Annotated in this window: 52 protein-coding genes (1 of these 52 running past the window's edge); 26 read left to right on the forward strand and 26 right to left on the reverse strand. The window is 66.1% G+C overall.

The window, feature by feature from the left end; all coding sequences use genetic code 11:
* The 4 genes in view from QM672_RS01625 to QM672_RS01640 are tightly spaced (at most 2 nt apart) and all read left to right on the forward strand, a layout consistent with a single transcriptional unit that may run on beyond the window.
* On the forward strand, positions 1-165 hold the end of the coding sequence (locus QM672_RS01625) for a dihydrodipicolinate synthase family protein (protein ID WP_367624268.1). The gene continues 765 nt to the left of window position 1, outside the view; the window shows 165 of its 930 coding nt (coding positions 766-930); its start codon lies off the left edge, out of view; the stop codon is at positions 163-165.
* Between the two features lie 2 nt (positions 166-167).
* Positions 168-1,184, forward strand: coding sequence for an ABC transporter ATP-binding protein (locus QM672_RS01630; protein ID WP_415080434.1), 1,017 nt, complete (start codon positions 168-170; stop codon positions 1,182-1,184).
* A 1-nt stretch (position 1,185) separates the two neighbouring features.
* Positions 1,186-2,166 (forward strand): ABC transporter ATP-binding protein, encoded by a 981-nt coding sequence (locus QM672_RS01635; RefSeq protein ID WP_415080435.1) that lies wholly within the window; start codon positions 1,186-1,188, stop codon positions 2,164-2,166.
* Positions 2,163-3,080 (forward strand): dihydrodipicolinate synthase family protein, encoded by a 918-nt coding sequence (locus QM672_RS01640; protein ID WP_415080436.1) that lies wholly within the window; start codon positions 2,163-2,165, stop codon positions 3,078-3,080. Before QM672_RS01635 ends, QM672_RS01640 begins: the two co-directional genes overlap by 4 nt.
* Before the next feature lie 80 nt (positions 3,081-3,160).
* On the opposite strand, the gene hisG is transcribed toward QM672_RS01640, so the two are convergent.
* The 3 genes from hisG to hisS form a co-directional block, all read right to left on the reverse strand.
* Entirely contained in the window at positions 3,161-4,147 is a 987-nt protein-coding gene (gene hisG, locus QM672_RS01645) for an ATP phosphoribosyltransferase (protein WP_311944714.1), read from the reverse strand.
* Positions 4,147-5,262, reverse strand: coding sequence for an ATP phosphoribosyltransferase regulatory subunit (locus tag QM672_RS01650; RefSeq protein ID WP_415080437.1), 1,116 nt, complete (start codon positions 5,260-5,262; stop codon positions 4,147-4,149). The genes hisG and QM672_RS01650 overlap by 1 nt, the downstream gene beginning before the upstream one ends.
* A gap of 164 nt (positions 5,263-5,426) precedes the next feature.
* Complete coding sequence (gene hisS, locus QM672_RS01655; protein WP_415080438.1) at positions 5,427-6,902, reverse strand: histidine--tRNA ligase; 1,476 nt, start codon at positions 6,900-6,902, stop codon at positions 5,427-5,429.
* Between the two features lie 193 nt (positions 6,903-7,095).
* Here hisS and QM672_RS01660 point away from each other — a divergent pair, with 193 nt between their 5' ends.
* From QM672_RS01660 to QM672_RS01670, 3 genes are all read left to right on the forward strand, one after another.
* On the forward strand, positions 7,096-8,097 hold the full coding sequence (locus tag QM672_RS01660) for an ABC transporter substrate-binding protein (protein ID WP_367624263.1): 1,002 nt from the start codon (positions 7,096-7,098) through the stop codon (positions 8,095-8,097).
* A gap of 167 nt (positions 8,098-8,264) precedes the next feature.
* On the forward strand, positions 8,265-9,095 hold the full coding sequence (locus QM672_RS01665) for an ABC transporter ATP-binding protein (RefSeq protein WP_311944710.1): 831 nt from the start codon (positions 8,265-8,267) through the stop codon (positions 9,093-9,095).
* A gap of 13 nt (positions 9,096-9,108) precedes the next feature.
* On the forward strand, positions 9,109-9,984 hold the full coding sequence (locus tag QM672_RS01670) for an ABC transporter permease (protein ID WP_311944709.1): 876 nt from the start codon (positions 9,109-9,111) through the stop codon (positions 9,982-9,984).
* 109 nt (positions 9,985-10,093) lie between these two features.
* On the opposite strand, the gene QM672_RS01675 is transcribed toward QM672_RS01670, so the two are convergent.
* Both QM672_RS01675 and QM672_RS01680 read right to left on the reverse strand, forming a co-directional pair.
* Positions 10,094-11,488, reverse strand: a complete 1,395-nt coding sequence (locus QM672_RS01675; RefSeq protein WP_367624262.1) for a sensor histidine kinase — start codon at positions 11,486-11,488, stop codon at positions 10,094-10,096.
* Positions 11,478-12,152: a response regulator gene (locus QM672_RS01680; protein WP_311944706.1), complete on the reverse strand. Its 675-nt coding sequence runs from the start codon at positions 12,150-12,152 to the stop codon at positions 11,478-11,480. The genes QM672_RS01675 and QM672_RS01680 overlap by 11 nt, the downstream gene beginning before the upstream one ends.
* A gap of 203 nt (positions 12,153-12,355) precedes the next feature.
* Here QM672_RS01680 and QM672_RS01685 point away from each other — a divergent pair, with 203 nt between their 5' ends.
* Both QM672_RS01685 and QM672_RS01690 read left to right on the forward strand, forming a co-directional pair.
* On the forward strand, positions 12,356-13,270 hold the full coding sequence (locus tag QM672_RS01685) for an arginase family protein (RefSeq protein ID WP_415080439.1): 915 nt from the start codon (positions 12,356-12,358) through the stop codon (positions 13,268-13,270).
* Between the two features lie 477 nt (positions 13,271-13,747).
* Positions 13,748-15,301, forward strand: a complete 1,554-nt coding sequence (locus tag QM672_RS01690) for a sulfatase-like hydrolase/transferase (RefSeq protein ID WP_415080440.1) — start codon at positions 13,748-13,750, stop codon at positions 15,299-15,301.
* A gap of 106 nt (positions 15,302-15,407) precedes the next feature.
* Here the strand turns inward: QM672_RS01690 and QM672_RS01695 are convergent, their stop codons facing one another.
* The gene (locus QM672_RS01695) at positions 15,408-15,851 is read right to left on the reverse strand and encodes a nucleoside deaminase (RefSeq protein WP_311944701.1); all 444 of its coding nucleotides are present in this window, start codon (positions 15,849-15,851) and stop codon (positions 15,408-15,410) included.
* A 131-nt stretch (positions 15,852-15,982) separates the two neighbouring features.
* Between QM672_RS01695 and QM672_RS01700 the strand changes: the two genes are divergently transcribed.
* The 8 genes from QM672_RS01700 (at position 15,983) to mutL (ending at position 25,258) form a co-directional block, all read left to right on the forward strand.
* Positions 15,983-18,274 (forward strand): pseudouridine synthase, encoded by a 2,292-nt coding sequence (locus tag QM672_RS01700; protein ID WP_415080441.1) that lies wholly within the window; start codon positions 15,983-15,985, stop codon positions 18,272-18,274.
* 10 nt (positions 18,275-18,284) lie between these two features.
* Positions 18,285-18,842: a 16S rRNA (guanine(966)-N(2))-methyltransferase RsmD gene (gene rsmD, locus QM672_RS01705; protein ID WP_415080442.1), complete on the forward strand. Its 558-nt coding sequence runs from the start codon at positions 18,285-18,287 to the stop codon at positions 18,840-18,842.
* Between the two features lie 109 nt (positions 18,843-18,951).
* A complete protein-coding gene (locus tag QM672_RS01710) occupies positions 18,952-19,359 on the forward strand; it encodes an OsmC family protein (RefSeq protein ID WP_415080443.1) in 408 nt (135 codons plus the stop codon).
* Positions 19,356-19,616, forward strand: coding sequence for a TfoX/Sxy family protein (locus QM672_RS01715; RefSeq protein WP_415080444.1), 261 nt, complete (start codon positions 19,356-19,358; stop codon positions 19,614-19,616). Before QM672_RS01710 ends, QM672_RS01715 begins: the two co-directional genes overlap by 4 nt.
* A 125-nt stretch (positions 19,617-19,741) precedes the next feature.
* Positions 19,742-21,049 carry a M16 family metallopeptidase gene (locus QM672_RS01720; protein WP_394310490.1) on the forward strand — a complete coding sequence of 436 codons (1,308 nt, stop codon included), beginning with the start codon at positions 19,742-19,744 and terminating at the stop codon, positions 21,047-21,049.
* Between the two features lie 176 nt (positions 21,050-21,225).
* Entirely contained in the window at positions 21,226-22,467 is a 1,242-nt protein-coding gene (locus tag QM672_RS01725; RefSeq protein WP_415080445.1) for a M16 family metallopeptidase, read from the forward strand.
* A gap of 252 nt (positions 22,468-22,719) precedes the next feature.
* Positions 22,720-23,145 (forward strand): hypothetical protein, encoded by a 426-nt coding sequence (locus QM672_RS01730; protein WP_311944692.1) that lies wholly within the window; start codon positions 22,720-22,722, stop codon positions 23,143-23,145.
* A gap of 289 nt (positions 23,146-23,434) precedes the next feature.
* Positions 23,435-25,258, forward strand: a complete 1,824-nt coding sequence (mutL, locus tag QM672_RS01735; RefSeq protein WP_367624254.1) for a DNA mismatch repair endonuclease MutL — start codon at positions 23,435-23,437, stop codon at positions 25,256-25,258.
* Positions 25,259-25,334: 76 nt separating this feature from the next.
* On the opposite strand, the gene QM672_RS01740 is transcribed toward mutL, so the two are convergent.
* From QM672_RS01740 to ileS, 3 genes are all read right to left on the reverse strand, one after another.
* Positions 25,335-25,964 (reverse strand): hypothetical protein, encoded by a 630-nt coding sequence (locus QM672_RS01740; protein ID WP_311944690.1) that lies wholly within the window; start codon positions 25,962-25,964, stop codon positions 25,335-25,337.
* Between the two features lie 123 nt (positions 25,965-26,087).
* Positions 26,088-26,642 carry a signal peptidase II gene (lspA, locus tag QM672_RS01745; RefSeq protein WP_311944688.1) on the reverse strand — a complete coding sequence of 185 codons (555 nt, stop codon included), beginning with the start codon at positions 26,640-26,642 and terminating at the stop codon, positions 26,088-26,090.
* Positions 26,643-26,645: 3 nt separating this feature from the next.
* On the reverse strand, positions 26,646-29,726 hold the full coding sequence (gene ileS, locus QM672_RS01750; RefSeq protein WP_415080446.1) for an isoleucine--tRNA ligase: 3,081 nt from the start codon (positions 29,724-29,726) through the stop codon (positions 26,646-26,648).
* A gap of 311 nt (positions 29,727-30,037) precedes the next feature.
* Between ileS and yghU the strand changes: the two genes are divergently transcribed.
* On the forward strand, positions 30,038-30,913 hold the full coding sequence (yghU, locus tag QM672_RS01755) for a glutathione-dependent disulfide-bond oxidoreductase (RefSeq protein WP_415080447.1): 876 nt from the start codon (positions 30,038-30,040) through the stop codon (positions 30,911-30,913).
* A gap of 130 nt (positions 30,914-31,043) precedes the next feature.
* On the opposite strand, the gene QM672_RS01760 is transcribed toward yghU, so the two are convergent.
* From QM672_RS01760 to QM672_RS01795, 8 genes are all read right to left on the reverse strand, one after another.
* The gene (locus tag QM672_RS01760; RefSeq protein WP_415080483.1) at positions 31,044-31,949 is read right to left on the reverse strand and encodes a S1C family serine protease; all 906 of its coding nucleotides are present in this window, start codon (positions 31,947-31,949) and stop codon (positions 31,044-31,046) included.
* 164 nt (positions 31,950-32,113) lie between these two features.
* Positions 32,114-32,785 (reverse strand): spermidine synthase, encoded by a 672-nt coding sequence (locus QM672_RS01765; RefSeq protein ID WP_415080448.1) that lies wholly within the window; start codon positions 32,783-32,785, stop codon positions 32,114-32,116.
* A 265-nt stretch (positions 32,786-33,050) separates the two neighbouring features.
* On the reverse strand, positions 33,051-34,775 hold the full coding sequence (locus QM672_RS01770) for an acetyl/propionyl/methylcrotonyl-CoA carboxylase subunit alpha (protein WP_415080484.1): 1,725 nt from the start codon (positions 34,773-34,775) through the stop codon (positions 33,051-33,053).
* Positions 34,776-34,780: 5 nt separating this feature from the next.
* Complete coding sequence (locus QM672_RS01775) at positions 34,781-36,388, reverse strand: carboxyltransferase domain-containing protein (protein WP_415080449.1); 1,608 nt, start codon at positions 36,386-36,388, stop codon at positions 34,781-34,783.
* Positions 36,388-37,179: a LamB/YcsF family protein gene (locus QM672_RS01780; protein WP_415080450.1), complete on the reverse strand. Its 792-nt coding sequence runs from the start codon at positions 37,177-37,179 to the stop codon at positions 36,388-36,390. Before QM672_RS01780 ends, QM672_RS01775 begins: the two co-directional genes overlap by 1 nt.
* Before the next feature lie 46 nt (positions 37,180-37,225).
* On the reverse strand, positions 37,226-37,909 hold the full coding sequence (pcp, locus tag QM672_RS01785; RefSeq protein WP_415080451.1) for a pyroglutamyl-peptidase I: 684 nt from the start codon (positions 37,907-37,909) through the stop codon (positions 37,226-37,228).
* Between the two features lie 124 nt (positions 37,910-38,033).
* Positions 38,034-38,987: a DUF979 domain-containing protein gene (locus tag QM672_RS01790; protein ID WP_311933859.1), complete on the reverse strand. Its 954-nt coding sequence runs from the start codon at positions 38,985-38,987 to the stop codon at positions 38,034-38,036.
* A 1-nt stretch (position 38,988) separates the two neighbouring features.
* Complete coding sequence (locus QM672_RS01795; RefSeq protein ID WP_311933856.1) at positions 38,989-39,723, reverse strand: DUF969 domain-containing protein; 735 nt, start codon at positions 39,721-39,723, stop codon at positions 38,989-38,991.
* Between the two features lie 421 nt (positions 39,724-40,144).
* On the opposite strand from QM672_RS01795, the gene QM672_RS01800 reads away from it, so the two are divergent.
* Complete coding sequence (locus tag QM672_RS01800; protein ID WP_311933854.1) at positions 40,145-40,840, forward strand: GntR family transcriptional regulator; 696 nt, start codon at positions 40,145-40,147, stop codon at positions 40,838-40,840.
* 25 nt (positions 40,841-40,865) lie between these two features.
* Here the strand turns inward: QM672_RS01800 and QM672_RS01805 are convergent, their stop codons facing one another.
* Both QM672_RS01805 and QM672_RS01810 read right to left on the reverse strand, forming a co-directional pair.
* Positions 40,866-41,180: a DUF6665 family protein gene (locus QM672_RS01805; protein ID WP_311933851.1), complete on the reverse strand. Its 315-nt coding sequence runs from the start codon at positions 41,178-41,180 to the stop codon at positions 40,866-40,868.
* 64 nt (positions 41,181-41,244) lie between these two features.
* The gene (locus QM672_RS01810) at positions 41,245-42,897 is read right to left on the reverse strand and encodes an FAD-binding dehydrogenase (RefSeq protein WP_415080452.1); all 1,653 of its coding nucleotides are present in this window, start codon (positions 42,895-42,897) and stop codon (positions 41,245-41,247) included.
* A 173-nt stretch (positions 42,898-43,070) separates the two neighbouring features.
* Between QM672_RS01810 and QM672_RS01815 the strand changes: the two genes are divergently transcribed.
* Genes QM672_RS01815 through QM672_RS01825 form a run of 3 tightly spaced genes read left to right on the forward strand, consistent with a single transcriptional unit; the run spans position 43,071 to position 44,846 of the window.
* Positions 43,071-43,679 (forward strand): hypothetical protein, encoded by a 609-nt coding sequence (locus tag QM672_RS01815; protein WP_415080453.1) that lies wholly within the window; start codon positions 43,071-43,073, stop codon positions 43,677-43,679.
* On the forward strand, positions 43,676-44,239 hold the full coding sequence (locus QM672_RS01820; protein WP_415080454.1) for a hypothetical protein: 564 nt from the start codon (positions 43,676-43,678) through the stop codon (positions 44,237-44,239). Before QM672_RS01815 ends, QM672_RS01820 begins: the two co-directional genes overlap by 4 nt.
* A complete protein-coding gene (locus QM672_RS01825) occupies positions 44,226-44,846 on the forward strand; it encodes a hypothetical protein (protein WP_415080455.1) in 621 nt (206 codons plus the stop codon). Before QM672_RS01820 ends, QM672_RS01825 begins: the two co-directional genes overlap by 14 nt.
* Here QM672_RS01825 and QM672_RS01830 read toward each other — a convergent pair.
* Positions 44,821-46,086: a hypothetical protein gene (locus QM672_RS01830; RefSeq protein ID WP_415080456.1), complete on the reverse strand. Its 1,266-nt coding sequence runs from the start codon at positions 46,084-46,086 to the stop codon at positions 44,821-44,823. The two genes, QM672_RS01825 and QM672_RS01830, sit on opposite strands and share 26 nt — an antisense overlap.
* A 307-nt stretch (positions 46,087-46,393) precedes the next feature.
* Here QM672_RS01830 and QM672_RS01835 point away from each other — a divergent pair, with 307 nt between their 5' ends.
* From QM672_RS01835 to QM672_RS01850, 4 genes are all read left to right on the forward strand, one after another.
* The gene (locus tag QM672_RS01835) at positions 46,394-48,223 is read left to right on the forward strand and encodes a glycoside hydrolase family 15 protein (protein WP_415080457.1); all 1,830 of its coding nucleotides are present in this window, start codon (positions 46,394-46,396) and stop codon (positions 48,221-48,223) included.
* A 93-nt stretch (positions 48,224-48,316) separates the two neighbouring features.
* Entirely contained in the window at positions 48,317-48,715 is a 399-nt protein-coding gene (locus QM672_RS01840) for a VOC family protein (RefSeq protein WP_311933837.1), read from the forward strand.
* A gap of 86 nt (positions 48,716-48,801) precedes the next feature.
* Positions 48,802-49,377: a TetR/AcrR family transcriptional regulator gene (locus tag QM672_RS01845; protein WP_311933835.1), complete on the forward strand. Its 576-nt coding sequence runs from the start codon at positions 48,802-48,804 to the stop codon at positions 49,375-49,377.
* 17 nt (positions 49,378-49,394) lie between these two features.
* Positions 49,395-50,333 (forward strand): DMT family transporter, encoded by a 939-nt coding sequence (locus QM672_RS01850; protein ID WP_311933832.1) that lies wholly within the window; start codon positions 49,395-49,397, stop codon positions 50,331-50,333.
* 8 nt (positions 50,334-50,341) lie between these two features.
* Here the strand turns inward: QM672_RS01850 and QM672_RS01855 are convergent, their stop codons facing one another.
* The 6 genes from QM672_RS01855 to purD all read right to left on the reverse strand — a co-directional run bounded on the left by QM672_RS01855 (position 50,342) and on the right by purD (position 56,092).
* Positions 50,342-51,031, reverse strand: a complete 690-nt coding sequence (locus tag QM672_RS01855; RefSeq protein WP_415080458.1) for a DUF4336 domain-containing protein — start codon at positions 51,029-51,031, stop codon at positions 50,342-50,344.
* A gap of 44 nt (positions 51,032-51,075) precedes the next feature.
* Positions 51,076-51,846, reverse strand: coding sequence for a pyrroline-5-carboxylate reductase (locus tag QM672_RS01860; RefSeq protein ID WP_311933829.1), 771 nt, complete (start codon positions 51,844-51,846; stop codon positions 51,076-51,078).
* On the reverse strand, positions 51,843-52,802 hold the full coding sequence (locus QM672_RS01865) for a bifunctional riboflavin kinase/FAD synthetase (RefSeq protein WP_367624240.1): 960 nt from the start codon (positions 52,800-52,802) through the stop codon (positions 51,843-51,845). Before QM672_RS01865 ends, QM672_RS01860 begins: the two co-directional genes overlap by 4 nt.
* Positions 52,803-52,807: 5 nt before the next feature.
* On the reverse strand, positions 52,808-53,680 hold the full coding sequence (locus QM672_RS01870; protein ID WP_311933826.1) for a TIGR01459 family HAD-type hydrolase: 873 nt from the start codon (positions 53,678-53,680) through the stop codon (positions 52,808-52,810).
* A 285-nt stretch (positions 53,681-53,965) separates the two neighbouring features.
* Positions 53,966-54,817, reverse strand: coding sequence for a patatin-like phospholipase family protein (locus QM672_RS01875; RefSeq protein ID WP_415080459.1), 852 nt, complete (start codon positions 54,815-54,817; stop codon positions 53,966-53,968).
* 3 nt (positions 54,818-54,820) lie between these two features.
* Positions 54,821-56,092: a phosphoribosylamine--glycine ligase gene (purD, locus tag QM672_RS01880; RefSeq protein WP_415080460.1), complete on the reverse strand. Its 1,272-nt coding sequence runs from the start codon at positions 56,090-56,092 to the stop codon at positions 54,821-54,823.
* Between the last annotated feature and the right edge of the window lie 67 nt (positions 56,093-56,159).

A 56,159-nucleotide genomic window follows, 5' to 3' on the forward strand; every position in this document is an offset into this window, starting at 1 on the left:
CCGCGCGTCAGCGCCGGCTCGGCCGGCGTCGGCGCCTTCAAGACGGCGATGCGTCGGCTCGGCATCATCGAGACCAACGAAATGGCGCGCCCGCAGCGAGCATTGAACGAAGCCGAGGCGGCCACGATCGAGACGATCCTGCGCCAGACCGGCCTGTTGAGCTGAGCATGGTGATGGCGGCACCCGCGATCCTGGAGATAGAGGGCCTGAACACGGTGTTTCGCGTCGGCGGACGCGAGGTGTCCGCCGTGTCCGATCTCGATCTTGGCATCGGTGTCGGCGAGACGCTGGCGCTGGTGGGCGAGTCCGGCTCCGGCAAATCGGTGACCGGCCAATCCATCATGGGGCTGCTGCCCGGCAAGATCGCACGCGTCGCCGGAGGCACGATGCGGTTCCGGGGCCGGGACGGGATCGCCCGCGATCTCGTCGCTCTGGATGCCGAGGAGCGCCGGCACATCCGCGGCAACGAGATCAGCATGATCTTCCAGGAGCCGATGACCAGCCTCAACCCGGTCTACACCATCGGCGACCAGATCGCCGAGCCCATCCGTGTGCACAAGGGCCAGCCGCGCAAGGCGGCCATGGCTGCCGCCGTCGGGCTGCTCGACAAGGTGGGCATCCCCGATCCCGCCCGGCGGGCCCGCCAATATCCGCACGAGCTCTCCGGCGGCATGCGCCAGCGCGCCACCATCGCCATGGCGCTCGCCTGCGATCCCGTGCTGCTGTTCGCCGACGAGCCGACCACGGCGCTCGACGTCACCATCCAGGCCCAGATCCTCGATCTCCTGCAGCGCCTGCAGGCGGAGAACGGCATGGGGGTGTTGTTCGTCACCCATAATCTCGGTGTCGTCGCCGAGATCGCCCATCGTGTCGCGGTGATGTATGCCGGCCGCATCGTCGAGCAGGGGCCCGTTCGCGAGGTCTTCCGGCGCCCGCGGCATCCCTACACCAAGGGCCTGCTCGCTTCGGTGCCGCGACTGGGCGAGGCGACGCGGCTCAAGAAGGCCGGTGGACGCCTCGCCGCCATTCCGGGCGCCGTCCCCAGCCTTGCCGCCATGCCGCGGGGCTGTGCCTTCGCTCCCCGTTGCTCCCTGGCCCTGCCGGCCTGCCGCGAGGCCATGCCCGCACTGGCGGAAGTCGGGCCGGATCATGCCAGCCGCTGCATCCGTTCGCAGGAGTTGTGAGATGGAGACGTCCCTTTCCGGCTCGCCGCTGCTTCAGGTACGCGGGCTTGCCAAGCAGTATGGCAGCGGTTTCGGCCGTGCCGCGCCCGTCCGGGTGCTCGACGACATTTCCTTCGAGGTGAAACGGGGCGAAGTCGTCGGGCTGGTCGGCGAATCCGGTTCCGGCAAGACCACGATCGGGCGCTCGATCCTGCGGCTGATCGAGCCGAGCGCCGGCGAGATCCTGTTCGAGGGCAGCGACATCGCGCGCCTGTCGGCCGGGGACCTGCGCCGCCAGCGCCGGCGCATGCAATATATCTTCCAGGACCCCTTCGCCAGCCTGTCGCCGCGCATGACCATCGGCGAGATTCTGACGGAAGGGCTGAACATCCAGGCGATCGGCACGCGCCGCGAACGCCTCGACAGGGCCCGCGCCGCCCTCGAAGCCGTCGAGCTGCCGCCCGATGCCCTCGACCGCTACCCTCACGAATTCTCCGGTGGCCAGCGCCAGCGCATCGGCATTGCCAGGGCGCTGATCCTGCAGCCGGACCTGATCGTCGCTGACGAGCCGGTCTCGGCCCTCGACGTCTCGATCCAGGCCCAGATCGTCAATCTCCTGCGCGACCTCCAGGCCCGCCTCGGCCTGACCATGCTGTTCATCTCGCATGACCTGGCCGTGGTGGAGTTCATCGCCGACCGCGTCATCGTGCTCTATCTCGGCCGCATCATGGAAATCGCGCCCTGCGACCGGCTCTACGAGGCGCCCAGGCACCCCTATACAAGGGCGCTGCTGTCGGCGATCCCCGAGCCGGACCCGGATCGGCCGCGCCAGCGCCAGATCCTGAAGGGTGACATTCCCTCCGTTGCCAATCCCCCCTCGGGCTGCGTCTTCCGTACACGCTGCCCGCACGCTATCGAGGCCTGCGCCCGCGAAATCCCCAAGCTCGAGGAAGTCGAGCCAGGCCACTTCAAGGCCTGCATCCGGCAGGACATCAGCCTATGACCCTTCGCGGCAATTGGGCCACGCTGCTGCTGCCGATCGCCACCGACGACGCGATCGATTTCGGCCATCTCGGCGAGGAGATCGACCTCCTGATCGCTGCGGGCGTCGATGGCATCTACTCCAACGGCACGGCCGGCGAGTTCCACAACCAGACCGAAGCCGAATATGAGGCGATCCAGGCACTGCTGGCCGAAAAATGTCAGGCGGCCGGCATGCCCTTCGTGATCGGCGCCTGCCAGGGCGATCCCCGCCAGTCGCTGGAGCGGGTGCGGCGGGCAACTGGGCTGCAGCCGGCGGCGATCCAAATCATCCTGCCGGACTGGTGGCCGGTGACGGACGAGGAGGCCATCGATTTCCTGGCGATGATGGCGGAGGCGGCGCGGGGCCTGCCGCTGGTGCTCTACAATCCGCCGCATGCCAAGCGCGTCCTGTCGCCGGAGTCACTCGGCAGGCTGGTGCGGGCGGTCCCAGCCGTCAAGGCGATCAAGCTCGCCGATGGGGATGACGCCTGGTATGCGGCCGCACGCCGGCATCTGGCCGGCGTCGCGCTCTTCGTCCCCGGCCATCATCTCGCCACCGGCATCAAGGCAGGCGTGGCGGCCGGTGCCTTCTCCAACGTGGCCTGCCTCAGCCCCCGCGGCGCGCAGGCCTGGACCGACAGCATGGCCGCTGACATCGAGGCCGCACTCGATCTGGAGCGTCGGCTCTGCCGCTTCATGGATGAGCACATCGTGCCGTTCCGGCGCGATCACGGCTATTCCAATGCTGCATTGGACAAGCTCCTGGCCGCCATCGGCGGCTGGGGACCCGTCGGTCCGCGCCTGCGGCGGCCCTATCGCTGGATTGCAGAGAGCGAGGCGGAGCGATTGCGCCCTATCGCCAGAGCGCTCCTGCCGGAGCTGTTCGAGGCGTAATGTCCTGGGATCGCCGGCTTCCAGCCGGCATCTTCCTCTCCTGGTTCCAAGAGCCGGCTGGAAGCCGGCGGTCCCAGGGACTATCCCAGCTTCTTCTCCAGCTCCGCGTAAAGCGCGCTCTGCGGCTCGAAGACGAAATCGAGGCTGGTGACGGCGATCGAGGCGGCGCCTTGCGCCGTCAGCCAGGCTGCGAAGTCGAACAGCTGGCCGGCCGGCACCAGGAAGGTGAGGGGCTGGCCCGGGGCCGGCAGGCCGAAGGGGGCGCCGGCACCGAAGAGCTCGCCGGCATCGCGCAGATGCTGCTGGTTGACGCCGCGCAGGATGCAGCGGATCTCACGCTGGGCGCTGCCCTTGGCCTTGGCGGCAAGGCGACCGAGCATGGCGGCCGCGCCGGCGCGGGCCCGCTCGTTCCAGTCGGCTCCGAGCGAAGCCACCAGATTGGCCTGGCTCTTCAGCATGATGCCGTCCTCGATCACCTTCAGCGCATTGGCGGTGAGGGTGGAGCCGGTGGTGGTGATGTCGACGATGAGATCAGCCGCTCCGGAGGCCGGTGCACCTTCGGTGGCACCCAGGCTCTCGACGATCAGATAGTCGGCGACGCCATGCGCCGAGAAGAAGGCGCGGGTGAGGTTGATATATTTGGTCGCGACCTTGAGGCGGCGGCCATGGCGCTGGCGAAAGCTCGCGGCAACGTCCTCGATGTCGGCCATGGAGCGCACGTCGATCCAGGCCTGCGGCACCGCGACCACGACATTAGCCTGGCCGAAGCCGAGCGGCTGCAGCAGGGTGACGCGTTCGTCGGCGCGCGCAATGTTCTCGCGCACCAAATCCTCGCCGGTGACGCCGAAATGGATGGCGCCCGAGGCGAGCTGGCCGGCGATCTCGGAGGCGGAGAGGAACAGCACCTCGACATCGTTCATGCCGGGCACGGAGCCGCGATAGTCGCGCGCACCGCGCTCCTGCACGAAGCGGATGCCGGCGCGCTCGAAGAAGGACGTGCAGTTTTCCTGCAGCCGGCCCTTGGACGGAATGCCCAGAAGCAGCGGGGAAAGGGCAGGGTTGTTCATCATGCGTCTCCGCCAAACCGGTCGAGCCAGATCGAGCAGCCAACCGCCGGCACGGGCTCGGCGGCGCCGAGCTGCGCCATCAACTGGTCGTAGCGTCCGCCGCCGACGCGGGCGGCGGCTTCCGGTTCGGCCGGATCGGTCAGCTCGAAGACGAAGCCGGTGTAATAATCGAGGCGGCGGCCGAAGCCGGTGGCGAATTTGATGGCGGTCACCTCGATGTCGCGGGCGGCGAAGAAGCCGGTGCGTTCGTCGAAGGCATCGAGGGCCGCGTTGAGGTCGAGCCTGGCTTCGCCGGCAATGGCGCGCAGTTCGGCGCTGGCACTGTCGGGATCGCCGCTGACCGCAAAGATCCGCCGGGTGATCGCCACCTTGTCGGCATCGACGCCGAGGCCGGAAGAGAGCGCCGCCTGCTCCAGGAAGCGGTCGGCGATCTCGTCGACGCTGCGCCCGCCGATCGGTTGGATGCCGGCGATCGACAGCAGATCGGCGACGGCGGCACGGGCCGAGCCCGGGTCCGAGCCTTCCAGGGCCGCGAGGAAGCCGGCATAGGCTGCGGCGCCGTTCTTGGGGGCAGAACTGCCGAGGCGAGCCAGATCCTCGTCGAGATCCTTGGAACGCCTGAGGTCGCTGGCCAGCCGCCGCCGCCAGACCGGCGGCAGGTCGAGCGCATCGAGCATGGCGGTGACGATGCCGGCATCGCCCATGCGGATGTCCGGCTGGGCAAGGCCGAGATCTCCGGCCGCCTCCAGGGCGATGGCCAGCATCTCGGCATCGGCGGCCGGCTTGTCGCCGCGGCCGAAATTCTCGAAGCCGGCCTGCAGGAACTCGCTCGGGCCGTCGGTGCGGAAGCGGAAGACCGGGCCGCGATAGGCATAGGCACCCACCCCACCGGCCTTCACGGCCTTGAGATGATGCAGCGACACCGGAATGGTGAAGTCAGGCCTCAGGCAGAATTCCTGCCCCTCGGCATCGGTGGTCAGGAAGGCGCGGCGGCGCATGTCCTCGCCGAGTAGATCGAGGAACAGGCCCGCCGGCTGCAGGATCGGCGGGTCGACCAGCTGATAGCCCGAGCGCGAGGCGAGCGCGTCGAAGGCTTCATAGGCGGGATGGGGCATGCCGGCGGTCCATGGTGAATGTCGGGGGTCTTCTAGCAGGGCAGGCGACGAGGTGCGACTGGAAAGGGCAAACGAGGTTTATGCTGGAGCGCGGACATCCTGTCCGCTCTTGGAAACACCACGGTCGAGACGAGGAAGAGCGGACAGGATGTCCGCGCTCCAAATTACCCCAGCATTTCCTTCACGACCTTGACCAGCTCGGCCCGCGGCACCTGGCGCTGGGCGACCCTTGCCTCGCGCCATTCGCTGTTGTCGGCAATGGCCTTGGCCATTTCGGCACCGAGCGCGAGGTCCTTGAGCTGGACCTCGCCCTTCTCGGCCTCGTCCGAGCCCTGGATCACCGCGACCGGTGCCTTGCGGCGGTCCGCATATTTGAGCTGGGCCTTCATGCCGGAGCCGCCGAGATAGACCTCGGCGCGGATGCCGGCCTGGCGCAATTCGCTGGCCATGGCCTGGTAGTCGGGCAGGCGCGCCTGATCCATCACGCAGACCACGACGGGGCCGGCGACGCCGGCGGTGTCGACGCGGCCGAGGGCGGTCAGGGCCGAGAGCAGGCGCGAGACGCCGATGGAAAATCCGGTTGCCGGCACGGGCTCGCCGCGGAAGCGGGCGACGAGGCCGTCATAGCGTCCGCCGCCGGCGACCGAGCCGAAGCGCACCGGCCGGCCCTGCTCATCCTTGACCTCGAAGGTGAGCTCCACCTCGTAGACGGGGCCGGTGTAATATTCGAGCCCACGCACGATCGAGGTGTCGATCAGGATGCGGTCGGTGCCATAGCCGGACTTCTCAACCAGTTCGGCGATGCGGGCGAGTTCCTCGACGCCCTCGCTGCCGGCAGTCGAGCCCGAAACCAGCGGGCGGATGCGCGCGAGCGTATCGGCATTGGAGCCGCTCTGTCCCGCCACATAGTCGAGGATGGTCTGCGCCTGGTTGTCGTCGAGCCCGGCACCCTTGGTGAAATCGCCGGACTCGTCCTTGCGGCCGGTGCCCAGCAGCGCCCTCACGCCCTCCAGGCCGAGCCGATCGAACTTGTCGATGGCGCGAAGCACCGTGAGGCGGCGGCCGGCATTCTCGTCACCGGCGAGGCCGATCGCCTCCATGATGCCGTCGAGCACCTTGCGGTTGTTGACGCGCACCACATAGGAGCCGCGGGGAATGCCGAGCTTTTCCATGGTGTCGGCGGCCATCATGCAGATCTCGGCATCGGCCGCGACCGAGGCCGAGCCCACGGTATCGGCGTCGAACTGCATGAACTGGCGGAAGCGGCCGGGACCAGGCTTCTCGTTGCGGAAGACATAGCCGGCCCGGTAGCTGCGATAGGGCTTGGGCAGGGCGTCGAAATTCTCGGCGACATAGCGGGCCAGCGGCGCCGTCAGATCATAGCGCAGCGACAGCCATTGCTCGTCGTCGTCCTGGAAGGAAAACACGCCCTCGTTCGGGCGGTCCTGGTCGGGCAGGAACTTGCCGAGGGCGTCGGTATATTCGACGAAAGGCGTTTCGACCGGGTCGAAGCCATAGCGCTCATAGACTTCCTGGATCACCGAAACCATGGCGCGCGTCGCCGCGATCTCGCCGGCATTGCGGTCGACGAAACCGCGTGCCTGCCTTGCCTTCAATTTCTGCTTCTTGTCGCCGGACATCGCTACAAACCTTCAAAATTCTTGCCGCTGTTTAGGCAGCAAAACCGGTTGGGGCAAGAATGGAATGCAGGATTGTCATTGTTGCACCGATTGTAAGCTGGCTGAAAGCTGGCTGCTTTATGCCTAGGACCGAGCCCTCCCGCATATCCGCTTGCGAGAAGGAGGAGGGACAGGAAACGCAACAGGAGAGACCATGCCGAGCAGACGCACCTTGCTTGCCGCCGCCGCCTTTGCCGCCATCATCGGGCTGGCGCCCGCCGCACAGGCCGCCGAGAAGATCGTCATCGTGGTCGGTGGTTATGAAAAGCAGATCTACCTGCCGGCCAAGCTTGCCGAGAGCCTGGGCTATTTCAAAGATGAAGAGCTCGACGTCGAGCTTCTCAACGATACCGCTGGTGTCGATGCCGAGACGGAGATGCTGGCCGGCACCGTGCAGGGCGTGGTCGGCTTCTACGACCACTGCGTCGACCTGCAGGGCAAGGGCAAGTTCGTGCAATCGGTCGTGCAGTTCAGCCAGGCGCCGGGCGAGGTCATCCTGGCTTCGAGCAAATATCCGGACATGAAGTCGGCCGCCGATTTCAAGGGCAAGGATGTCGGGGTCACCGGACTTGGCTCCTCTACCAACTTCCTCACGCTTTATCTCGCCGAGAAGGCGGGCGTGAAGGCGAACGAGTTCACCACGCTGCCCGTGGGCGCCGGTGCCACCTTCATCGCCGCCATGCAGCAGGACCAGATCCAGGCCGGCATGACCACCGAACCGACCATCGGCCGCATGCTGAAGTCCGGTGCCGCCCGCGTGCTGATCGACATGCGCACGGTCAAGGGTTCGGAAGAGGCCCTGGGCGGCACCTATCCTGCTGCCTCCCTCTACATGCCCACGGCCTGGGTCGAGAAGAACAAGGATGAGGTCCAGAAACTCGCCAATGCCTTCGTGAAGACCCTGCGCTACATCAACACCCACACGGCCGCCGAAATCACCGAGAAAATGCCGAAGGAATTCTACGGCGACGACAAGGACGGCTACATCAAGGGCCTGGAAGCGGGCAAAGGCATGTTCACGGCCGATGGCGTAATGCCGGAGGACGGCCCGAAGACGGTGCTGGCGGTCCTGCAGAGCTTCAAGAAGGAATTGCAGGGCAAGCAGATCGACCTCTCCAAGACCTTCACCACCGAGTTCGTGAAGAACGTAAAGTAGGCGGACGGCCTTTTCCGGGAGCAGCAGCCGCAAATGGGCAGCTGCTCCTAGGCTCCGGCATGCGGGCTGCTGCGTTCCAGCCAAGATATGCCAAGCCTTCGTGCCGTTCCGGCCAGATCACAAAACACTTCGTCCTATCCCGCGGCTTTTCCCCCAAGGAGGAAAGCATGAGTCAAGCTGTGCCCATGGCGTCGGCCTCCTCGCCCGCCATCGAACTCATCAACGTCACGCGCCGCTTCGTCACCCCGACCGGCAAGTCGATGACGGCGATCCGCGATTTCTCCATGACGGTCGAGCGTGGCGAGTTCGTCGCCGTGGTCGGGCCTACGGGCTGCGGCAAGTCGACCACGCTCAATCTGGTCACGGGCCTCGCCCGGCCGAGCGCCGGCGAGGTCCGCGTGATGGGCGGAGCGGTCAATGGTATCGACCCCAGTGTCGGCTTCGTCTTCCAGGCCGATGCGGTCTTCCCCTGGCGCAACGTCATCGACAATGTTGCGGCGGGGCCGATGTTTCGCGGCGTGTCGAAGCGCGAGGCCTATGCCGAGGCACGGGAATGGCTCGCGCGCGTCGGCCTGCCCCGTTTCGAGAACCACTATCCCCACCAGCTCTCCGGCGGCATGCGCAAGCGCGTCGCTTTGGCGCAGACCTTCATCAACCAGCCCAAGATTCTCCTGATGGACGAGCCCTTCTCGGCGCTCGACGTGCAGACCCGCGTCGTCATGCACGATGTGCTGCTGAAATTGTGGGGCGAATCCAAGGCCTCCGTCGTGTTCGTGACCCATGATCTCGACGAGGCCATCGCGCTGGCCGACAAGATCTATGTACTCACCGCCGGCCCGGCCACGGTCAAGTCCGTCTACACGGTCGACCTGCCGCGCCCGCGCATCGTCGAGGAGATCCGCTACGACCAGCGCTTCATCGACTATTCCCGCCTGATCTGGAACGACCTGCGCGAGGAGGTCCAGACCTCCAACCGCCGCGCTTCCGAAGCTGCCTGAGAGGAGATGGACGATGAGCGATGCAGTACTTTCTCCCAAGGCTCCCGAGTTCCGGCCCGGCACCTCAGACGCGGAAATCGAGGCAGCCGTCGCCAAGGCGGCGCGCTCCCGCCGCGCCTGGGTCCTGTTCTGGCGCCTGGTGCTTCTCGTCGCCCTGCTGGGCCTGTGGGAAGTCGCGGTTCGCCTGGAATGGATGACCGACCTTGCTTTGGGCATGCCGAGCACCGTGGTGGTGCGCCTGTGGCAGTGGATCACCGAGGGGGCCAATGGTACGCCGCTCTGGTATCATTTGTGGGTGACCGTCGAGGAGGCCACCATCGGCTTCGTGTTCGGCTCCATCGCCGGCGTGCTCGTGGGCGTGGCGCTCGGGCGCAACGCGTTCCTGGCCGATATCTTCTCGATCTACATCAAGGTCTTCAACTCGATCCCGCGCGTGGTCCTGGCGCCCGTCTTCATCATCATCTTCGGCCTGGGTATCGGCTCGAAAGTGGCGCTGTCCTTCGTGATGGTGTTCTTCCTGGTCTTCCAGAACGCCTTCCAGGGCGTGCGCGAGGCCGACCGCTCGCTGATCGCCAACGCCCAGATCCTCGGGGCCAGGCCCTGGCAGCTCACGCGGGCCGTGATCATTCCCTCCGCCATGAGCTGGATCTTCGCCAGCCTGCATGTCAGCTATTCCTTCGCCATCACCGGCGCCATCGTCGGTGAATTCGTCGGCGCCCGCCTCGGCATCGGCCAGCTGATCGCCATCGCCAAGGGCTCGTTCGACGGGCCGGGTGTGGCGGCCGCGATCATCATCATCATGCTGGTGGTGCTGGCGGCCGGTGCGCTGATGGGCCGTGTCGAGCAGAGTCTGGCCAAGTGGCGGCCCAAGCCTCTGTCCGATCACTGATCCGGAACACGGCATTCCTTATGGCGTGATGTTTCGAAAAAGCGGGCGGGGAGCTGATCCCCGCCCGCTTTTTCCTTGCCTGTCTTCCGGCAGCCGGACAATGCCGGCATCACCCATCGAAGGCGGGCAGCAGGACCAGCACGGCCAGGCCCGGCGAGGGTACCCGGTCCTGCAAGGTGACGGTGCCCTCATGGGAGGCGACGATCTCCTTCACCACCGCCAGCCCCAATCCGGTGCCCTCGACGCCGCTGGTCAGTCGCCGGTAGAAGCGCTCGAACACCTTCTCGCGCTCTTCCGCCGGGATGCCGGGGCCATTATCCTCCACCCGCAAGGCGACTCGCGCCCCGCCCGCTGCACGCAGCCGCACCGTGACCGTGCCTCCCTTGGGCGTGTAGCGCAGGGCATTTTCGATCAGATTGGTCGCAAGCTCGCGCAGCAGCGTGGCATGGCCGCTGACAGGCAGCGCGGCGGGAGCGCCGTCGAAGCCGAGGTCGATGTCGCGCTCCATGGCCATGATCGCGAGATTTTCCACGGCTTCGCGGCAGATGGCGTTGAAATCGACCTTTTCGCGATGAAGCAACGTGCTTCCCTGTTCGGCGCGTGCCAGGCTGAGAAGCTGGTTGGACAGGCGTGTCATGCCCTCCACGGTCGTGCCGATGCCCGTCAGGGCCTCATGGGCCGCCGCCACGTCGGAACCGCGCTTGCCGACGCCGATCTGCGCCTTCAGCAACGTCAGCGGAGTTCGCAATTGATGGGCGGCGTTGGCGATGAAGCGCCGTTGGGCGGCGACCTGGCGTTCGACCTGCGCCAGGGCCTCGTTGAGGGCCAGGACCAGGGGTCTCAGTTCGGTCTGGACAGGGGTCGTGTCGAGCGGTTCCAGCGCGTGCGGGTCACGGCGGCGCACCTCGTCGCGCAGGCGCAGGAGCGGCGCCAAGCCCCGGTGCAGGCCGAACAAGGCGAGCAACCCGGCAACGGCGACCAGCAGGACCTCGTCGCGCAGGGTTTTGAGCCATAGGCTCTTGACCAGCCTGTCATGGCCGCGCAGCGTCTGGCCGACGACGACCAGCGCTTCGCCGCCCCTGGTGGAGACCACCGGCTGGGAAAGGGCGACGGCGTAAACGGCCTCGCCGCGATGGGTGCCGGTGAAGTAGACGTGCTGGAAGCCGCTGGGTTGCCGTGGCGGGGGCAACGTCTCCGGATAGCCGGCCAGCAATTCGCCGCGCGGCCCGTTCACGCGATAGATCACGCGATCGCGGTCCTCGCTCGCGAACATTTCCAGGGCTGCCGGGGGGATGGGCGCCTGAAAGATGCCATCGCTTTCGCGGACGTTCTCCGCGATCATCCGCGCGGAGGCGAGCAGCATGCGATCGGTGACCAGGTCGGCGGTCTGGCGCGCGTTGCGATAGGTGGTCCAGACATTGAACGCCACCACCGCTGCCAGCGGCAGCAGCAGCCAGCCGAGCAGTTCCCGGCGCAGGCTGCGCGAATGCCAGCTAACCGGCATGGGTCTGACGCAGCATATAGCCGAGACCGCGCAGGGTGACGATGCCGACGTCGCTGCCTTCGAGCTTGCGACGCACGCGATGGACATAGACCTCGATCGCGCTGGGGCCGCCTTCGTCGTCGAAGCCGAAGACGTTCTCCACCAGCCGCTCCTTGGGGACGGGGCGCCCGGCACTCAGGAGCAGCGTCTCCAGCACCACATGCTCGCGCGGCGTCACCGGGAGGCTGGTGCCGGCGAGGCTGAAGCTGCGCGACTGGGTGTCGAAGGAGAGAGGGCCGAAGCTGACGACCTGCTCCAGCGTGCTGCGGCCCCGCCGCAATTGCGCGCGTATCCTGGCCTCGAGTTCCTCGACCTCGAAGGGCTTGACGAGATAGTCGTCTGCCCCGCTGTCGAGGCCGCGCACACGGCTGGAAAGTGCGTCATTGGCGGTGAGGATCAGCACGGGAGTCCGGTTTCCCCGCCCCCTGAGGCGCCTGAGGACCTCGATGCCGTCGATCTCGGGCAGGCCGAGGTCGAGAATCACGAGAGCGTATTCCTGTGACTGCAACGCCACGTCGGCCTCGTCGCCGCGATAGACGCAATCCACCGTATATTTGCTCTGGCGCAGCAACCGGCTGACCCATTCGGAGAGGTCGCGATTGTCTTCCGCCAACAGAATGCGCATGGGCCGGGTCCGAACGGCTGAAAAGAAGTGCCGCAACTCTATGGGGTCTGCCGAGGCAAGAGCAAATGCTTCTCTTTACCAGCACGCGGGCATCTGCATTCGGCATGCCGATCCGCTGCCGCCGAGGGCTCTTGCCCGGACTCGAAAAGCAGGGAAGGGTGTCTGGAGAGAAGACGGCCAAACACACAACCGCGGGATCCGGCATGGGGAAGACGACCGCAAGGCGCCTGGTGATCATCGAGGCTCCCAGCAATCTCGGGCTGATGCCGCTGGGCGACGATGTGGAACCGGGAACGCGCCATGCTCCGGCGACGTTGCGCCAGCTCGGCCTGCACGACCGATTGGCGGTGGAGCGCGTCGTCACGGTAGAGCCGCCGGCCTATCGTCGCGACGATGAACGCAGGATCAACATCCGCAACATCGATGCCATTGCCGACTATTCCATCCGGCTGGCCGACGCCGTGGAGGAGGCGGTCGAGGCCGGGTGTTTTCCCCTCGTCCTCGGCGGCGATTGCAGCATCCTGATCGGCTCGATGCTCGGCCTGGCGCGGCAGCGTGAGGCCGGTCTCCTCTATGTCGATGGCCATACGGATTTCTACCTGCCCGAGCAATCGGCGACAGGCGGCGGTGCAGGCATGGATCTGGCGCTGGTCACCGGCTGGGGGCCTTCAGCTCTGACGGATCTGGAAGGGCGCTGGCCCTATGTGACGACACGGCGGGTGGCGGCTCTCGCCAATCGCGATCATGAAGCAGGTCCTCCCGCTCCCATTCCCGATATCGCCGAGTCCGGCATGGTCTACAGGCCCCTGGAACAGCTTCGCGCCGAGGGGATTGAAGCCTGCGTCGACGTGGCCCTGAGCGGCATCGATGCCGACCGGGAAGGGTTCTGGATCCATTTCGATGTGGATGCCGTCGACAGCAGACTGATGCCGGCGGTCGATTCCCCGCAGGCCGATGGTCTCAACTGGAAGGAAGCGGCGATCCTGCTCACCACCGCCCTGAAACGCCGCGCTCTCGGTCTGCAGGTGACGATCTACGACCCCAGCCGCGATCCCGGACATGTCGCCGGAAAGGCCTTGATCGAATGGCTTGCCGAGATTCTGGCACCGGAAACCTGAACCTCGCCGGAGTAGAGCGGTGGCTCAGCGGCGCCGCGTGACGATGTGCACGACATAGGTGAACACCACGAGAAGCGCGATCAGTCTGAGCCAATGCGTGCTTCAAAGTCCGCCCGCGATGACCTCCAGAGTTTGACGAACTGAAGGCTGGCAGGCGTAGCGCCAAGGCGGCGGCCCGTTGCCGCCGTCTGGCCATCGCGCGAGACAGTTCCTATTTTTGTCATTATTGTTCTGTTTTTAAGCAATTTGGATTAAATCTTCGACCGGACCGATACAGATGCTCTCGGTTGGTGCCTTGAGTCTAAGAACATAATTTTCATTTATGCGGTTTACATGACTTCATTCTCACGAATTTTTGCTAAGAAGGTACTAGAGATTGCCATTGTCGCAGCGATCTTGAGTATTCCTGATGTAATATTTTCTTGTTTCGGATGGGATATTTCTCCGTTCAGGACGAGAGAATATTTTGTAACATTATTGTCATTTTCGGTGCTCTTCGCCCTCTCGGCCGGAACCTGGTTCAGAATACTCATCATCGTCCTGGTGTTCTTGAATCAGGCCATCTGGCTCAGTTCGCTCGTATATTTCGGAGCGCCGCTCACGCCCGAGCAGGTAAGGCTGTTTTTCAGCGACACGGCCGATTCGGTTTCGACCGGTTTGCAGGTCCAGAGTGAATTCCTGCTGCCTTTGCTCCTGGCGCTGGCGACGGCTGTCCTGCTCGCCGTGTTCACGCTGATCCGCCCGCTGCGGAGCGGTCGATCCTGGGCCTTTTCTCTCTTGCTCGTTGCGGCCCTTGGCGGCGTCGCGGCACGCTGGGAGCTGCACAAACTGCCGAGCGTGGTGCAGGCCAACGCCTATTCCGCATCCTTCATTTCCAGCGCCAATGCTGGCGTGCTGGCCTATCGTGCGAGCCAGGCGCCTGCGCCGCCGGCTTCCCTGAATGGCCTTGCTGATCATGTCTTCGGCAAGACCGACGTGCCGGAGGGCCGGGCAACCGTCGTGTTCGTGATGGGCGAGTCGATCAATCCGGTGCGAATGTCGCTCTTTGGCGGGGCGCGGCAGACCACGCCGCGTCTCGATCACTTGTTCAGGGAGCCGCCGGCAGGCTGGCGGATGTTCGCCAAGATAGGCTTTTCCGGCGGCGTGGCGACGCTCGCCAGCGTCCCCTCGGCCCTCAGGCTCGTCTATTTCCCCAATTTGGCGGAGCGGCAGCCGGTGAACATTTTCGACATCGCCAAGGATGGCGATTTCGCCAGCTACTACTATTCGGCGCAGGCCATCCATACCATGCAGATCGCCGGCGGAGCCCGGTATGCCCGGCAGTCGAAGACGGTGGAGACCTATGACGAGACGGCCGAGAAGTCGGCCGAGGAGTCGCTTGCCGACGACGTCAAGGATGTGCCGCCGGCGGACCGGCGCTTCATCTATGTCCACCAGCGCGCCGATCACGAGCCCTATCTCGACAATTGCAAGAAATATGCGGGCGAGTTTCAGGTGTTCACGCCACCCGACGGCAGCGCGGACGAAGCGCGGCGCGCACGCTACGATACCGGCCTGCAGTGCTGGGACCGCAGCACCAGTGACATCATTGCCACGATGCTGGCCGAGAAGGACCCGGTCTATATCTTCGTCACCTCCGACCATAACGAGCTGATGGGCGAGGATGGGCTGTGGGGACATCTGATCCGCCATCTGCGCACGGCGGTGGTGCCGGTGATGCTGATGACCAACAGGCCGGATTCAGCGATCGCCAATGCCTTCCGCCAGCTCGACCGTCCCACCCAGTTCCAGCTCATGCAATTGACGGCGCAGGCGATGGGCAAGACCGTCGCAACCAGGGAATATGATCCGTCGGTCTTCTATGTGAACGGCACCATGCCCTTCGGCCAGGCCAAATATATGAAGGTCGAGCGCCTGCCGGACGACGAATATCGGATCTTTCACTATGCCAGCGACGGCTCGCCGGCCGAGCCGCCGGAACACCTCTCATTGAAGGGCGTGTCCAAGGAGCCCGGACATCTGGGCTCCTGAAGGCGGCGGCGCTGGATTGCAAAAGCGCTCCGGTTTGGCTGAGGTCTTCATTTTGAGCGGGATTTGGAGTGTCAGCCGGGAGGCTGACACTTCGAAGAGATTGTCGCTAACGCCGCTGCCGGAAGAAATCCTGCAGCAAGGCACGCGACGCGGTGGCATGGATGCCGGAATAGACTTCTGGGCGATGGTGGCAGGTCGGCGAAGCGTAGAACTGCACGCCATTCTCCACCGCGCCGCCCTTGGGGTCGTCGCAGCCGAAATAGAGACGCCGGATGCGGGCGAAGGAAATCGCTGCGGCGCACATCGGGCAGGGTTCGAGCGTGACGTAAAGGTCCGCACCGACGAGGCGCTCGCTGCCCAGCACCTGGGCGGCGGCACGGATGGCGAGCATCTCCGCATGGGCGGTGGGGTCTTTCAGCGCCAGGGTGCGGTTTCCTTCGCGCGAAAGCACCACTCCGTCCTTGACGACAACCGCGCCGACGGGTACCTCCCCGCGACCTGCGGCAGCATGGGCTTCCTCCAGCGCCAGTTCCATGATCGAGCGCTTCATCTCGTGACATGCCGCCTTTTCTGCTAAAGCGTTTCACGATCCCTGCGGATCGGAAAGACGCCCCTCTTTTCAAGGAGTTTTGGAATATCCTCCGATACGATGGGTAGCGGGGGCCATTCCAGCAACAATCGATGTCCGACGATAAACGATCTGGCGGCGGCGGCCGCAAGCCCCCAAGCGGGGGCAAGAAGCCATTTGGCCCCAAGAAGACCTCCGCTGGCGCTGGACCTCGTCGGCGCGGCGTCGATGGTGACGCACCTCCGCGCCGTTCCTTCCGGGATCGTGACGAGGGCGGCGAGGCTCGCCCGAAGCGTCCGGCCCGTTCCTTCGCCGAGCGCCAGGACGGCGATCGTCGTCCGGCGCGTTTCAAGCCGCGCGAAGGCGAGGATTCCGAGGCCCGTCCCGCCCGCCGTCCGTTCCGCGAGCGTGAAGGCGGCGAGGAACGTCCGTTCAAGCCCCGCCGCTTCGAGGAGCGCGGGGAAGCTCGCCGGCCGTTTCGGTCGCGCGACGAGGGCGCCGAAGGCGGTTTCCGGCCGCGCCGGGATGCGGAGCGCGGGGAGGGCGGTGAGCGTTCGTTCAGCCGCAAACCTCGCCGCGAGGGCGATGAAGGTGGGCGCTCCTTTGCGCCGCGCCGTTTCGACACCTCCTTCGAGCCACGCGAGGGCGGCCGCAAGGCCTTCGAGCCGCGTTTCGACGATCGCCAGGAGGAGCGCGCGCCCAAGCGTGCCCCGCGTCGCACCGAGGCCAGGGCGGAGACCGTCGCCAAGCCCGAGGCCGAAGCCAAGTCTGGCGCCTTTGCCGGCGAGCGTGTGGCCAAGGTGATCGCGCGGGCCGGGTTGGGATCGCGCCGTGATGCCGAGACCTGGATCGAGGAAGGCCGCGTTGCCGTCAATGGCGAGGTGTTGACCAGCGCCGCGCTCAACGTGCTGGCCGACGACAAGATCACCGTCGATGGTAAGCTCCTGCCCCGGCGGGAGCGCACGCGGCTGTGGCTCTACCACAAGCCCCGCGGCCTGGTGACCACGGAAAAGGATCCGGAAGGACGCCCGACCGTGTTCGAGAACCTCGACCCGTCCTTGCCGCGCGTGATGTCGGTGGGGCGGCTCGACATCAACACCGAAGGCCTGCTGCTGCTCACCAATGACGGCGGTCTGGCGCGCCAGCTCGAACTGCCCAAGACCGGCTGGCTCAGGCGCTATCGCGTGCGGGCTTTCGGCGAGACCGATCAGGTCCAGCTCGACAAATTGTTCGAGGGGCTGACGGTCGACGGCGTCGACTATGGTCGCATCGAAGCCCGCCTCGACAAGGAGCAGGGCTCCAATTCCTGGCTGACTCTCGGCCTGCGTGAAGGCAAGAACCGCGAAGTCAAGAATGTGCTGGGTTCCATCGGCCTGGAGGTCAACCGCCTGATCCGCGTGTCCTACGGGCCGTTCCAGCTCGGCGACCTGGCCGAAGGCGCCGTCGAGGAAGTGAAGACCCGTGTTCTGATGGACCAGCTCGGCCCCGAGCTGGTTGCCGAGGCCGGCTGCGAGTTCGAGGCGCCAATCCACGAGGCCACCGGCGAGAAGCCGGCCAAGGCTGCAGCCAAGCCCGCAAAGGGTGGCCCGGCGCGCGGACTGCGTGTCAAGTCGGAGGAAGACGGCAAGGAACGCGTGATGCGTGGCAGCCTGGTCGAGGATCGTCACGGTCGCCGCGTGCTGGTCCAGCGCGTCGCCGATGTCGGTGACGAAAAGCCGGCCCGGCGCAAGCCATTCCGTCCGCGCGATGAAGAGGGCGGTGACCGCCCCTTCAAGCCGCGGGCTGCCTTCCGCGATCGCGACGGGGATGGCGATCGGCCGCGCAAGCCGTTCCGCGCACGCAGCGAGGAGGGCGGCGACCGTCCTTTCAAGCCGCGTCCGTCCTTCCGTGACCGCGACGAAGCGGGCGAGCGTCCGCGCAAGCCGTTCCGGCCGCGCGACGAAGAGGGGGGCGACCGTCCGTTCAAGCCCCGTCCTTCCTTCCGCGACCGCGACGAAGGGGGCGAGCGCCCGCGCAAGCCCTTCCGTGCACGCAGCGAAGAGGGCGGCGATCGTCCGTTCAAGCCGCGTCCGTCCTTCCGTGACCGCGACGAGGGTGGCGAGCGTCCGCGCAAGCCGTTCCGCCCGCGTGACGAAGAGGGCGGCGACCGCCCGTTCAAGCCGCGTCCGTCGTTCCGTGACCGCGACGAAGGCGGCGACCGCCCGTTCAAGCCGCGTCCGTCGTTCCGTGACCGCGACGAAGGTGGCGAGCGTCCGCGCAAGCCGTTCCGCCCGCGTGGCGAGGAGGGTGGCGACCGCCCGTTCAAGCCGCGTCCGTCCTTCCGTGACCGCAATGATGGCGGTGAACGGCCCTCGCGTCCTCGCCCCGGCGGCAAGCCGGGCGGTGCGCCGCGCCGGGGGCGTTGACGGCTGAGCGATGCGCATCATCGGCGGGCAATTTCGCGGCAAGCAACTGGCCACACCGAAGTCGGACGCGATCCGACCGACTTCGGACCGCCTGCGTGAGACCTTGTTCAATATCCTCGCGCATGGCTATGACGATCCCGTGCGCGACGCCCGCGTGATCGATCTGTTCGCCGGCACGGGCGCGCTCGGTTTCGAGGCCCTGTCGCGCGGAGCCCGCTTTGCCACCTTCGTCGACGAGGGCGCGGAGGCGCGTGGGCTGATCCGCTCCAATGTCGAGGCGATGTCCCTGGGCGGACGCACCCGCTTGTTCCGCCGGGATGCGACCAAGCTGGGCATGATCGGGCCGGGCGAGCCCTTCTCGCTGGCTTTTCTCGATCCTCCCTATGGCAAGGGGCTGGCATCACAGGCGCTCGTCAGCCTTGCCGATGGCGGCTGGCTGACCAAGGGAGCGCTCTGCGTGGTCGAGGAGGCGACGGACGCCCCCCTCGAAGCGCCGCCCTCCTTCGCTCTGGCCGATCAGCGCGACTATGCCGGTACCAGGCTCAGCTTCTTCCACTACGAGCCCTGACGTCCGGCGCTGGGGCGCTTTGATCGAGCCGCCGCTTCACGCTCTGCTTGGCATCGCTTTCGCCCTCGGCCCCTTGCTGTCATAGTCGGCAGTATCCAAGGGGGCAGCCATGGCGACGGTAACGGTCGAACTGCGCAATGTCGGTGAGACGCAGGCTGCCATGGGCTGGGCCGGCGGACATACCATCGTGGTGGACCGCCCCGAGGGCAAGGCCGGCGGCATGGGGCTCGGCTTCAACGGCGCCCAGCTGCTCGCTTTGTCGCTCGGCGGCTGTTTTTGCAACGACCTGCGCTACGCCGCCGAAGAAATGGGTGTGACCGTCGATACCATCGCGATCAGCGTCGCGCTGGAGCTTGAGGGCAAGCCGCTGCTGGCGACGGCTGCAAGGCTCGAGGTACGCTGCCGGATGCTGGACGGGTCCGATCCGCAGCCGGTGATCGAGCGGGCGAAGACGATCTGCATGGTGGCCAATTCCCTGCGCAGCGGCGTGCCGGTCGGCATCGAGATGGTCGCGTGAGCGGGCGCATCCGGGATATGCGCAATCTCGGCCCGGCGACCGAACGCATGCTGGCCGAAGTCGACATCTGCAGTCCGGAGGATCTCCGGCAACTGGGAGCCGTCGCCGCCTATCGACGCCTGAAGTTCCGGTTCGGGCGCGGCGTCAGCCTGAACGCCCTTTATGCCGTGGAAGGAGCCTTGAGCGATCGGGACTGGCGCGAGATCGACCGAGGCTTGAAGGAATTGGTAGACCGGAAGGAGGAAGGGAGCCGGTAGGGATTGTTTTCTTCGGACCTATGCCTTGCTAGGCTCATGCTCCAGGGGGTAAGGGATACTTCACTTCCCGCGTTTCCTACCCATATTGGGTGGATCTTTCGCTTTCCCTCCCGATCGGACCTTTCATGACGCTTGCGCTTATCCCCGGTCTCGGCGGTGCTTCCCATGCCCAGGGCCCGGCGATCACGGATTTCACGCTTCCCAACGGCTTGCATGTAGTGGTCATTCCCGACCGCCGTGCGCCGGTGGTCACCCACATGGTGTGGTACAAGGTGGGCGGGGCGGACGAACCGAAGGGCAAGTCGGGCATCGCGCATTTCCTCGAGCATCTCATGTTCAAGGGCACGGAGAAGAATCCGGGGGGCTTTTCCAAGCAGGTTGCCGAGCTGGGCGGCCAGGAGAACGCCTTCACCTCCTATGACTACACCGCCTATTTCCAGCGAGTGGCCAAGGAGCATCTCGGCACCATGATGGCCTTCGAGGCCGATCGCATGACCGGGCTGGCTCTTACCGACGAGGTCGTCAATCCCGAGCGCAACGTCGTGCTCGAGGAGCGCAAGATGCGGGTCGACAACGATCCCAATTCGCAGCTTGCCGAGGAGATCGCCTCGACCCTGTTCACCCACCATCCCTATGGCACGCCGATCATCGGCTGGGAGAACGAGATCGAAGGCCTGAGCCGGCAGGACGCCATCGATTTCCACAGCCGTTTCTACACGCCGAACAACGCCAGCTTGATCGTGGCTGGTGACGTCACGGCCGAAGAGGTGCGCGAGCTGGCCGAAACCCATTACGGTCCTGTGGCCCGGCGTGCCGACCCGCCGCCGCGTCTGCGGCCGCAGGAGCCCAGGCAGCGCGCAGACCGCCGCGTTCGGCTGGCCGACAAGCGGGTGGAGCAGCCGATCTATCAGCGCCATTGGCGGGCGCCTTCCTATATCCAGGCCCGCAATGGCGAGGGCGAGGCGCTCGATCTCCTCTCTCAGATCCTTGGCGGCGGGCAGACCTCGCGGCTTTATCGGGCCCTGGTGGTCGACAAGAAACTGGCTTCGGCCGCCGGCGCCTTTTATGGCGGCTCCGCTGTGGACGAGACGCGTTTCGGTGTCTGGGCCATCCCGATGCCTGGCGTCAGTTTCGAGGCGCTGGAAGCGGCCGTCGACGAGGAGATCAGGCGCATCGTCGCGGAGGGCGTAAGCGAGGCGGAATTGGAGCGTGCCAAGACGCGCCTCGTCGCCGACGCGATCTATGCCCAGGACAACCAGTCGACCCTGGCACGCTATTACGGCGCCACCCTGTCCGTCGGCGGCAAGGTGGAGGACCTGCAGCTCTGGCCGCAGCGCATCGCCGCCGTGCCGTCCGGACGACTGCCGGAGATGGGCCGTGCCGTCCTGCTGGAGGGCAAGTCGGTGGTCGGCTTGCTCGAAGGGCAGGCTTGATAGGTTTCGCACGTCATGACGGATGCTGCCAGGCAGACTGGCGGCGCCGTCCATGATTGTCTGGATTGCTGCGCCGCGCTTTTCCTGCTGGGAGGCTTGCAACGGCGCATCAGTCTCCTGCCGTCATCGCCGGCTTTGCCGGTTGTGACGATCGTTTTTTGTGAACGAGAGTTTTTATGATCCAGAAGATCGTCTCGCCTCTTGGCATAGAAGCCTGGCTGGTCGAGGACTATGCCGTACCCGTCATCGCCGTCGACTTCGCCTTCAAGGGCGGTGCCGCGCAGGATCCGGCCGACCGGCCAGGCCTGGCCCACATCATGTCGGCGCTGTTCGACGAGGGGGCAGGGCCTCACGACGACGAGGCCTTCCAGCGCCTGATGGAGGAGAATGCGGTCGAGCTCTCCTTCCATGCCGCGCGCGACCAGATCAACGGCTCGCTGCGCACGCTGTCCGACCGCAAGGCCTTCGCCTTCGATCTTCTGCACTATGCCGTCAGCGAGCCGCGTTTCGAGGAAGCCGCGGTGGAACGCGTGCGCCAGAGCCTGCTGGCCAGCTTGCGTCGTGAGGCGAGCGATCCCAACGCCGTGGCTTCGCTGGCTTTTTTCGCCGGGCTTTTCCCCGACCACCCCTATGGCCGCCCGACGCGCGGTACGCTGGAGAGCATCGGTGCCGTCAACCGGGACGAAATCGCGGCCCAGCACCGCCGCCTGCTCGCCAAGGATGGGTTGACGGTCTCTATCGTCGGCGCCATCGATGCCCATGATGCGGAGGAGATGCTGGACAAGGTGTTCGGCTCGCTGCCGACCACGGCCCTGCTGCAGCCGGTGCCGGAGGCCCAGCTCGCGGACCTGGGCACCCGCAAGGTGATCGACCTCGACGTGCCGCAGACCGTGCTGCAATTCGCCACCCCCGGCGTGAAGCGCGACGATCCCGACTTCATGGCCGCCTTCCTGCTCAACCATATCTATGGCGGCGGCAGCTTCTCCTCACGCCTTTTCCAGAAAGTGCGCGAGGAGAGGGGCTTGGCCTATTCGGTCTCCACCCAGCTCGGCGCATTGGCCCGAGCCGCCTTCGTCGGCGGCGGCGTCGCCACCCGAAACGACAGGGCGGCCGAAAGTCTCGCCATCATCGAGGCGGAGATGGCCGAGCTCGCCCGCAACGGGCCTGGCGCCGCAGAATTGGAGAGCGCCAAGAAATACCTCACCGGCTCCTATGCGCTGCGCTTCGACTCATCGACAAAGATCGCCAACCAGCTGACCATGATCCAGATCGAGCGGCTTGGCATCGATTTCATCGATCGCCGCAACGGCCTGGTCGAAGCGGTGACGCTGGACGATACCAAGCGCGTGGCCGAGCGGATGTTCGGGGGTGGCAAGCCCTTCGTCGTAGCTGTCGGGCGCCCGGAGGGGCTGTCCTAGGATCGCCGGATAACTCCCGATGCCGGCCCAAATCATATCGGCGATGACCGGGTAAAGGCGCTGCGTCACAAAGAACACGGCGAAGAACGGCAAGAAACGACGAGAAGAGCGAGCCTGGTCGAGCGTTTTCTTCTCGCCGGACAAGGTTAAATCGTTCTGCTTACGTCACACTGACTATTGCACGAAGGGGCCGACTGCATCACCCTGTCGCTCGTCGAGAAGCGGCGGGGGTCGCTCAAGCGGGAGGATGTCATGAAGCTTTGGAGTGTTTCGGCTGTCGTCCTTGTTGGTCTTCTGGGGGCAGGCTGCGTCAGCACCGGTCTTGGAACCTCGCGCGGGCCCGGTGCCAGCGGTGCTGCCGTTGCAGTGCCGTCTGGGCGGGTCAGCAAGATCGACCAGTTTTCCTACATCACGCCGGCCTGCCGGGAAGTGCCGGGCGTTGCGGCTCGTATCACCAAGCAGGCGGGCTATGGCCAGGTGAGCATCCGCAGGGCCCGCGACTTTTCTCCCTATGAGGCCGGCAATTCCAGCGCCGCCTGCAATTCACGGCGCGTGCCGGTCTGGCAGGTGCTCTATACCTCCGCACCTGGTTATCGCGGTCCCGATCAATTTGCCTATCGTAAGGCTTTTCCCGACGGCAAGGTGCTCGACGTCGTCGTCAATGTCGATGTGCAATAGGGCAAACAGGCGTTCATGACCGAACGCTTTTTGCTCGTGCGCTTCGCTTCCAGCCGTTCCAACGGATCGGCTAAAGTGCCTTTGCGATTTGCAGCGCTTCCGCGGAGTCGCAAAACGCCTTGGAGCCTGAGGCTTGCCTGCCGGCCATTCCGATGGCCGGCCCCATGGTGTATTGTTCCCGGCACGTGACGCATTCGTTCTCCACCCGTGAGGACGGATGCGTCAAGCCTTTGATTTTGCGCCCGATTTCTCTCAGGTGGAGCGCTGGCGCCGATGGACGATTCGCCCCATGGCCATCCGTGCCCTTCCCCAGATCCTGATCGACCGCATCGCCGCCGGCGAGGTGGTGGAGCGGCCGGCGAGTGCCGTGAAGGAATTGGTGGAGAACGCCATCGATGCCGGCGCTCGCCGCATCGAGATCGTCACCGAGGGCGGCGGGCAGCGCCTGATCCGCATCGTGGACGACGGTTCGGGCATGTCGCCCGAGGACCTCGCTTTGGCCGTGCAGCGCCACGCGACGTCCAAGCTGCCGACCGAGGACCTGCTCGCCATCAACACGCTGGGCTTTCGCGGCGAAGCCTTGCCATCCATCGCCTCGGTGTCGCGCCTCAGCATCACCACGCGCGAGCGTGGCTCGGCCACCGGGGCCGTGATCGCCATTGAAGCCGGCGAGCACCAGGCAATCCGTCCGGCAGCGATCGGGGAGGGCACGCGCATCGAGGTGCGCGACCTTTTCTATGCCACCCCGGCTCGCCTGAAATTCCTCAAGACCCAGCGTACCGAAGCGGCGGCGATCGGCGATGTCGTCAAGCGCCTTGCCATGGCCAACCCCGCCATCGCCTTCACTTTGGCCGGCGAAGACCATTCTCCCTCGACCTGGCCGGCTGGTGACGAGGAGACGCGCCTCGGCACCTTGCTGGGTGCCGACTTCATCGACAACGCGATTGCCATCGACGTGACGCGCGGGGATGTCCGCCTGCATGGCCATATCGGTCTGCCGACCTTCAATCGCGGCACGGGGCAGCACCAATATCTGTTCGTCAATGGGCGGCCGGTGCGCGACAAGCTGTTGCTGGGTGCCGTGCGCGGTGCCTATGCCGATCATCTGCCCAAGGACCGCTTTCCGGTTCTGGCCCTCTTCCTCGACATCGCCTCGCAGAATGTCGACGTGAATGTCCATCCGGCCAAGGCCGAGGTCCGCTTCCGTGATGGCGGCCTGGTCCGCGGCCTGATCGTCTCGGCGATCCGCTCCGCGCTGGAGCGGGAGTCCGGCCGGAGCTCAAGCGGCAATGCCGATGTCGCCCTCGGCCTGCTTGCCCGCAGCCTCAACCGCCCGGCCGATCTCGACTGGGACTGGCGGGCGTCGCCCGCGGCGCCCCATCCTGCCGGCATGGGAGACGGTGGCATCGACAATGGCGGCTTGGCTGCAGGAAGCGGTTTCGCGGCGCCGGCCCAGGCCGGATTCGACGCGCTGGTGATGCCTTCCGCGGATGCGCGTGCCACGGTGGTGCCTCCCGCGCCCGACAGTCTCGACCGGCCGCTCGGCGCGGCCCGCGCGCAGCTGCACGAGACCTATATCGTGGCCCAGACCCGGGAAGGCGTCGTCATCGTCGACCAGCATGCGGCCCATGAACGCCTGGTCTATGAACGGCTGAAGCGTGAGCGCGCGGCCGCCGGTGCCAGGTCGCAATTACTGCTCATCCCGGAAGTCGTCGATCTCGATCCCGCCGATGTCGAGCGCCTGACTGCGGCGAGCGGGGATCTGGCGGCTCTCGGCCTGGTCGTGGAGCCGTTCGGGCCGGGTGCCCTTCTGGTGCGCGCCACGCCGGCTGCGCTTGGCAGCACCAATCCGGCCGCGCTGATCCGGGACCTCGCCGATGGCTTTGCCGAATGGGGCTCGGAGATCGTGCTGGAGCGGCGCCTCGACCATGTCGCCGCCACCATGGCCTGCCACGGCTCCGTACGGGCCGGGCGGCGCCTGTTGCCGGCGGAGATGGATGCGCTCCTGCGCGAGATGGAAGTCACCCCCAATTCAGGCCAGTGCAACCACGGCCGGCCGACCTATGTGACGCTGAAGCTCGGCGACATCGAGGCCCTCTTCGGGCGACGGTAAGCCCGAAACGGAAACGCACAAACGAAAGGGCCGATCTTGCGACCGGCCCCATTGGTATTCTGCGTCCCTGAACTTCCTACTTGACCCGCGGGGTCTTGAAGACCCGGTCGAACCAGGATTCGCTCTTGTTACCTTCGGAAGGCAGGGGTTCGTTGCCGGCAAGCGGCGCCGAGGCGAGTGGCTTGCGATAGCCAACCGGCGGCTCTGTCAAGGAACGGCGTGGCGGTTCGACGCCGGCCGCGAGTGGCGTGTTGTCTTCGCCGAGGTTGAGGCGCTTCTGCAGTTCGCTGGGCTTGAGCGGAACCGAACTGGCCTTGGCCGCATCGAACGGCTCCGGCGCGTCGACCCGACCGGCACCCGGGACGCGGCCTGCCGCCATCTCGTCAGGCGAGAGCCGGCCATCGCCATGCTCGGCCTTGCTGCGCGGCATCACGCCGGCGGCCTTGCGCTTCTTGTAGTCGGGATCCACCGGCCAGTTCGGGTCATTGTCCGAAGTCGCAGCCGTGCCGGGCGGTGGCAGGTCGAGCTTGCCCGGTTTTGCCAGCGGCGCACGGTCGGAATAATTGATTGCCGGTGCATCGTCACCGGTGCCGAGCATCTTCTGGAAGAAGTTCTGACCGAGGGACTGCGCATTCGCCGCACCCGTCGGCGCCAGGGCAACCAGTGCCGTCGCCGCAGCCAGGCCAAGCCAAATCTTTGTCCGCATCCTGTATCCCAATCACTGCTAGATTTCGGTGCAAATTCCGGGAGAGACCTTCGCTCTACTGCCCGGAAAATGCGTCAAAACCAAGAAACCACCATTCCTCCGGGCAACCAGTACCTGAAAAAGTCAGGAAGACCCGTGTGTCTGTGGCTCTTTGTTCACCACCATGTCATACAACAGCAGGGCCACGCCCGCAACGATGGCGACATCGGCCAGGTTGAAGACATACCAGGAAAAATCGCCGGCATGGAGCAGGAAGAAGTCGGCAACGCCTTCCCGCTGCAGCCAATTGGGGGCCAACGGTCCCTCTATCGCCAGCAATCCGTCGACGGCATTGCCGATGGCGCCGCCTATGATCAGGCCGATGCCGATCGCCGATGATTTCGTGTGGATACGGGCAAGCCATGCCAGAAGAAGCACGGTGGCAATGAGGCGAAAGGCGACGAGCAGGATCAGGCCGATCTCGCTCTCCTGCTGGAACAGGCCGAACGATACGCCACGATTCCAGACCAGGGTGAACTTCAGGAAGGGCGTCCAGTCGACGGCCTCCTGATACATGATCAGCTCACCGATCTGGAAAATGTGGAGCGCCCAATATTTGAAGCCCTGATCGATGATGATGGCGAGAACCGCCACCATCACCCCGATGAGGGTGTAGCGCCCAAAAAACATCGACTTCATCGCTCAGGCCCCCGCCGCCTGCCATTCGCGCATCGCCGCCGCGTCGCGCGGGGTGATGTCGGGGAAGGCGGGATCGGCGGTCTTCGGATCGAAATAGCGCCAGGAACGCGCGCATTTGATACCATCGGCCCGGCCGGGAACCACGGCAATGCCGGCAACGCCGTCGAGGCGATAGGCCTCGGCAGGGCCTTCGCCGGCCACGAGCGTCAGCCCCGAAACGATGCAGACATCCTCGAAATCGACGCTGCGCAGAACCGCCAGCGTCGCCTCGTCGGCGACGTGGACGACCGGCGCGGCTTCCAGCGAGGAGCCGATGCGCTTGGCGGCGCGTTCATGCTCCAGCGCGCCGGTCACCACGCGCCGCGCTTCGCGCACGAGCTCCCATTTCTCGGCGAGCGCCGGATCGAGCCAGGCAGGATCGGCTGCCGCGAAAGGCTGCAGATGCACCGAGTTCTCCTGGCCGAAGCGCGAGGTCCAGGCTTCTTCCATGGTGAAACACAGCACTGGCGCCAGCCAGGTCGTCAGGCAGGTGAAGAGCGTGTCGACCACGCTCAGCGCGGCCCGGCGGCGCAGGGACGATTTCGGATCGCAATAGAGCGCGTCCTTGCGCACGTCGAAATAGAAGGCGGAGAGGTCCGCCGTCATGAAGGTCGCCAGCAAGGCGACCACGCGCTTGTAGTCATAGCTTTCATAAGCGGCGCGCACCTCGCCGTCGAGCTCGGCCAGCCGGTGCAGCATCAGCCGCTCGAGTTCCGGCATCTCGGCGGCGGCAACGCTATCGCCGGCCTCGAAATGGGCGAGTGTGCCCAGCATCCAGCGGATGGTGTTGCGCAGCTTGCGGTAGGTGTCCTCCACCGTCTTCAGGATCTCGGGCCCGATGCGCTGGTCGTCGGCATAGTCGGTGGTGGCGACCCACAGGCGCAGAATATCGGCGCCGGAGCGCTTGATCACGTCCTGCGGAGCGACGGTGTTGCCGATGGACTTCGACATCTTGCGGCCCTGCTCGTCGAGCGTGAAGCCGTGGGTGACCACGATGTCGTAGGGTGCCCGCCCGCGCGTGCCGCAGCTTTCCAGGAGCGAGGAATGGAACCAGCCGCGGTGCTGGTCCGAACCTTCCAGATACATCACGCTATCATCGCCGCCATCGACCTTGCGCTTGATGCCCGCAAGGCCCGGGAAGTGGCGTGGGTCCTCCAGCGTGAAGGCGTGGGTGGAGCCGGAATCGAACCAGACGTCGAGGATGTCGTTGACCTTGACCCAGCCTTCGCCGGCGCGAGCGCCGAGGAAGCGCTCGGAGGCGCCCTCCTGGTACCAGGCGTCGGCGCCTTCGGTTTCGAAGGCCGCTGATATGGCCTGGTTGACGGCCTCGTCCTTGAGGATCTCGACGCCGCCACCCGGCTTGTCGCGCATGAACACGGCGATCGGCACGCCCCAGGCGCGCTGGCGCGAGACCACCCAGTCCGGGCGGTTGGCGATCATGCCGGTGATGCGGTTCTCGCCGGCCGCCGGCACCCATTGGGTCTGCCGGATGGCGTTGAGAGCGAGCTCGCGCAGCGACGAGCCGTCGCCGAGCGTCGGCCCGACATCGTTGCGCAGGGCGCCGCCTTCCGTGCGGACCGGCGTCGCCGCCGGCACGGTGCCCGGAGCCACCTCGTCGATGGGCTTGTCCATCGCGATGAACCATTGCGGCGTGTTGCGGAAGATCACCGGCTTCTTCGAACGCCAGGAATGGGGGTACTGATGCTTGATACGGCCACGGGCCACGAGCTTGCCATCCGCCACCAGCGCCTTGATCACGGCGTCATTGGCATCGCCCTTGTCGCCCTTCTCGGTGATCACGCGCTTGCCGGCAAAGCCGGGGGCGTCCGCCGTGTAGAAGCTGTCGCCATCGACGGGGTAGGGGATGTGCGTGTTGATGCCGCGGGCAGTCAGCTCGCGCTGATGCGCCGTCCAGACGTCAAAGTCCTCGCGGCCGTGGCTGGGGGCCGTATGCACGAAGCCGGTGCCGGCTTCGTCGGTGACATGCTCGCCCTCGAGCAGCGGCACGGCAAAGCCGTAGCCGGGATCGAAGCCCGCTAGCGGATGGGCCACGGTGAGGGCGGCAAGCTCGCCGGCCTCGACGCCGCCGAGGCGCTCGAAGGCTTCCACCTTGGCCGACTTGAAGACCTCCTCGGCGAGCTTGTCCGCCAGGATGAAGCTGTCGCCGACCTTGGCCCAGTTGTTTTCGGGCGCTGATGTGACGCGGTAGAGCCCATAGGCGACGCGGCTCGAATAGGCGACGGCGCGGTTGCCGGGGATGGTCCAGGGCGTGGTGGTCCAGATCACCACCGCAGCCTGGGCCAACTCGTCACGGGTGGCACCCGAGCGCACCGGGAACTTCGCCCAGATCATGTCGGAGGTATGGTCCTCATACTCGATCTCGGCCTCGGCCAGGGAGGTCTTCTCCACCACCGACCACATCACCGGCTTTGAGCCGCGATAGAGCTGGTCGCTCATGGCGAATTTCATGATCTCGCGGGCGATCTGCGCCTCGGCCGCATAGGCCATGGTGAGATAGGGGTGTTCCCAATCGCCCTCGACCCCCAGGCGCTTGAACTCCTCGCGCTGCACGCCGACCCAATGCTCGGCAAAGGCCCGGCATTCGCGGCGGAACTCGACCAGCGGCACCTCGTCCTTGTTCTTGCCCTTGGCGCGGTACTGCTCCTCGATCTTCCATTCGATCGGCAGGCCGTGGCAGTCCCAGCCCGGCACATAGTTGGAATCGAAGCCGAGCATCTGCTGGGAGCGCGTCACCAGGTCCTTGAGGATCTTGTTGAGCGCATGGCCGATATGGATGTTGCCATTGGCATAGGGCGGGCCGTCATGCAGCACGAATTTCGGCCGGCCGGCCGATGTGTCGCGCAGGCGCTGGCGCAGGTTCTGGCTCTGCCAGCGGGCCAGGATCTCCGGCTCCTTCTGCGGCAGGCCGCCGCGCATGGGGAAGGCCGTCTGCGGCAGGAACAGGGTCTTGGAATAGTCGAAAGCCCCAGAGCTCGCCTTCGAGCTCTCGGCGGTCTCGCTGGAGGGGGACGCAACATCGGTCATGAACAGGGATCCGTCGATACGGAGGAAAGGGAAAAGCGGCGCAAACCCGGACCTTCCGCGGAGCTCAGCCGAGCCCGCACGCGGAAGCCGGGACGATAATTCGGGCTATGCGCAGCATATATGTCATGCGGGCGTGAATAGCAGGCTCTGCGCGCGGGATAAAGCGGTGAGGGGAGGCGAAGCCGGGATTTTCTGGAGCACAGCCGTACAGCGTGCCCTAGCATGAGCTTCAGCCTCTCCCTATCTGCCATGAAGGCAGCCTCTTCGCTCGCTGGCCCTTTCACTGATAGGCTCTGACCTGGAGTTCGAGAATGACCGGTTCGTCCGACTACACGCCCCCGAAGATCTGGACCTGGAACAAGGCGAATGGCGGTGCGTTCGCCAATATCAACCGGCCGATCGCCGGCCCCACCCATGACAAGGAATTGCCGGTCGGCCGCCACCCCCTCCAGCTCTATTCGCTTGGCACCCCCAACGGGGTCAAGGTCACCATCCTGCTGGAGGAATTGCTGGCCCGCGGCCACAAGGGCGCCGAATACGATGCCTGGCTGATCGAGATCGGCAAGGGCGACCAGTTCGGCTCGGGCTTCGTCGACGTCAACCCGAACTCCAAGATCCCGGCCTTGCTCGACCGCAGCGGCGCCGAGCCGATCCGTGTGTTCGAATCTGGTTCGATCCTGTTCTATCTCGCCGAGAAGTTCGGCGAGTTCCTGCCGAAGGACCCGGCCACCCGCGCCGAATGCATGTCCTGGCTGTTCTGGCAGATGGGCAGCGCGCCCTATCTCGGCGGTGGCTTCGGCCATTTCTACGCCTATGCACCGACCAAGATCGAATATGCCATCGACCGTTTCGCCATGGAGGTGAAGCGTCAGCTCGACGTGCTCGACCGCCGCCTGGGCGAGGTCGAATATCTGGCCGGCAGCGACTACACCATCGCCGACATGGCCGTCTGGCCCTGGTATGGCGGTCTGGCCCGGGGCTGGCAGTATGGCGCGGCCGAGTTCCTGCAGGTCGAAGGCTACAAGAATGTGCAGCGCTGGGCCGAGGCGATCTTCCAGCGGCCGGCGGTGCAGCGCGGGCGCATGGTCAACCGCACCTCGGGCGAGCCGTCGAGCCAGTTGCGCGAGCGCCATGACGCCAGCGATTTCGAGACGAGGACGCAGGACAAGCTGGAAGCCGCGGGCTGATAGGTGACGGCTCTGGGATCGCAGGCATCTCAGCGACATGCCTGCATGTCGCGATTGCCTGCACTTTTGCATCAAATTCAGCGTGTCCAAGAGCAGGCAAGGATGCCTGCGATCCCGGGAAGAGAAGGTCTCACTGCAAAGGCGGCTTGCGCAGGAAGGCGTTGCGATCGGCCGATTTGACACGCAGCCAGCTCTCCCGGCCATCGCGCAGGACCCGCATCGGCACCTCGACGCCGGCTGGGCCGCCGCTCCACACCTTGCGATAGAAATCGGCGAGGCCCCGGACCTCCTCGTTGCGGATGTCGGAGATGATGTCGCCCGCCTTCAACCCCGCCTTGGCGGCAGGCGACCCCTTGGCCACGCTGGCGACCACGACCTTGCCATTGCTTTCGGCCGAGAAGGCGCCGAGCCAGGGGCGCGGTGGCTGGTCGACTTGGCCCCGCGTCAGGAGGTCGTCGAGAATGGGCGGCAGAAGGTCGATGGGCACGACCATGTTGATGTCGAAATCCTCGCCGCCGCGTTCCATCTGCAGGAGCAGGGACCCGATGCCGAGTAGCCTGCCGTCTTCGCCGACCAGGGCCGCGCCACCCCAGCCGGGATGGGCAGGCGCGATGAAGATCGCCTCGTCGAGCAGATATTCCCAATAGCCGGCGAATTCCTGCTTGGCCACGATACGGGCGTCGACATGACGCCCCGTACCGTCGACGAACACCGCCTCGTCGCCGACAGCCGCCTTGCCGGAGCTGCCGAGCCCCAGCGCCGGCAGGCCGAGCCGGCCGAGCGCCTGTACCAGGCCGAAGCCGGTCGCCTGGTCATAGGCCATGACATGGGCGGGAACCACGCGCCCATCCTGGGTGGTCAGCCAGATCTCGTCGGCTTCGGTGACGAGATAGCCGATGGTGAGCACCAGCCCGTCGTCGCGGATGACCACCCCGCTGCCCTCCCGCTCGGTGCCGAGCGCGGTTGCGGTGAAGGCGTCCTGTGGAATCTTGGCACGCACGGCCACGACCGAGCGCATGATCGAACGAAGTGTCATGGCATTCATCTTGGTGAAGAGCGCCCGCAGCAAGGCAGGATGCGCAATACCCGCCGGGCGGGCAAGGAAGATCTTCAAGAGTTATGCAGCCGAACGGCGCGCTGCAAGGGCATAGGCGGCAAGAGCGGCGATCGTGGAGAGGCCGGCCGTCGGCTGGATCACGGTCAGCTCTCCTTCGCAAACCAGATTACATGCCGGGCGCCGCTCCGCCCCCTGTTGGCCCGGACCCGGACCTCGTCCACCGCAAAGCCTGCCTGGCGCAGACGCCTGTCGAAGGCCGAAGAGGGGCCTTGAGACCATACGGCCAGCAGGCCGCCCGCCGTCAGCGCTCCCCGGGCCGCCGCAAGGCCTTCCAGGCTGTAGAGGCGGTCATTGCCGGCATGGGTCAGCCCTTCGGGGCCGTTGTCGACGTCGAGCAGGATCGCATCGAAGCGGTGCCCGGCGCGGATCACGCCGTCGACATCGCCGAGTTCGATGCTGACGCGCCGATCATCGAGGCTGCCCGCGAAGATCTCTGCCATCGGTCCCCGGGCCCAGGTCACGACGGCCGGCACCAGTTCGGCGACCACGATCTCGGCATCGTCCGGGAAACTTGCCAGCGCGGCGCGCAGAGTGAAGCCCATGCCGAGGCCACCGATCAGGATGCGAGGATGCCTGCGCGCCGCCAGGCGTTCGGCGGCCATCGTCGCCAGCGCCTCTTCCGAGCCGCTCAGCCGGCTGTTCATCAGCTCGTTGCTGCCAAGCATGATCGAGAATTCACTACCGCGCTGCTTGAGGCGCAACTCGCCGCCGCCATGGGGGATCGTTGCGGTGTCGAGATGCTTCCAGGGGATCACGGCGGGCTCATAGGCGGGAGGCGATGGCAAGCGTCTAGCAGAATGTGGCGACAATTCCAGTTTCCATCGGCGGGTCCACTAGAAACCGGAGTAACAAGCCTTCTCCCCTTGCGGGAGAAGGTGGCGCGAAGCGCCGGATGAGGGGAGAAACACGACTTTGCTGGCGATGTGCCGACACCCCTCATCCACCCCTTCGGGGCACCTTCTCCCGCAAGGGGAGAAGGCTGGTCGCGCTCATTCTTGCGAGTATGGCGTGTCGTCGCTCCTATCCGATGCGCGCCATCACCATGCCGGCCGTCACGGTGGTGCCGGCTTCGATCTCCTGCGCCAGCTTCCCGGCCCGGTGGGCCTTGATTTGCATTTCCATCTTCATCGCCTCCATCACGGCGACGACATCGCCCTCCGCGACTTCGGCGCCGTCTTCCACCTGCCAGGAGCGTAGTGTCCCGGCCATCGGCGCCATCACCGCATCGTGCGACGACTCGGCTGGTGCCGCTATCGCCGGCGCCGCTGATGGCACGGCCTGGAGGCCGCCCAGCAGGGCGGGGGGCAGGCCGAGGGTGACGCGCCGGCCGTCGATCTCCACGGCGGTGCGGAGCAGTGTCGCTGCCGGCAGCGGTTCGGGCCGTGTGGCGGCGGCGAGGGTGGCGGCAAAGTCGGTCTCGATCCAGCGGGTGTGGACCTTGAAATCCTGCTCGCCGGTGAAGTCGGTGTGGCCGATCACCGTGCGATGGAAAGGCAGCACCGAGGCGACCCCCTCGATGCGGAATTCGGCGAGGGCGCGCCGGGCCCGCGCAACGGCCTCGCCCCGTGTCGCACCGGTGACGATGAGCTTGGCCATTAGCGAATCGAAGCTGCCGGGGATGGTCGAGCCGGCAGCGACGCCGGTATCCAGGCGGATGCCCGGGCCGGAAGGCGGCTCGAAGGCGGTGATGAGGCCCGGGGCCGGCAGGAAGCCGCGCCCGACATCCTCGGCATTGATGCGGAACTCCAGGGCGTGGCCTCGCGGCGCCGGTGTCTCGGTGATGCTGAGGGGATGGCCGTCGGCGACGCGCAACTGCTCGACCACCAGATCGATGCCGGCGGTCTCCTCCGTTACCGGGTGCTCCACCTGCAGGCGGGTATTGACCTCCAGGAAGGAGATCGCGCCCGAGGCACTCAAGAGGAACTCCACGGTGCCGGCGCTGACATAGCCGGCCTTGGCGCAGATATCGCGCGCCGCCTGGTGGATGCGGGCGCGCTGCTCCTCGCTGAGGAAGGGCGCCGGGGCCTCTTCCACCAGCTTCTGGTTGCGGCGCTGCAGCGAGCAGTCGCGCGTGCCGACCACCACGACATGACCATGGCTGTCGGCGATCACCTGCGCCTCGATATGGCGGGGGCGGTCGAGATATTGCTCGACGAAGCACTCGCCGCGCCCGAAGGCGGTCACCGCTTCGCGCACGGCCGAGTCAAAGAGCTCGGCGACCTCGTCCATGCGCCAGGCGACCTTCAGCCCGCGGCCGCCACCGCCGAAGGCGGCCTTGATGGCGATCGGCAGGCCATGCTCTTCGGCAAAGGCGAGGACCTCGTCGGGGCCACCGACCGGATCGGCGGTGCCGGCAACCAGCGGCGCGCCGACCGCCAAGGCGAGCTTGCGAGCCTGCACCTTGTCGCCCAATTGCTCGATGGCCGATGGAGGCGGGCCGATCCACGTCAGGCCGGCATCGATCACGGCCTGCGCAAAACCGGCGCGTTCGGAGAGGAAGCCATAGCCCGGATGCACGGCATCGGCGCCGCTGCGGCGGGCGATGGCGATGAGCTTGTCGATGTCGAGATAGGTTTCGGCCGGCTTGTCGCCACCCAGGCCATAGGCCTCGTCCGCTATGCGGGCATGCAGGGCGTCGATGTCGGCATCGGCATAGACGGCGACGGAGGCGACGCCATAGTCGGCGCAGGCCCGTATCACGCGCACGGCAATCTCGCCCCGGTTGGCGATCAGGACCTTCTTGATGGGCATTATAGTCCCCCTGGAAACTGGGTGATCGGCCGGAAACGGATCTGCGCTCCGATGGGAATCTGGCCGGCGCGATCGAGATGGTACGGGGCGACGGCGGCGATGACGGGATAGCCGCCGGTCAGCGGATGGTCGGCGAGGAACAGCACCGGCTGGCCTAATGGCGGCACCTGGATCGAGCCCTGGATGGTGCCCTCGCTCGGCAATTCCTTGCCTTCGCTCGCCGGCGCGCGCTTCAGCGCCCGTTCGCCGGCGAGGCGGATGCCGATGCGGTTGGACTGGGGCGTCACCGACCAGGATTGGGCCGCAAAGTCCTCGAGTGCCTGCTTGGAGAGCCAGTCGGAGCGCGGACCCATGACGACGTCGAGAATGACGGGGTCACCCGGCTTCGGCAGCGTGGGCGGGACGTCCGGCAGCCCCGTCACGGCGCCGGGCGGCGGCGCGAGCCCGGACAGGCGACCGCCGACCGCAATGGCCGGCGGCCCGATCTGGGCCAGCGTGTCGGTGGCGGCGCTGCCAAGTACCGGGGCAACGGCGAAGCCGCCGCGCACGGCGAGGTAGGAGCGCATGCCAGCCTGGGGCTCCCCGAAATGCAGCCTGTCGCCGGCAGTGAGTGCGATGGCGGCGTAGCGCGGCACGGGGTAGGCAGACCCTCCGGCGGTCGTCAGGGTGAGCGGTCCCTCGGCGCCGGTGACAGCGACCACAGTCTCGCCGAGGCAGAGGAGTTCGCAACCGCCATAGGCGATCTCGATGCCTGGCAATGGGCTGGGGTTGCCGACCAGCCGGTTGGCGCTGCGCAGGGCGGCGCGGTCCATCGCGCCGGAAACGCTGACACCCTGCCGCGCCTGACCGGGGCGGCCCAGATCCTGGAACAGCATCTGCGGACTTGGCTTGACGACGTCGAAGAGCGGGATGGAAGAAGGGATGCCCTCATCCTGGCCTTGTGCCAGCCGGGGGAGGGAAGCGCTGGCGTCGCGTTTCCGCGTCTGATCCTTCCTGCCGCTGGCTTCGACGAAACGTACGCGGTCGCCGGGCTGCAGCAGAGCGGGGCGCTCGCGCGCAAGGTCCCACATCGGCAGGTCCGTCACGCCGATGATCTGCCAGCCACCGGGGCTGGCCTGCGGGTAGACGGCGCTGAAATGCCCGGCAAGACCCACGGAACCTGCGGCCAGGCGTGGGCGCGGCGTGGCGCGCCGGGGCAGGTCGAAGCTCGGATGGCCGCCGCTGAGATAGGCAAAGCCCGGTGCGAAGCCGGTAAAGGCCACGGTATAGTCGCTGCCGGTATGGCGCCGGATCACTTCCTCGACCGAAATCTTGAGAAGATCGGCGACTTCGGCGAGATCCTCCCCGTCATAACGGACCGGGATCTCGATCAGGGTACCGCTCTGCTCGACCTTGGCATCGAGGCGACGCCGGCCGATGGCACTGATCAGCTCCCGTTGTGCGATGGCTCCCGGACGAAAGCGCACCAGCAGGGTCCTCGCCGCCGGCACGATGTCCTCGATGCCGGCGATGGGCTCCGCGCGCAGGGAGGCCTGCAGGGCCAGGGTCTGCTGCAGGTCGGGCAACTCCACCATGAGGGCATCGAGATTGACCGGCAGGAAGCGCATCAAGGCTCTCCGTCTGCGGGCGTCATGAAGGAGCGCACGGCCACCCCCGACCGTTCCAGCAAGGCTCGGATTTCACGGGCCATGGCGACGGCGCCGGGGCTGTCGCCATGGACGCAGATCGAATCCGCTTCGATGCGGACCGCATTGCCGTCGATGGCGGGAACCGTACCTTCGGTGACGAGGCGCAGCATGCGTGCCGCCACCTCCTTGGGTTCATGCAGCACCGCGCCGGGCTCGCGGCGGGACACCAGCGAGCCGTCGGGCATATAGCCCCTGTCCGCAAAGGCCTCGGCGACCACGGCAAGGCCGGCCGCGCGCGCCCAGCCGATGAGGGGAGAGCCGGCCAGAGCCACCAAAGTGAGCCCGGAATCGATCTGCCGGATCCCTTCGATGATGGCCTCTGCCTGCCGCCGATCCTTGGCAATGGTGTTGTAGAGGGCGCCATGTGGCTTGACGTAGGATACGCGGGTACCGGCGGCGGTGGCCAGCCCCTTGAGCGCGCCGATCTGGTAGATGGTGTCGGCGATCAGGTCCTCGCTGGCCACATCCATGTTGCGCCGCCCGAAGCCGCCGAGATCGGGATAAGCGATATGCGCACCGACCGTCACGCCCTTGGCTGTGGCGGCCCGCAGCGTGGCGAGGATGCCGGTGGGATCGCCGGCGTGAAAGCCGCAGGCCACATTGGCGCTGGAGACGATGGCGAGCATCGCCTCGTCGTCGCCCATGCGCCAGGCGCCGAAGCTTTCGCCGAGATCGCTGTTGAGATCGATGTGGTGGAGGTCGACGTTCATGGCACGAAGCTCCCGATAAGCTCTTGCCGCCCGGCTGCCTGGCGGCTCAATGGATTTGCCCGCCGCTCTCTCGCACGTCCTCCTGGACGGTGAGGGCGGTGTGCGTGAGGTGCCGGATGGCCTCGACCTGCGTCGCCAGCGCCAGGCTCGGCAGCCCGGGTCGGCGGGCGGCATGCTCGGGCAGGCAGGGCATATGCACGAAGCCGCCCCTTGCGCCGGCAAGCGGGCGCAGCGTCGCCAGCCGATGCATCAGGGCGAAGAAGACATGGTTGCACACGAAGGTGCCGGCGGTGTTGGAGAGCGAGGCCGGCAGCCCCGCCGACCTGAGATCGCGCACGATCGCCTTGACCGGCAACGAGGAGAAATAGGCAGCCGGCGCGCCCGATATCACCGGGATATCGATCGGCTGGCGGCCTTCATTGTCGGCAATGCGCGCATCGTCGAGGTTGATCGCCACGCGCTCGGGCGTGATCTCGGCACGCCCGCTCGCCTGTCCGAGGCAGATGACGAGGCGAGGCCGCCATTGTCTCAGGGCCTCGTCCAAGCGCTCGATGGCGGCCCCGAACACGCAGGGCAATTGCACCGCGCGGACCAGGGCACCCTCGCAGATCCAGCCATCCAGTGCCCTGGCAACCTCCCAGGAGGCGTTGGTCTCATCGTCTTCGAACGCTTCGAAGCCGGTGATCAGCAGGTTTGGCGGCGTCTGGTCCGGCGGCTTTTTGGAACTCATGGCTGCTTTCCGCGAATGATGTCCTAGAGCGTTTTGTGATTTGAATGAAGCACTTCAAATCGCAAAGACGCGTCGAACCAAAGAGTCGGAGCAAATGAGCGTTCACGCCTGAGCGCGCTTTGCTCTAGAGAGGCATCAGGACATAGAGCAGTACGACATTGGCGGCGAGCAGCGCCAGCGCCGTCGGAATCTGGGCGCGGATGACGGCATTCTTGTCGATCTCCAGCAGTGCGGCCGGCACGATGTTGAAATTGGCCGCCATGGGCGTCATCAGCGTACCGCAATAGCCCGACAGCATGCCAACGGCCGCGATCACCGCGGGATTGCCGTGATAGACGCCGATCAGGACCGGCACGGCAACCCCACCCGTCATCACCGGAAAGGCGGCAAAGCCATTGCCCATGATCACGGTGAACAGCGCCATGCCGACGACATAGAGCGCGACCGCCACCAGGCGCAGGTCCATGTTGACATAGCTGGTGGTGAGATGGGCGACCGCCTTGCCGACGCCGGCATCGGAGAAGACCAGGCCGAGCATGCCCAGCATCTGGGGCAGGACCAGGGCCCAGCCGAGTGCATCGGTGAGACGACGGGATTCGCGCAGGCCCTGGACGGGTGTTTCGCGCGTCAGCCAGCAGGCGAGGACGAGCGCGACGATGCAGGCGATGCCGAGGGCGAGCAGGGTGGTATTCTTGGGATCGAACAGCGGCGTGCCGCCGATGATGACGTAATGGCCCGAAAGCGTGATGGCCACGGTCAGCAGCGGAATGGCAAGCGCCGGCACGAACAGCTTGTTGCCGAGCCGCTTTGCACTGGCCACCGCTTCGGCGGCGCTGGGAATGTGGTGACGGCCGGCACCGACCCCACCGAGCCCGGCAATCAGCGCCAGCACGACGACGCCCACGCCGACCACGGCCGGCGGCAGGAAGTCCCCGATCAGAAAGGCCAGTGCATAGAGGCCCCAGAACAGGGCGCTGCTGAAGCGCTTGGGATGGTTGCGGTCGGCCAGGGTCATCACGGCCGTGACGGCCAGGATCGCTCCGACGAGATAGAACAGGTGTGAAAGGGAGAGGATCATGTCAGCCCTCCGACTGCGCTTCAGGCCGCAGGCCGGCATCGGACGGAGCCTCGGCCAGATCGCGGGCAATGGCCGCATCGAGGCGTGACAGCCGGAAGGCATGGATGGCGAAGGCCGTCAGCGCCGTGGGGATGCCCCACAAGGCAACATGAAGCGGCTCGACCTCGACGCCGGCTTCTCGGAGGAATGTCGTCATCAGTACGATGGCGCCGAAGGCGACGAAGATGTCCTCGCCGAAGAACAGGCCGACATTGTCGGTGGCAGCGGCAAAGGCCCTGAGCTTGTGGCGGACCCGCTCGGTGAGCGAGCCATGCCGGACCTCGGCCGCGCCTTCCGCCATGGGTGCGATCAGTGGGCGCACCATCTGGGGATGCCCGCCGAGGCTGGTCAGGCCCACCGCTGCCGTCAGCTGCCGGGCTGCGAGATAGACGATGAGCAGGCGGCCCGACGTCGCCGAGCGGATCCTGCTGATCCAGGCCTGGGCATGCTGGCGCAGGCCATGGCGTTCGAGCAGGCCGACCACGGCGAGCGGCAGCAGTAGGATCACCGCCAGATTGCGCGTTTTCAGGAAGCCGGTGCCGATGGCGGAGAGAACCTGCTGCGGCGGGAAACTCGCAGCGAGAGCCGTGCCGATCGCGGCAACGATCACGACGAGCATGGGATTGAAGCGCAGGACGAAGCCCGCGACGATGATGGCCACGCCGATGAGGGGCCATAGGCTGATGTCACTAGGCACGGTGTTCGCTCCCCGGGGACATTGGATGGTCTGGATAAGTGATCGGTTCTTGTAGGGTGATATTTCCCGATCCGCCGGCAATATCATCGAAATTGATGCCTTGATCAAGAGTTTTGATTGAACGTATATAAATTATTGTTCAACAATATTGTGATGCTTCCCGAACAATCGGAAAGCGGGCCGCAAGGGATGGCCTTTGGCCGTGTCCTGCTTGGGGCGGCAGCGGGGTTTCGGCCTTCAGGCGCGGACGTGGCTTGCCCGGCAGCACGCCTTCCTTTCAGCCCAGGCCGTTTGTCACTGTCGAGATCGCAGGGGCTTCGTTGTGAATCCCGAGGATTGCCCTACAATCCGGCTCGTCGTCATGGACAGGTGGAATGGCAACGTTGAGTGAAGATCGAGCAATGGCGCGAGGCAGCGCCCCATGACGCAACCGGCTGATCCCCGTCCGGCCTCATCCGCCCTGACGCTCGGCGAGCGTGTCGCCGAGCAATTGCGACGCAAGATCACACAGGGCGAATTCGGTCCCGGACAACGCCTGTCGGAGCAGGCGCTCAGCGACGATCTGGCCATTTCCCGCAACACGCTGCGCGAGGTCTTCCGGGTGCTGACCAAGGACGGCCTGCTCAAGCACGTTCCCAATCGCGGTGTGTTCGTGGCGGTGCCGAGCATCGCCTCCATCATCGACATCTATCGCGTCCGGCGCCTGATCGAATGTCAGGCCCTCGCCCAGGCCTATCCGCGCCACCCTGCCAAGAAGCGCATGCGCGATGCCTTCGAGGAAGCCCTGCGCTGCCGGGCGGTGGAGGATTGGCCCGGGGTGGGCACGGCCAACATGGCCTTTCATATGGCTGTGGTGGAACTGGCCGACAGCGAAAGGCTGAACCTGCTCTTCGCCCAGGTTCTGGCGGAGCTGCGGCTCGCCTTCGGCATGTTGCAGGATGCCGAATTCCTGCACGCTCCCTTCGTCGACAGGAACCTCGCCATTCTAGAGTTGGCCGAAGCGGGGCAGTTCGACAGGGCGGCCGCCATGCTCGGCGACTATCTCATCCATTCCGAACGCCTGGTCCTCGCCGTCTATGCGCGGCGCATGGCGGATGGCAGCATCGGGGAATTGTAAGGCGCCCGGTCCTCGATGGACCGTGTCAGCGCCTGACGCCCAGCCTGACCAGCACTTCGGGCGGTATCTTGAGCTCGCGGATGACACCGCCATGGGAGGCCATGCCCATCAACTCCCGCTGGATGAAATAGCCATAGACCGCGTCGACGGCATCGGCGAGCAGGCGGGAGCGGCCGGGGTCCTCTGGCGCCGCCGCATGCAGGGCGGCCATGGCCTGGCCGGCGGCCTCGCCCGCCCGTTCCAGCGAAGCGGCCTTCTCCACGCGGATCTCGGCGCCGAGGACGTCGAGGGCCGTGCGGGCGGTGGCAGGGGAGAAATTCTGAGGCAGGCGGACGCTCATGCCGGCATACTGCCGCCGCCTGGAACGCTTGTCGATATCGTCTTCGCGCGAAGCCTGACCGCGGCTACAGCGCTGCGGCCACCGCACGACCCGCCTGCCGCCCGCTGAACAGGCAGCCGCCGAGAAAGGAACCTTCCAGCGCCCGATAGCCATGCATGCCGCCACCGCCGAAGCCGGCGGCCTCGCCTATGGCGTAGAGGCCGGGTAGGGGAGCAAGGTCCCCGCCGAAGACCCGGCCCTCGAGGTCGGTTTCCAGGCCGCCCAGCGTCTTGCGCGTGAGGATGTTGAGCTTGACCGCGATCAGCGGTCCATGGGCAGGATCGAGCAAAGCGTGGGGCCGCGCCGTGCGGATCAGCCGGTCGCCGAGATAATGGCGGGCATTGCGGATGGCCATGATCTGGCCGTCCTTGCCGAAGCCATTGGCAAGGTCGCGGTCGCGTGCCTCGATCAAGTGCCGTATCGCGGCAGGGTCGAGCAGGGGCCCCTGCGCCAGGGCATTCATGCCGGCGACGAGACGTTCCAGATCCTCTGCCACCACGAAGTCGGCGCCATGCTGCTTGAAGGCTTCCACCGGCCCGGTCGCCCGCCGGCCGATGGCGCGTCGCAGCGTCAATTTCCAGTCGCGGCCGGTGAGGTCGGGATTCTGCTCCGAGCCCGAGAGTGCAAATTCCTTGCGGATGATGCTCTGGGTCAGGATGAACCAGCTATGGTCGAAGCCGGTGGCGCGCAGATGAGCCAGCGTTCCCAGCGTGTCGAAGCCCGGATAGAGCGGGCCGGGCAGGCGATTGCCCCGGGCATCGAGCCAGAGCGGGGAGGGGCCGGGCAGGATGCGGATGCCGTGCCCAGGCCAGATCGGATCCCAGTTCCTGACGCCTTCGACATAGTGCCACATGCGGTCACGATTGATCAGTCGCGCTCCTGCCTGTGCCGCAATGGCCAGCATGCGCCCGTCGACATAGGCGGGGACGCCGGTGACCATCGTCTCCGGCGGTTGGCCGAGCCGCTGCGGCCAATGGCGGCGCACCAGCTCGAGGTCGCCGCCGATGCCGCCGCTGGCGACGATCGTCACCGGCGCGGCCAGGGAAAAGTGACCCACGACCTCGCGCGAGGTGGCGACCCCGCGCGGCGCATCGCTGGGCGCGAGCAGGCTCCCCTCCACACCGGTGATCGCCCCGCCGGCGTGGATCAGGCCGTCGACGCGGTGGCGGAACCGCAGCGCGAGCCGGCCTTCCGCCTCGGCTGCCAAGGCGAGCCGTTCGAACGGCTCGACCACGCCCGGGCCGGTGCCCCAGGTGAGGTGGAAGCGCGGCACCGAATTGCCCGGGCCGCCGGCGCTGCCGCCACCCCGCTCGGCCCAGCCGACGACGGGGAAGATCCGATGCCCCATGGCGCGCAGCCAGGCGCGTTTCTCGCCGGCGGCGAAGGCGAGATAGGCCTCCGCCCAGCGTCGCGGCCAGTAATCCTCCTCGCGGTCGAAGCCGGCCGTGCCAAGCCAATCCTGCAAGGCGAGTTCGAAACTATCCTTGATGCCGAGGCGTCGCTGCTCGGGGCTGTCGACCAAAAAGAGCCCGCCGAGCGACCAGAAAGCCTGGCCGCCCAGATTCTGGCGAGGCTCCTGGTCGAGCAGGATGACCCGCTTGCCGGCGGCGGTGAGCTCGTTGGCCGCGACCAGCCCGGCCAGGCCCGCCCCGACGACAATGGCATCCGCGTCGGCCATGGTCCCTCCCGCGACTCGCGATGTCAGGCATCATGCAATGAATACCGCAGCGGCAGAACCCGGTGAATGTGACGATCGCGACACGGGCATGATGCAGAAATTGCGCGTGGGTGCGATGTCGTCCCCGCCTGCGGCATCTTGCCCGGGCGGCGTTCAGCGACTAAGTCGGTTTCATGGCCGATGCGAATGGGACATTGTCGAAGCTGCGCGCAGGATTTTCGCGCCAGAGCCTCAAGACGAAGGTGCTGACCGGCATCGGCGGGTTTGCAGCCGCCGCGATTTCGCTGGGCGCCTCGCTCTATCAGCTGCGCAATCCCGACCAAGTGCCGAACAGGGCGGCAGGACAGACGATCGAGGCGGGGCGCTGGCTCGTCACGCCGAACGCGGCCGCCCCGGCCTCGGTGCTGCCGGATGGCCGCCCGGTCAAGGCCGGCCGCCGCGCGGTGGTGCTCGAACTCACGCTTGCCAACCGCACCGAAGGCACCTCCAATGCCGTAACCGGTATCCTGAAGCTCACCAATGTCGCTGGCGCCGAGGGGCCTGATTTCTACCTCGTCCGGGACAGGGAGCGGCTGATGGCGCTCCAGCCCCGCCTGCCGGAGCGTCTGCAGGCCGTCTGGACCCTGCCGGCCGATACTGCATTGCCCAAGACGCTGGAGCTCACCGTCGCCGGTGTGACCTTCAAGCCCAAGGACAATCTCTATGGAGCGCCGGGCTGGTTCAATCCGCATGATGTTGCGCGCGTGAGCGTGCCTCTCGATGCCGCTGGGGCTCCCGGATGAAGAATGCCGCCATCACCGTGATGATCGTGCTGACGGGCATCGTCCTGCTGGCGCTGCTGCGTTGGACGACACCTGGCTATGCCGTTCTCACCGGGCCGATCGAGACGACGAGCAGACAGGGAGCACCTGCTCAAACCGCCGGGTTCAACCTGAAAGTCGACAAGCTCATCCTCTCGGAACTGCTGGTCTTCCAGCGCTATGGCAAGAAGGTCGAACGCAGCACCGGCGGCGTCTGGGCCGTGGTAACGGCGGATGCGTCCGCCACCAATCGCACACTCATGCTGGCGGGCGTTTCGCTTCGTGGGGCCAGCGGACGGACCTATATGCAGAGCCCGCGGGTGGACGGCATGTCCCAATTGCTGTCCGGCAAGGAGTTGCAGCCGGGCCTGCAGCAGCAGGGCCTCTTCATATTCGAGCTGCCGGCCGACGAACTCGCAGGCGCAGAATTGGTGGTTTCGCGGGAGGCCTTTCCGCGGCTTACAGCCCAGCTCGCCATCTCCCTCAACGAAGGTTCCGCCATCCGTCGCACCGTCCTGGAGATCGGCCGTGACCCCCTCTGAACAGGCACTCCCGGAAAGCCGGCCCGCCACGCGCTGGTACTGGCGCAGCCTGATCGCGATACCCGTGCTCCTGCTGGCCGTCTTTGCCTTCGGTGCCCGGGTCGACATCCTGGACTATGTCGCCTCGCACGAACTGCGCATCGCCACGGTCAAGCCTGGCGAGGCTGCCCCTTATGCACGTGCCGACTGGTCGCTCGTTTCGGCCCAGTTCGTCGATGGCGGCGAGGGTACGCGCCTGCCCTTGTCGAAGGGCCGCAAGCTTCTCATCGTCCGCCTCAAGGCGGTGCCCGAGGGGAGGGTCGTCGATGAGGCACAGCGGCAGGCCATCTGGCTGGGCTGCAGCCTGACCCTGCTCGATGGGCAGGGGCAGCGCTGGAGCCCGTTGTCCTTCGTGTTGTCCCGCGACATCAGCCGTGCGCTGGAGCCGAAGTCAACGCCCGTGGCGGGATGTTTCGAGGCCGCCCGTTCCATCGGCCTCGATGGCCAGCCGACGCTGGTCGAGGAGAAGTTCCTGCTTCCGTCCGAGGCCGCTTCGGACCTTTCCGTGCGGCTTTCCTTCCGTTCGGCCCTGCCGGACGCCCTCAGCTTCCAACTGGAACCGCGCTGATCGGCCGGCGCGCGCTGCGCCATTGCCGGCCCTGGGAAAAGCCCGTTTCCAGTCCAGCGGCGAGCAACGTGATCTTCAGGGGCATGATCAGGGCGCCGCTGCCGGGTGCGCTCGGACTGCCCAGCAGGATGGAGAGGCCGTGGGCGATGATCTGCCACAGGCCGATCTCATGAGGACCGATCAGGCGGGCGGCGGCGTACCAGGCCCAGGCCGAGCCCCAGTCCAGGAGACGGAAGGCGACGAGAACGACGACGATCAGGCTGAGACCCGTGCCGAAAGTCAGGCCGAGGCCCTCCGCCAGCGCACGATAACGCCTGGCCGTACCGGCCACGAAATGGGCGAGAAAATCGCGCAGGAATTTGGGTAATCCGTCCCAGCGTGCGATCGCCCTGCTCCAGCGGCCCTGTACGGACGCCCCCGCCCGTCCGATGTCATAGCCGTAGACCAGCGCCGCCAGGGTCAGCCAGACGGCTGGATAGAGCGCGTAGGAGAACAGGGCCGACAGCATGTCCCACCAGGAGGCGGACGCAGCCTCGACCGGCGGGGCGATGCTTGCCGCGCGAGCGGCCGGCAACAGCGAGGGGTTCAGGAACTCCGGCAGGCCGGCAATCCAGGCCATGATCTTGTCATGCCAGTTCTGCAGCACATAGAGCGCGATAAAGGCCCAATTGGCCTCGCACACCACGATCAGGAAAGGCCAGAGCACGCGCTTGGAGCGCTTGTGCATATATTTGGCACCCAGCCTCACCAGCCAGGCAATGGCGACCAGCAACAGCAGCAGCCCGCCTCCGCTGACTTCGAGAATGCGGGCATTCTCGCCAAAGGGAGTCAGATCGAGGGCAAGCTTGGAATATTCGCGTACGGTATCGCCGAGAAAGCCCCAGGCGGCATAGAAGGCGAAGAACGGCACCAGGGCCAGGGACAACGCCATGGTGAAGCCGGTGGGCCCACTCTCCCGAGGCGGGCTCTCCGGTGATTCGGCAGCCCTTGCCGCCGCCTGCAGCGCCGGCAATCCAGGCCGAACGAGTTCGAACAGGGCGACGATCACCACCAGCTTGACCAGAACCACCAGGGTGAGCGTCGAGAGGCCAGCCAGGCGATTGAGGAAGCCGATGCGCACGGCGATCTCGGTCAGCACGTCCTCGGCCAGCATGCCGATCAGCCAGATTGCCATCAATTGCGGCCAGTAGCGTCGGAGCAGGACCATCCAGGTGGGAAGGAGACGGGTGAGCGCCGACAATGTGCTGGAGGCCTTCTGCTGTTGGCAGCGCGGTTGCGGCGCCGGATTTGAGTGCGGACCATAGCAATCGAAAGTACGATGGACCAGATGAGAGGCAGGTCGATCGTTCCTCCAGGGAGAGATCTTCGCCGTTCCCGGGCTGCAACCTCCGGCTTCGGCACTAAATCGCCGCATTCCGGAGGAGAAGATAGGGGTGAATCACCGGGGCTCCGGTCGAAATGCCGCCTATGAGCCAATTCCGCGAAAAGGCGCTGCAGGTGCCCCGTCATGGGCATGCCGCGTCCCGGCTGTCGAAAGGAGAGATCCCTTGACGTCTCGGATTGAAGATTATGCCCTCATCGGCGACTGTGAAACGGCGGCCCTGGTGTCACGCGACGGGTCCATCGATTGGCTGTGCTTTCCCCGTTTCGATTCGCCCGCCAGTTTCGCGGCCCTGCTCGGCACGCCGGAGAACGGGCGCTGGCGCATTGCCGCCACCGACAGGAAGGCGCGGATCAGCCGTCGCTATCGGCCCGACACCCTCATCCTGGAGACGACCTACGAAACGGATGAGGGTGTCGCCACCCTGATCGATTTCATGCCGCTGCGCGACGGCACCAACGACCTCATCCGGCTGGTGGTGGGCCGGAAGGGCACCGTCGCCTTCAGCACCGATTTCGTGGTGCGCTTCGACTATGGCCGCACCGTGCCCTGGGTCACGAGGGCCGATGACGGCACCATCACGGCGGTGGCAGGGCCGGATCGGTTGATCCTCTCGACGCCGGTGCCTCTGGAGGGCGAGGACCTGCACACCGCAGGGTCTTTCAAGGTCAGCGCCGGTGAGCAGGTGCCCTTCGTGCTGACCTACGGCCCTTCCACGACGCCACGGCCGACCCAACCCGATGTCCAGGCCGCGCTGGCGAATACGGAAAGCTATTGGCGCGACTTTGCCGCGCGCTGTCCATCCGTCGGCCCCTGGACCGATGTCGTCAAACGCTCGCTGATCACCCTGAAGGCGCTCACCTATATGCCGACGGGCGGCATCGTGGCCGCCGCCACCACCTCGCTGCCCGAACAGATCGGTGGTCCGCGCAACTGGGATTATCGCTATTGCTGGCTGCGTGATGCCACCATGACGCTGCAGGCCTTCATGAAGCTCGGCTATTACGAGGAGGCGTCCGCCTGGCGCGAATGGCTGATGCGGGCCATCGCCGGGGCTCCCGAGCAGATGCAGATCATGTATGGCCTGTCGGGTGAGCGCAATCTCCTGGAATGGGAGCCCCATTGGCTCAGCGGCTATGAGGGATCGCGGCCGGTGCGGATCGGCAATGCCGCTGCCGAGCAATTCCAGCTCGATGTCTATGGCGAGGTTGCCGATGCCATGATGCAGGCCGCTGCCGGCGGCCTGCAGCGCCATCCCCGCACGCGGGCGCTCAGCGAAGTCATCATGAACTTCCTCGAAACCGCCTGGCGCCGTCCCGACGAGGGGATCTGGGAGGTGCGCGGCGGAGCGCAGCATTTCACCCATTCCAAGGTGATGGCCTGGGTGGCCTTCCACCGTGCCGCCAACATGGCCATCAAGTCCGGGGACAGGCCCGCCTTTGCCGAGCGCTGCCAGCGCGTGGCCGACGAGATCCATGACGATGTCTGCCGCAAGGCCTTCGACGCGGATCTCGGCAGTTTCGTGCAGTCCTATGGCTCGAAGACGATCGACGCCAGCCTGCTGCAAATCCCGCTTGTCGGCTTCCTGCCGGCGGACGATCCCCGGGTGATCGGCACAGTCAGGGCGGTCGAGACCATGCTGATGCGCGATGGCTTTCTGCTGCGCTACAACACGGACCATGTCGATGACGGCCTGCCGCCGGGCGAGGGAGCCTTCCTGGTCTGCACCTTCTGGCTGGCGGATGTCTATGTGCTACAGGGCCGCGAGGACGACGCGCGGCGTCTCTATGAGCGGCTGGTGGGCCTTTGCAACGATGTGGGACTGCTGTCGGAGGAATATGATCCGATCGCGGAGCGCATGCTCGGCAATTTCCCACAGGCCTTCAGCCATATCGGGCTGATCAACACCGCCCTCAATCTGGCGCGGCAGACCGGCCCCGCCGAGGAGAGGGTCGAGGCGAGCGGCCAGTCGGTGGCGCAGGCGGATGCCGTCTGATCGTCGCTGGCGAGCGTCCGGCCGAGGGGATGGACTACGATCGCCAGCTGATTCTCGCCGGCACCGATCGGCTGTTCCACAGAGGGGCTCGGCATGTTGCATCACATTTCCTTCGGCGTCGCGGAGATCCGGCGCTCCGCCGCATTCTACGACGCCGTGCTGGGGACCCTCGGCTATGTGCGCGTGTGGGAGGATCTGCAGCCTGACGATCCGGATCAGGCGGTAGGCTACGGGTTGCCCGGCGGCGGCGACAAGTTCACGATCAAGTTGAGGCGCGAACAGGCACGGTCTCCCGGCGCCGGTTTCCATCTGGCCTTTGCCGCACCCAGCCGGCAGGCGGTTTCGCAGTTTCACGAGGCGGCTCTCGCGCGCGGCGGTGCCGACAATGGCGCACCCGGCCTTCGCGCCCATTATGGCCCGACCTATTTTGCCGCATTCGTAATCGATCCGGATGGCCATCACATCGAAGCCGTCTGTAAATCCGAGAGATAGGCTCATCAGCTGCCGCGTTGCAGAGAAGGGGCTTGACAGGTGAGGTGATTAGGTAGATCGGTCTACCTAATCACGGAGCGAGGATCATGACGGACCGCATGCCAGCCAGGGAGCGTCTGCTGAAGGCAGCGGCGGAACTGTTCTACAGTGAAGGGGTCGGCGCCACCGGTATCGACGCCATCACGGCGCGGGCCGGGGTGGCCAAGATGAGCCTTTACAATAATTTCTCGTCCAAGGCCGATCTGGTGAATGCCTATATCCAGGGCAGGCGCACCGAATGGCAGGCGATCTATCAGGAGCGCCTCAAGAGCGCGGCAACGCCGCAGGAGCGGGTGCTGGCGATCTTCGATTCCTATCTGGATCATGCCGAGGCCGCCTATGACTGGGGCTTTCGCGGTTGTGGGCTGCTTAACGCCGCGGCGGAACTTCCGGTGGGTGATCCGGGCCGTGCGTCGGTCGCCTCGCAAAAGGAGGAAGTCGAGCGCCTGTTCAGGGCCTATCTCGGCGAGATGCGGCCGGAGGCGGGTACGGCGATCGTCGAAACTGCCGAACATCTTTCCTTCCTGCTCGAAGGCGCCATGTCGCGTGCCGGGCTGGATGGGCATGACGGTCGCCTGAAGACCGCACGCAGGATTGCCGCCTCGATCCTGGAGCGGTTCTGAGACCGGATGTCGATCCCATGAGTGAAGCCCTCAGCACGCCCTCTCCCCGGGAAAGCAAGATTGTGTCGATCGCCGCGCTGCTCATGCTCGAAGCCGCATTGGTGATCTCATGGAGCGCCGGGTTCGTCGGCATCCGGTTTGCGATCGATCATGCCCCGATCTTCCTGATCCTGCTGTGGCGCAGCCTGGTCTCCGGCCTGGTCCTGCTGCCCTTCGCGCTCACTATTGGACCATCGCTGCGCTGGAAGGATGTCCTGCCGCAGATATGGTTCGGCGCGCTGGCGATGTCCGGCTACCTTGCCGGCTTCGCTTTGGCGATCGTCTTCGGCGTGCCGACCGGCCTCGTCGCCTTGATTGCCGACATGCTGCCCCTGGCCGTGGCCATCCTGTCCTGGCCGGTGCTGGGGCAGGCCTTGAGTGCGCGCCAGTGGCTTGGTTCATTCCTCGGCCTGGCAGGCGTCCTGATCGCCTCGGGCTGGTCTTTAGACATGGGTCATGTCCCGCTTTGGGCCTATGGCCTGCCCGTACTCGGCACGCTGTCGCTGGCCCTGGCGACCTTGCTGCAGAAGCGCAGCCCCGCCGGCGCCATGCCCGTGCATCAGAGCCTGTGCATCCAGTGCCTGTCCGCTTCGGCGATCTTCGCCCTGTTCGCCTGGCATGAGGGCGGCGTCCTGCCCGTTCTCGACAGGGGTTTTATCGGCGGCATCCTCTGGCTGGTCTTCGTGGCGACCTTCGGCGCCTGGAGCCTCTATTATATCGCCCTGCGCAAATCCTCACCCACCCGCGTCACCTCGGTGCTGTATCTCAGCCCCCCAGTGACGATGATCTGGGCCTGGCTGATGTTCGGTGAGCCGCTGTCCTGGGCCATGGCGGTGGGCCTGGTGGTTTCCCTGGCGGGGATCGTCATCGTCGCGCGGTCACCGGCCGTCGTAGCGGGCCGTACCCGCAATCCCTGAGCGGTGCATCATTTGATCAGCCAGGCGAAGGCCCTGGCGAGGAAAGCCTGGCCGTCCCCTGTTACGGGCTCGCCATGCGCCATCAGCACCTTCTCGGTCGGCCACGCCAGGATGTGCCTGATCGCCTCGCGCGCGGCTGGCCGGTTCACGAAGGCCATGCGGAACTTGCGGGGCACCGATGGCTCGGGGGCGACCATGAGGTCGAGTTTCGCCACCACTGCCCGCCAGCCCTCGAACCAGGCGGCGTCGAAATGCTGGATGAGATCGGTGAACAGCGTCGTCCGGCTCGGGCGATGGAAGAACACCGCCTCGGTGGTGATCAGATTGCCCGGCACGAGGACATGGTCGAGGTCATCGGCCCAGGCCGGGATGGGCGCCTCGCCGAGATCGAGGTCAAAGCGGATCTCCTTGCGCTTGGCCCTGAGGCCGGGCGGCGCATAGACGCTGGCGCCGGGATAGGCGCGCTGCCAATCGCCCAGAAAGAGGTGATGAAGCGAATTGGGCGGCACCAGGCAGCGCACCGCGCCCAGTGCGTCGACCTGCGCCCGCAGATCCTGCGACAAGGCGATCGGGGACCAGGCGAGGAGATCACCGCCGGATAGCCGGATGATGGCCATGCGGGTGGGGTAGTGAAAGCCGGCCACCGAGGTGGTCGGGCCATCCGCAATCCAGATCTCGTCGCCGAAATTCTTCAGCATTGCCGATCTTCCCGCGGTCTGCCGGGTTCCGTTCGATCGCCTGCTCAGGACGCCGTAATGCGTCGGTGTACGCCGTCGAGGCTCTCGGCGAAAGCCTCGAAGAGCTTGCGATCGGTCAGCTCGCGCAGGACCTGTTCGTTGATGCCGCCACGTGTCGCATATTCCTGTGCCAGATGCATGAAATCGGCGTCGGGCGCCGCCTCCGGCGCCTGCGCCAAGGCCCTGAACAGAGCAGTGACATAGCCGCGCGCCGTCGGATCGGCAACGCCATGGCCCTGCAGCCAGCCGTGAAGGGTGTCGAGATATTTGAAATAGGTGGCGAATGTCGCGGTGGCGACGCTCAGCGCATCGAACTCGGTAGCATCCTTCACCGCAAAGGCCTTGCCGAACCGGCCGAAGAAGGCCACGACGTCGGGATCGGGCGGATAGATGATCGTCGGCCCCTGCCTTTGGGCGACCATCGGCATCGGCAGTGCCTTGGTGACGCGCTCGGCGGGAGAGACCAGGGCGACGATCTCTTCGAGAGACAGGGTGGCGATCAGGCTGATGATGCGATGGTCCGGGCGAAACCGCAGGCCCGGCAGCACGTCATGGGCGATCTGCGGCCGGACGGCCAGCATGATCGTGTCGCAGGCATCGAGAACGGCCTGGTTGTCGGCCGCGATCCGAACATCGGCAAAGCGCGATGCGAGGTCGGCGGCAATAGCTTCGTTGCGCGGCGACAGCACAACCGGCACGTCGTTGTCGGCCACCGATTTGAGGCCGGTCACGATCGCCGATGTCAGCGCACCCGTCCCGATGAAGCCGAGTTTCATGGCGCGGCCTGTGCCGTCATCTGCCGGGCGATACGGCTATCCTCGTTCATGCGCGCGACCAGAGCCTCTATCGAGCTGAATTTCTGCTCGCCGCGGATATAGCCGACAAAGGCGACCTCGATTTCCTTGCCATAGAGATCGCCGGCATAGTCGAACACGAAGGTTTCCAGCAAAGGCGGGCCATTGTCGAAGGTCGGGCGGCGGCCGAAACTGGCGACACCGGCATGCACGATGCCGTCGATCACCGCACGCACGGCGTAGATGCCGAGGGCGAGGCCGCATTGCGGATCGAGCGCCATGTTCGCCGTGGGAAAGCCGAGTTCGCGGCCGCGCTTCTCGCCGTGGACGACGGTGCCCAGCACTGACCATTCATGGCCGAGCAGGCGATTGGCGCGCGTGATGTCGCCCGCCGCCAGGGCGCGGCGAATGGCCGAGGAGGACACGGCCTCGCCGCTCTCGCGCGTCGGTGCCACGATGGCGATGTCGAGGCCAAGCGCACGGCCATGCTGCACCAGGAATTCGGGTGTGCCGCGGCGGTCCTTGCCGAAATGAAAATCATAGCCGACCGCAACGGCATGGGCGCCGAGTCGCCGCACCACGAGTTCCTCCAGGAATTCCTCCGCCGTCATGCCGGCAAGCGCCCGGTCGAAGGTGAGGGTGACCAGCGCGTCGAGGCCGGCCTTTTGCAGGAGGCGGGCCTTCAAGGCAGGCGGCGTCAGCCGGAACAGGGGCTCGTCCGGCCGGAACAGGCTGCGCGGATGCGGCTCGAAGCTGAGGGCGACGGCCGGGCGCGACCGATGATGCGGTCCCGGCTGCGAGCCCCTGGCGAGAGCCTCGGCCGCATCGATCACCGCCAGGTGACCGCGATGCACGCCGTCGAAATTGCCGATCGCGATGGCGGCACCGGCAAGATGGGCGGGCAGGGTGACGGGATCGAGAAACTGCTCGAAGGCCATGATGTCTACCAGATCAGCCGCGGCATGACCGCGTCGGGAATGACGCCCTTGTCGGCAAGGAAGGCAGAAAGCGCCTCGGGGTCGACGCCGTCGCCCTCATGGCCGGCCTCGAGGGCATGGATACCGCCGGAGATGAACAGCGCGCCGCACCCGATGGCGGCCGCGCCGGCGAGATCGGTTCGCACCGAATCGCCGATGGCCAGGGTCCGCTCGGAGGATGTCGGCTTGCCGCGGAGCGAGGCGGCTGTCTCGAAGGCCGCGTCGTAGATCGGCTTGTAGGGCTTGCCGCAGATGGCCACCTCGCCGCCGATGGCGCGATAGGCTTCTGCCAGAGCCCCGGCGCAATAGATGATGGTGCCGCCGCGATCGACGATGAGGTCGGGATTGGCGCAGATCATCGGTACGTCGCGCGCCTTGAAGCCGGCCAGCATGTCCCTGTAGGTCTCCGGCGTCTCCGTGGTGTCGTCGAACAGGCCGGTGCAGACGACCACTTCGGCCTCCTCGGGCGTATCGGCGAAGCGGATGCCGAGGCCGTCATAGAGCGGCCGGTCGCGATCGGGGCCGAGATGGAAGACCTTTTTTGCCGCCACGGCGGCGATCTGTGCCCGTGTCACGTCCCCCGACGTGACGATGGCGTCCCAGCATTCGCGCGGGAGGCCGAGCCGGTCGAGCTGCGGCATCACCGACTGGGCCGGCCGCGGCGCGTTGGAGACCAGCACCGCAACGCCGCCCTGCCGGCGATAGGCGATGAGGGCGTCGGCAACACCGTCGAACACCCTGTGGCCGTTGTGGATGACGCCCCAGATATCGCAGAAGATCAGGTCATAGGCGCTGGCAATCTCGCGAAAGCCATGGATGAGACGGGGCGAGGAAGCCAAGGCGGGGCCTTTCCGGTCGAAGGGGGTAAGCGGTGCGGGACGGTGGTGCCCTTCACATAAGCCCTCAACGCCGGGCTGGGAAGAGACAAGGGAGCGGGGGCGTCGAAAGGGGCCGGAAAGAGCGCCACCGCCTTCTCCCCTTGCGGGAGAAGGTGTCCTGAAGGGACGGATGAGGGGAGATACGCAACCTGGTCGGGAAATCGCTGCACCCCTCATCCCCCTGCCGGGACCTCTAGCCAACTCCTTCGGAGTTGGCGACACCCGCAAGGGGAGAAGGAACCTGACTTATCCCCGCTCCAGCAGCTCGCCCAATTTCCGTTTCAGTTCCTCCTTTGCCGGCCTGGCGAGGCGGAAGACCACGCTGGAGCGGGCGAAATCGAGGGCACGGATGCTGCCGACATTGGGACGGATCAGGATGTCGGGACGATAATGGGCCGCCTTGGCATCGACGATCGCCGCCTGCATGATCTGCAGGGCCCCGAACATCGCCTCGAAGGTGCCGGGCATGTCGGTTTCGGCGGCGATGGTCGCGGCGCCCGAGACGTCGATGCCGACGAGAATGTCGGCCTTGCCGGTGAGGTGGTCGAGCGGCAGCGGGTTGACGGTGGCACCATCGACCAGCACCTGGCCGTCGATGCGCACCGGCCTGAAGGCGCCGGGGATCGCCATGGAGGCAGCGACGGCCTGGCGCAGCGGGCCGGCCGTGAAGGCCCGCTCACGGCGGCCATAATAGTCGGTGGCCACGATGGTGAGCGGGATGGCAAGATCGGCAAAGGCCTGGGGCACGGCCTCGGGCAGGAAGGCGTCGCAAAAGACCTCGGCATCGATCATCACCGGATTGCCGAGGCCGGAAAACAGGTCTGCCAGCCGCCCGCTGCGCGCTGCCATCAGCTTGTTGCGCATGCCGCGCCGATCGGCGAGCATGGCCAGCGTATAGGCATGGAGCTCGGCAGCCGAGAGGCCGGCGGCATAGGCAGCGGCATAGATCGCCCCCATCGAGGTGCCGGCCATGGCAACCGGCCGGATGCCGAGCTCGTCGAAGACTTCCAGCATCGGGATGTGGGCGAGGCCGCGTGCCCCGCCGCCGCCAAGGGCCAAGGCCACGGTCTTGCTCGAACGCGTGGCTGCCGGCGTCATGGCTCAGGCCTTGCCGATGGCACGCCAGCCGATGTCGCGGCGGCTGAAGCCTTCGGGCCAGTCGACGAGATCGACGGCCTCATAGGCCCGCTTCTGTGCCTCCGCGACAGTCTTGCCGCTGGCGGTGATGCCGAGCACGCGCCCGCCATTGGCAAGGATATGGTCGCCCGAGCGTTTGGTGCCGGCATGAAAGACCAACACGTCGTCGAGCGAAGCCGCCTTGGCGAGATCCCGGATTTCCGAGCCGCGCTGGAAACTGCCGGGATAGCCCTTGGTCGCCATCACCACGCAGAGCGCCGCATCGTTCTTCCAGCGCAGCGAGATGGTGGAGAGCAAGCCGTCGGCCGAGGCGATCAGGGCCGGCAACAGGTCCGAGCGCAGCCGCGGCATCAGCACCTGCGTTTCCGGATCGCCGAAGCGGACGTTGTACTCGATCAGCTCAGGGCTATCCTTGGTGATCATCAGGCCGGCGAAGAGCACGCCCTTGAACGGCGTGCCGCGGGCGGCCATGGCCCGCACGGTAGGGCGAATGATGGTTTCCATCACACGCTCTTCCATCTCCGGCGTCATGATGGGGGCCGGCGAATAGGCGCCCATGCCGCCGGTATTCGGGCCCTTGTCGCCATCGAAGACGCGCTTGTGGTCCTGCGCGGAGATGAGGGGAAGGGCGGTGGTGCCGTCGCACAGGGCGAAGAAGCTCGCCTCTTCGCCCTCCAGGAACTGTTCCACCACCACTTCGTGGCCGGCCTCGCCGACGCTGCCGGCGAAGATGGCCTCGACGGCAGCAAGGGCATCGTCCAGCGTCATCGCCACCACCACGCCCTTGCCGGCGGCCAGGCCATCGGCCTTGATCACGATCGGCGCGCCCTGTTCCTGGACATAGGCGCGCGCAGCAACAGCATCGGTAAAGCGCCGATAGGCGGCGGTCGGGATGGAAAATTCCTGGCACAGATCCTTGGTGTAGCCCTTGGAGCCTTCGAGCTGGGCGGCGGCCTTGCTGGGGCCGAAGGCCTTGATGCCGGCCGCGGCGAGATCGTCGACCAGGCCGGCGACCAGCGGTGCCTCGGGACCCACCACCACGAAGTCGATCTCGTTCTCGCGGCAGAAGGCGATCACCGCCTGATGGTCGGTCGGGTCGAGGGCGGCGCAGATGGCACACTCTTCCATGCCGGGATTGCCCGGCGCGGCATAGAGCCTCTCGCAGAGCGGGCTCGCCGATATCGCCCAGGCCAGGGCATGTTCGCGCCCGCCCGATCCGATCAGAAGAATGTTCATCGTCACCGCCTGCAGAAATTCCGTTGGCCGGACCTTTGCCCGATCAAGGGGCAGGATGCAATGTCGA

The organism is Labrys sp. (in: a-proteobacteria) (assembly GCF_047605565.1).
Lineage (GTDB): Bacteria > Pseudomonadota > Alphaproteobacteria > Rhizobiales > Labraceae > Labrys > Labrys neptuniae.

What these genes read in the sequence shown, in the direction of transcription:
- QM672_RS01630 (WP_415080434.1), top strand. Translation starts at nt 168, where the DNA reads ATGGTGATGGCGGCACCCGCGATCCTGGAGATAGAGGGCCTGAACACG.
- QM672_RS01635 (WP_415080435.1), top strand. Translation starts at nt 1,186, where the DNA reads ATGGAGACGTCCCTTTCCGGCTCGCCGCTGCTTCAGGTACGCGGGCTT.
- QM672_RS01640 (WP_415080436.1), top strand. Translation starts at nt 2,163, where the DNA reads ATGACCCTTCGCGGCAATTGGGCCACGCTGCTGCTGCCGATCGCCACC.
- hisG (WP_311944714.1), bottom strand. Translation starts at nt 4,147, where the DNA reads ATGAACAACCCTGCCCTTTCCCCGCTGCTTCTGGGCATTCCGTCCAAG.
- QM672_RS01650 (WP_415080437.1), bottom strand. Translation starts at nt 5,262, where the DNA reads ATGCCCCATCCCGCCTATGAAGCCTTCGACGCGCTCGCCTCGCGCTCG.
- hisS (WP_415080438.1), bottom strand. Translation starts at nt 6,902, where the DNA reads ATGTCCGGCGACAAGAAGCAGAAATTGAAGGCAAGGCAGGCACGCGGT.
- QM672_RS01660 (WP_367624263.1), top strand. Translation starts at nt 7,096, where the DNA reads ATGCCGAGCAGACGCACCTTGCTTGCCGCCGCCGCCTTTGCCGCCATC.
- QM672_RS01665 (WP_311944710.1), top strand. Translation starts at nt 8,265, where the DNA reads ATGAGTCAAGCTGTGCCCATGGCGTCGGCCTCCTCGCCCGCCATCGAA.
- QM672_RS01670 (WP_311944709.1), top strand. Translation starts at nt 9,109, where the DNA reads ATGAGCGATGCAGTACTTTCTCCCAAGGCTCCCGAGTTCCGGCCCGGC.
- QM672_RS01675 (WP_367624262.1), bottom strand. Translation starts at nt 11,488, where the DNA reads ATGCCGGTTAGCTGGCATTCGCGCAGCCTGCGCCGGGAACTGCTCGGC.
- QM672_RS01680 (WP_311944706.1), bottom strand. Translation starts at nt 12,152, where the DNA reads ATGCGCATTCTGTTGGCGGAAGACAATCGCGACCTCTCCGAATGGGTC.
- QM672_RS01685 (WP_415080439.1), top strand. Translation starts at nt 12,356, where the DNA reads ATGGGGAAGACGACCGCAAGGCGCCTGGTGATCATCGAGGCTCCCAGC.
- QM672_RS01695 (WP_311944701.1), bottom strand. Translation starts at nt 15,851, where the DNA reads ATGAAGCGCTCGATCATGGAACTGGCGCTGGAGGAAGCCCATGCTGCC.
- QM672_RS01700 (WP_415080441.1), top strand. Translation starts at nt 15,983, where the DNA reads ATGTCCGACGATAAACGATCTGGCGGCGGCGGCCGCAAGCCCCCAAGC.
- rsmD (WP_415080442.1), top strand. Translation starts at nt 18,285, where the DNA reads ATGCGCATCATCGGCGGGCAATTTCGCGGCAAGCAACTGGCCACACCG.
- QM672_RS01710 (WP_415080443.1), top strand. Translation starts at nt 18,952, where the DNA reads ATGGCGACGGTAACGGTCGAACTGCGCAATGTCGGTGAGACGCAGGCT.
- QM672_RS01720 (WP_394310490.1), top strand. Translation starts at nt 19,742, where the DNA reads ATGACGCTTGCGCTTATCCCCGGTCTCGGCGGTGCTTCCCATGCCCAG.
- QM672_RS01725 (WP_415080445.1), top strand. Translation starts at nt 21,226, where the DNA reads ATGATCCAGAAGATCGTCTCGCCTCTTGGCATAGAAGCCTGGCTGGTC.
- QM672_RS01730 (WP_311944692.1), top strand. Translation starts at nt 22,720, where the DNA reads ATGAAGCTTTGGAGTGTTTCGGCTGTCGTCCTTGTTGGTCTTCTGGGG.
- mutL (WP_367624254.1), top strand. Translation starts at nt 23,435, where the DNA reads ATGGCCATCCGTGCCCTTCCCCAGATCCTGATCGACCGCATCGCCGCC.
- QM672_RS01740 (WP_311944690.1), bottom strand. Translation starts at nt 25,964, where the DNA reads ATGCGGACAAAGATTTGGCTTGGCCTGGCTGCGGCGACGGCACTGGTT.
- lspA (WP_311944688.1), bottom strand. Translation starts at nt 26,642, where the DNA reads ATGAAGTCGATGTTTTTTGGGCGCTACACCCTCATCGGGGTGATGGTG.
- ileS (WP_415080446.1), bottom strand. Translation starts at nt 29,726, where the DNA reads ATGACCGATGTTGCGTCCCCCTCCAGCGAGACCGCCGAGAGCTCGAAG.
- yghU (WP_415080447.1), top strand. Translation starts at nt 30,038, where the DNA reads ATGACCGGTTCGTCCGACTACACGCCCCCGAAGATCTGGACCTGGAAC.
- QM672_RS01760 (WP_415080483.1), bottom strand. Translation starts at nt 31,949, where the DNA reads ATGACACTTCGTTCGATCATGCGCTCGGTCGTGGCCGTGCGTGCCAAG.
- QM672_RS01775 (WP_415080449.1), bottom strand. Translation starts at nt 36,388, where the DNA reads ATGCGCTTCCTGCCGGTCAATCTCGATGCCCTCATGGTGGAGTTGCCC.
- QM672_RS01780 (WP_415080450.1), bottom strand. Translation starts at nt 37,179, where the DNA reads ATGAACGTCGACCTCCACCACATCGATCTCAACAGCGATCTCGGCGAA.
- pcp (WP_415080451.1), bottom strand. Translation starts at nt 37,909, where the DNA reads ATGAGTTCCAAAAAGCCGCCGGACCAGACGCCGCCAAACCTGCTGATC.
- QM672_RS01790 (WP_311933859.1), bottom strand. Translation starts at nt 38,987, where the DNA reads ATGATCCTCTCCCTTTCACACCTGTTCTATCTCGTCGGAGCGATCCTG.
- QM672_RS01800 (WP_311933854.1), top strand. Translation starts at nt 40,145, where the DNA reads ATGACGCAACCGGCTGATCCCCGTCCGGCCTCATCCGCCCTGACGCTC.
- QM672_RS01805 (WP_311933851.1), bottom strand. Translation starts at nt 41,180, where the DNA reads ATGAGCGTCCGCCTGCCTCAGAATTTCTCCCCTGCCACCGCCCGCACG.
- QM672_RS01810 (WP_415080452.1), bottom strand. Translation starts at nt 42,897, where the DNA reads ATGGCCGACGCGGATGCCATTGTCGTCGGGGCGGGCCTGGCCGGGCTG.
- QM672_RS01815 (WP_415080453.1), top strand. Translation starts at nt 43,071, where the DNA reads ATGGCCGATGCGAATGGGACATTGTCGAAGCTGCGCGCAGGATTTTCG.
- QM672_RS01820 (WP_415080454.1), top strand. Translation starts at nt 43,676, where the DNA reads ATGAAGAATGCCGCCATCACCGTGATGATCGTGCTGACGGGCATCGTC.
- QM672_RS01840 (WP_311933837.1), top strand. Translation starts at nt 48,317, where the DNA reads ATGTTGCATCACATTTCCTTCGGCGTCGCGGAGATCCGGCGCTCCGCC.
- QM672_RS01845 (WP_311933835.1), top strand. Translation starts at nt 48,802, where the DNA reads ATGACGGACCGCATGCCAGCCAGGGAGCGTCTGCTGAAGGCAGCGGCG.
- QM672_RS01850 (WP_311933832.1), top strand. Translation starts at nt 49,395, where the DNA reads ATGAGTGAAGCCCTCAGCACGCCCTCTCCCCGGGAAAGCAAGATTGTG.
- QM672_RS01855 (WP_415080458.1), bottom strand. Translation starts at nt 51,031, where the DNA reads ATGCTGAAGAATTTCGGCGACGAGATCTGGATTGCGGATGGCCCGACC.
- QM672_RS01860 (WP_311933829.1), bottom strand. Translation starts at nt 51,846, where the DNA reads ATGAAACTCGGCTTCATCGGGACGGGTGCGCTGACATCGGCGATCGTG.
- QM672_RS01865 (WP_367624240.1), bottom strand. Translation starts at nt 52,802, where the DNA reads ATGGCCTTCGAGCAGTTTCTCGATCCCGTCACCCTGCCCGCCCATCTT.
- QM672_RS01875 (WP_415080459.1), bottom strand. Translation starts at nt 54,817, where the DNA reads ATGACGCCGGCAGCCACGCGTTCGAGCAAGACCGTGGCCTTGGCCCTT.
- purD (WP_415080460.1), bottom strand. Translation starts at nt 56,092, where the DNA reads ATGAACATTCTTCTGATCGGATCGGGCGGGCGCGAACATGCCCTGGCC.